Source organism: Tautonia sp. JC769 (genome assembly GCF_040717455.1).
Taxonomy (GTDB): Bacteria; Planctomycetota; Planctomycetia; order Isosphaerales; family Isosphaeraceae; genus Tautonia.
In genome coordinates, this window is sequence record NZ_JBFEFH010000016.1 from 1 (window position 1) to 57,671 (window position 57,671).

The following is a 57,671-nucleotide window of genomic DNA, read 5'->3' on the forward strand; positions in this document are numbered from 1 at the left end:
CAGGCGACGGAAGCGATGACCATACCCCCAGCATCGCCGCAGTCAGCGCCGCACAAGTCTTCGCGGCAGGTGAGACTGCTCGACCTGATGGCCCTAATCGCTACAGTCGCGTTGGTGATGGCGACTCCCGCGATCGTCAAAGGGTGCATCCCGGCTGAGGCTCACAGGTCGTGGGACCGCCGCCAATATGTCGAGTTCACCGGATCGCTGGCACTCTGGAGCTGTACGGCGGTCGCACTTGCACTCTGGCTCGCTCGTCACAGGGCAGCCCTCCGGCAACAATCCGCCGAACCCGGACCCGCGGCACTCATCGCAGCGACCGGGGCATTCGTCCTCGTTGCGGGGCAGCAGCTCGCCTTGGTTCTCGTCTTCGCCGGCACCGGTGATTGGCCCCGTCATTACGCTAATGGCTTTTGGTTCCTCACCATCCTCGGCCGCGGCTCTGTGGCATGCGGGGCAGCGATCGCCGGGGTCTGGCTACTCCTTGCCATAGGCGCGTCGGGTCGACGGCCGTCGGGCTGGTTCTCGTGGCTGCTGATGGTACTCGGGAGTTTGTGGGTCTTCTGGGCACTCGTGGTTCCGACGCTACGTTTCCTTCCGATCCCGTGGCTGACCCGCAGTGGCATCGAATGAGGGCGAGGTGGGAAGCCGCGGCGAACACACCGGATAGCGTCTACCCCGAAGGGCGTGCTGGAGTACCACTGCCGTTTCTGCACAGGCGGTCGCCCCTGAGGGCCGCGTCGGCAACACGCTCTTTGTCGGGCTGTGGGGCCCGAAACCGGGCCCTGGCGGGCGGCCCGGCCCGGGAGGAGTCTCGGGATCAGGCCCGGACGGTGGGAGCCGGGGAGTTGCTGGTCGGGCGGCGGCGGAAGGGGCGGGTGAGGCCGAGGCGGAGGATGACGTCGAGGGCGCGGAGGACTTCGAGGGTGTTGATCTTCGACTTGCCTGCGCGGCGGTCCTCGAAGATGATCGGGGTCTCGCCGACGGTGCAGCCGACGAGCCGGCACCAGTAAAGAATCTCTTCCATGAACGAATAGCCGCGCGAGCGGACCCGGTCGAGGTCCATCTCGGCGAGCTTCGAGACGCGGTAGCAGCGATAGGAGCCGCTGTTGTCGCGCGAGGTGAGGCCGAGCAAAAGGCGGGCGTAGGTGTTGATCGCCCAGCTCATCAGCTTGCGCTTGGTGTTGAAGAGGGAGCTCTCGACCCCGCCGCCGGGGACGTAGCGCGAGCCGATCATCACGTCGTGGCGGTCCATGCCGGCGAGCAGGTCGGGGATGAACCGGGGGGGGTGGCTGAAGTCGGCGTCGAGGTTCAGCAGCTGGTCGTAGTCGCCCCGGATGGCGAAGCGCATGGCCTCGAGGATGGCCGTGCCGAGGCCGAGCTTGCCGGTCCGGTGCAGGACGTGGACGTCGGGCAACTGCTCGCAGAGCTCGTCCGCGACCCGGCCGGTGCCGTCGGGGGAGTTGTCGTCGATGATCAGGATCGCGGCGTGGGGCGCGTACTTGCGGATCGCCCGGACGAGGGGGACGAGATTCTCGGCCTCGTTGTAGGTGGCCAGCGAGACGACCAGCCGGGGGGGCGTGGCCGGGGATTCGGTGGCGAGTTCGGGCGCGTCGCTCACGACAGATCCGGGACGGGGCGAAACCGATCGGCGCACCAAGCTTGCCGGTCGGGACGAAGGGCGCAATGGGGCGGTCACGGGCATCAGCACGCATCCCCTACCATCGGACCAGCCTAGCAGAACCGAACCGGAATTTCAGTCCACTCGTCCGCCCAATTGCCGGGGCGATTGCGGCGCCTCGGTCCGTTGCCGGGGGTCGTTGGATGTCGCCGAGTCTGCGACGACACGCCGTCGGCAGGGATGATTCGCCCGGGCGAGCCGGAGGGGGGGCGTCTTCGAGGACTCGACGGCACCCAACGGCGAGCTACGGCGAACGGGACGGGCGACGGACGAGGCGTTGAAATTCGGGGACGGGTTCGGGAATCCTGAAGGCCGGCCGGGGTTGCCGGGCGGGTGGGGCCGCCCGGATGGAATGAAGACACAGGGTCGGGAACGGGCAGGTGCCGCCTTTTGCAGGCCCGGGCCGCGCATCCGGAGTGAATCCGAACCGCTCGCCAGGGACCACCATGCGCGAGGTCCCCCCTCGGGAATTGGGGGGCACGGGAGCATCAATCGTTGGCAACGCGCGACGGCACCTGCCCTCCCGGCGATCCCGCCCGGTGAGGGGCGGGAATTCGCGTCTCCTTGGTAACCCTCAATCGGCGATCGGTCCAGGCACGTTTGAGCCATTTCCCGCCGATCGCCCGACAATCTCACCAGGCGAGCGGGCAATCACTCCGGCTCGTTGGCGGAATTCAACTGGGAAAAGAGTCGGCTATAGGGGGCGAATTCCTGACCCGATTCGGCCCGGACCTGCGCCGAGGGCCGGGCGGACGACCAGTCGAGGCCCTCCCGGGCGTCGTCCTGCGGGGCCGCCTCCCCTTCGCAGGCACAGGGGATGCGGGGGTCGCGGGTCGGGTCGTGGGCGGCGAGGCCGCCCGCCGGCGTCCCGTTGAGGCCCCGGGCCGCCTCCAGGGCGAGGGCCCACTGCAACTGCGCCTGGATGGCCGCGTAGGGGTCGTCGATCGCCACCGTCGAGGGCTCGATCGGGCGTCGGTCGGCTCCGGCAGGGGCCGAGGGAGCGTGCAGGCCGATTTCCAGGGCGTCGTCCAGGGACTCGGCGAGGTCGATCGGCGCGAGGATGACGTCGGACTCGGCGTCGAGATCGGCCTCGGCATCGACCTCGGTGAAGGGGCCGAGGTCGGGATCGGCCGAGGGGTCCTCGGCGTCGGCCCAGCCGACCTCGATCACGCCGTCCTCGAACCGGAGGGGGGGGCGGGCCTCGCCGAGCCGGGGAGGGTCGCAACGCGGGGCGTCCGGGATCGGGGGGGCCTCGGCGACGATCGGCCCGGGCGGTCGCACGAAGGGGGAGAGCCGGGGGGAACCGGTCCGGGGCGGGGTCGACTCGCGATCGGGGGGCGAGCCGGAGATCGGGGCCGTCGCCGCCGCCGGGGGGGACGCCAGGCGAGCGGCCCGGGGGGTCGGCTCGGGCCGGACGGCGGGGGCGAGCCGATCGGCCAGGCGGAGCAGGCGGGCCGGGTTGCCGGCGGCCCGGGCGTGGAGCGTCTCGATCGTCTCCAGGGTCCAGGAGTGGTCGGGCAGCGACCATTCGAGCAGGGTCCGGGCCTCCTCGGCGTCGACCGGCCCGAGCGGGGCGTGGAGGGCCAGGCGGGCCTGGAGCGATTCCCAGGACCGGCCCCGAAGGCGGAGGGCCAGGCCGGTGCGGCCGATCAGGACGAGGCCGGCGACGCCGTCGGCCTGGCCGAGCCGGTTCGCGAGGAGCCGGAACTCCTCGAGGACGGCGTCGGAGGCGTTCTGGCCCTCGTCGAGCACGACGACCCAGCGGCGGGAGTCCTCGGTCTGCTCGGCCAGCTCGTCGAGCAGCTCGGCGCGGGGGTCGAGGACCGTGGCGGCGTCGCGACGGCCGAGCCCGCGGAGGACGCGGCGGAGCAGGTCGAGGCCGGAATCGGACGGGGAGGCGTCGACGAAGAGCCAGCGGCCCAGCTCGGGGAGCGACCCGGCCAGGTTCCTGCAGAGCCAGGTCTTGCCCGCGCCGGCCTCCCCGGTCAGGAGGACGGGTCCCCTGCCCTGCCTGAGGCTCCTGAGGCAGGCCGATCGGGCGTCGATCCGGCTGGGAAGCACGGAGGCCTCGGGGCCCGAGCCGGCCCGATCGCAGTCCGTTGCGCCTCGGGCGGAGTCAATTCGTCGGTCCATCGCCGCCACTCTCCATATCCTGGGCTGGGCCGGCGGACCGGCGTTGAGCGTTCGGTTCTCGAGCCCGACCGGGTGGGTGTCCGATCGGACCGATTGCGACTGCGATTGCGACCCGAACGCGGGCCGATCAACGGTGCCCGGTCAACCATCCCCCCTTCATATCGGAGGGGACCGCCCCGGGGCTTGATCCGGAACCGGCCCGGGACGGCGAGGGTCGCCCGACCGATCGCGATCCGACCCGCACGACCGGACCACACCGCCGGTCGGGTCGGGTCGGGCCGCGCGATCGGCCGTGCGTGCGGCGATTCGCCTTGCGACGTTTTTACAACGCCTCGCGGGCCGCTCTCGGGGAGGAGCCGGGGCGGGGACGGGGAGATCGCGGGCGGCGGTCGGCGACCCAACCCGTCACAGCCGTTGGGATTCGGGCCGAATCGGGCGGGGGGCCTGGCCGGGTCGTGGGGCGGCCTGGAACGGGGATTGCAACGAGACGGGATCCATCCGGCCGGATGTCCGCGGATCGCGCCAGCCCCGAATCATCCGCCCGGCCGGGGCGGGAGAACGCGAGCATCCCGCACAGCCCGAACGATCGGGCCGCGACCCGGGGCCGGAGGGTTGACGCCGGCCTCCTGGCATGCCGAAGGATGGGGAGACGTGATTGCCGGTCGCCCTCGAAGGGGGGCATCGGGACGGGTTTGCACGCGACTTCGGAACCGCCACGAGCAGACCCGTCAGCGCGGTTGGAACGGGCCTGGAGGGGGGACGGGGAGGACGGGGCCGCAGGGCCCGGCCCTCCCCTTGATCGTGCCGCGATCGCTCTCGCTCTCGCTCTCGCAATCGAGATCGCGATCGCGGTGATGGAGCGGTCGACTCCCCGACCCGGCCAGGCCCGACCGGCATCGAGCCAGACGTGTTCGCGTGTTGAATCCAAGAACGTATCGTGCGGTTCGGATCACCGCTCGTGAATCGCAAAAAAAGGTGAAGGAGGAGCCGATGCGTGCCGCCCGCTTCCGGTCCGCGGCCATGGCCGCCGCCGCCGTGGTGCTTGGCCTGTCGACCGGCCGAGCCTCGATGGCGCAGCAGCTCGACGTGGCGAGCATCTTGAAGGATAACCGGCCGGTCCAGCGGGGGGTCGAGTACGACACGCCCACCGACCCGGCCGAGATCGCGGCGAGCACCGCCGAGGTGCTGCCGGCCTCCCGCGTGGGGGGGGGTGTGAAGGGGGTGACGGTCGTCATCCGGGACGCCCAGGGCCGCACCCTGCGCCGGTTCATCGACGTGAGCGGCGACCGCAACATCGACCAGTGGTGCTACTACCGGGACGGGTTCGAGGTCTACCGCGACGTCGACTACAACGACGACCGCAAGATCGACGAGTCGCGCTGGCTGAACACGGCCGGGACGCGGATCGCCGTGGTCGAGGGGGGCAAGATCGCCTCGTGGCGTCGCCTGTCGGCCCAGGAGGCGAGCAAGGTCCTGGTCGACGCCCTCGTGGCCGGCGACCAGGCGATGCTGAACACGGTGATGGCCTCGGCCGACGAGCTGGCGGGCCTCGGCCTGCCGAAGGGGCTGGTCGAGCAGATCCGCAAGGAAGCCGGCGAGCGCCCGGCGGCGGTCGAGGCGCTGTCGAAGGCGCTCGGGGGCTGGGGCTGGACCAAGACGACCGCCTGGCTGCGGTTCGACGCCGACATGCCGCACCTGATCCCGGCGGATGCGTCGGCGGCATTGAAGGATGACGTGCTCCTGTTCGAGAACTCGGTGATCTTCGCCGGCGAGGCCGACGGCATGACCGACCTGGGCAAGGTGGCGTACTTGCAGGTCCCCGAGCTGGTGAAGGTCGGCGAGGTCTGGAAGTTCGTCGGCCTGCCCCGGGCGTTCAACCCGGATCCGTCGCAGGCCGAGATGATCGTCGCGTACGAGGGGATCCGGGCCTGGCTGTATCGCGAGGGGGGGTCGGGGGGCGCCGTCGCCTCGCAGGTCAGCCCCGAGCTGGAGCAGGCCCTCCGCACCCTGGCCGAGTACGACGCCGGCGCGGTCGAGATCTTCGCCAAGGGGAACGCGAAGGAGATCGCCACCTATCACTACGAGCGGGTCCGGAAGCTCCGCGACGTGATCGCCGCGGCCTCCGACGCCGACCGGATCGAGTACGAGAAGGAGGCGATCAACAGCCTCGCCGCCGCCTATCAGACGGGCGACCCGCAGATCGGCCCGGCGACGAAGCGCGTGCTGGATGACTTCGTCAAGGGGGGCGGGGCGCTCGGCTCGTATGCCGCCTTCCGCCTGATCCCGGCCGAGTACAGCCTGCAAGCCTCGAAGGACCCGGAGAAGCTCGTCGAGGCCCAGAAGGCCTGGATCGAGGGGCTCGAGGGGTTCCTGGAGGACTATCCGAAGTCGGCCGAGGTGCCCGAGGCCCTGTTCCAGCTGGCGAGCATCAAGGAGTTCAACGGCGCCGAGGACGAGGCCCGGGCGGTCTACCAACGCCTGGCGAAGGAGCACCCGGACACCCCCTCGGGCCGCAAGGGGGCCGGTGCCCTGACCCGGCTCGACCTGGAGGGCAAGCCGATCGCGCTGTCGGGCCCGGGGCCGGACGGGCAGACGATCGACGTGGCGAGCATGAAGGGCAAGCATGTCCTGATTGTCTTCGGCGCGGGGTCGTCGCCGCCGACGCAGCGGGAGCTGCCCGAGCTGGCCCGCCTGGCCGAGCGCCGCAAGGACGCCCTTGAGGTCGTCGCCGTGAGCCTCGACGGCGACCCGGACTCGGCCCGGTCGTTCGCCGAGCAGGGCCCTTGGCGGACGATCGTCGAGGAAGGCGGGATGGAGAGCCGACTGGCCGACGAGTTCGGCATCATCTCCCTGCCGACGATGATCCTCGTCGACCCCTCGGGCACGGTCGTCGACCGCGAGGTCCGATCGGCCACCGAGGCCGAGGGGCAGCTCGACGAGGCCCTGGCCAAGAAAGACTGATTCCCGCGCAAGACCGGTGCCATCCTCGCTTTCTGAATGTTGAGAGGATGGCACCGGTCTTCGTTCCGAGAAACTTCTGCTTTATTTTGTTGACAAGCACGCTCTACTTCGAGAGACTAAGCCTAATCGAACCATTCGCCATGGCGGCGAGTGCCTGATCCTGTCGGGTCATGATGGCCCCGTTGGCGGAGGGACGCGTCCCTCGGTCATCGGGGTTTTTGCGTTCAGGCAGCGTGGTGAGTCAGGCGACCACGACGGTCGCTCTCGATTTCGGTTGCGGTTGCGGTTGCAGGACGTCTGTAGAGAGAGACCGGGGCCTTGCCGGCCGCGATCCGCGGGGCCGGCCGGGAATCTTGACCGAAGGGACGATGGGAATGCGGCCCGAGCGCCGCCACGTTCGAAGGTGAACTCCCATGTCGCATCTGAGCAGTACTTCCGAGAGTCGACGACGGGCCGCGACGAGTCGGGCGACGTTGCCCGGGCTCGGGACTTCATTCGCACCGGAGCGGCCCCGGACGCCCCCGGCCGGGGGGGGCAGGAGGGTCCGGGACCGTCGGGACCCGGGCGGTCGCGATCGCCCGCTGGCGGCGTATTCGGAGCAGATTCACCCTTATGCGCTCCTGAGCGCGGCGGAGGAGCAGGCCCTGGGCGAGGCGAGCCGCCGGGGGGACCAGGAGGCCCGCGAGCGCCTGGCGCTGGCCAACCTGCGGCTGGTGATGGTCATCGCCAGGGACTTCCTCGGCCGGGGCCTGCCGATGGAGGATCTGGTGGGGGAGGGGAACCTCGGCCTCTTGCGGGCGGCCCGGGATTTCGACCCCGGCTTCGGCGTGCGGTTCAGCACCTATGCGAGCTACTGGATCCGGGAATCGATCCATCACGCGTTGAAGACCACGACGGCGCCGATCCGATTGCCGGTCTACCTGATCAACCTCTTGACGAAGTGGAACCGGATCGAGCGCGAGCTGTCGCAGCGGCTCGGGACGCCGCCGAGCCATGACGAGATCGCCGACCGCCTGGGCCTCAGCCCGGCCCAGCGGCAGATCGTCGAGCACGCCTTGCAGGCCCACCGGTGCCAGGTCGGGTCGCATTCGGAGGAGAACACGCTGTTCGCCGAGGCCGTCGCCGAGGCGGAAGGCCCCGAGGCGCGGCTCGACCACGACGAGTCGCGGCAAGCGCTGCAACACGGCTTGAGCCTGCTCGACCCGATCGAGCGCGACGTGCTGACGATGCACCTCGGCCTCGACCAGGACCCGCCGAAGACCCTGAACGAGATCGGCCAGGCCCTGGGGGTGAGCCGGGACCGGGTCCGGAAGCTGGAGGCCGCGGCGCTCCGCAAACTGAAACGCGCCTGGCAGGAGGCCACGGAGTGCCGGGCCGTCCCGGTCGGTGCGATGGCGGGCTGACCCCGCCGACGGGCGATCGAACGGGGGCCGCTCGCGTCCGCCCGGCGGTCTGCTTGTCTCGGCCCCCCGCGTCGGGGTATCGTGGTCGCAATCGGACCTGTCGTTCCTGGGCCTTGTGACCTTGAGAGTGCCAATGTCGTCCATCGAGCCCCTGGCCTGCCTCAATGGCGAGCAGATGCCCGCGTCGGAGGCGAGGATTCCGGTCTGGGACCGCGGCTTCCTGTTCGGCGACGCGATCTACGAAGTGATGCGGCTCTACGGCGGCCGGATGTGGCTGGAGGCCGAACACCTGGCCCGCCTGACGCGCAGCCTGGACGAGATGCGGATCGAAGGGGTCGATTTCGGCGGGCTGACCGACCGGATCCACCGGACGATCGCCGCCAGCGGGGTCGAGGAAGGGACGGTCTACATCCAGATCAGCCGGGGGGTCGCCCCGCGACGGCACCGATTCCCGGAGCCGGGGACCCCGCCGACGGAGCTGATCGTCGTCGGCCCTTATGACGACGCAAGCACCGCCGAGCGTCGGCAGACGGGCGTGCCGGTGGTGAGCCATCCCGACCTGCGGTGGAAGCGTTGCGACGTGAAGTCGGTGAACCTGCTCGGCAATGTGCTGGCCAACGAGGCGGCGCATCAAGGCGGGTGCATCGAGGCGGTCCTGGTCGATCGGGACGGGATCGTGACCGAGGCGACGCACTCGTCGTTGCTCTGGGTGCGCGGGGGACGCCTGGAAGGGACGCCGGAGGGGCCGGGGATCTTGCCGGGGACCAGCCGGGGGTTCATCCTGAAGCTGGCCGAGGCGCTCGGCATCCCGTTCGCCGAGGCGACGATCAGCCTCGACGACCTGAACCGGGCCGACGAGGTGATGCTCAGCGGGACGACGCTGGAGATCGTCCCCGTCACCCGGATCGACGACACGACGATCGGCGACGGCACGCCGGGGCCGATCGCCCGTCGGCTCGTCTCGGGGTTTTCGGAGGCGGTGCAGCGCTTCCGAGGCGGTCGGGAACCGATCGCGGCCGGGTCGCCGGTCGGTGCCTCCAGCGCGGGAGCCTGACCCCTTGGCCGAGCCCGAACCGCAGCCGAAATCGGACGCAACGGAAGCCGACGCCCTCGCCGCCTCGGGCACGAGCCCGGAGGAGCCGCTGCACCCGCTCGACGCCCACGCCGTCCGGGAGGCGGTGCCGAAGACGGCCGGGATCTGGGCCATCGTGCTGACCGAGGACGAGGAACGCGCCGAGGCGGTCGCCGATCGCCTGCGGCAATTGCTCGGCGGTCGGGGTCGGCCGGTGCGGGTGGTCGTCGAGCCGTTCAAGTACGAGTCGCGGGCCGATCGCCTGAAGCGAGGGCTGCAAGGGGCGGATCTGCCCCTCGTGCTCGTGACGACGGCATTGGAACCGTGGACCGAGGCCCATCTCAATCCGTTGCTCAAGGCGATCGACCACGCCGACCATGTGCTCGGCCGGCGGCGGCGGTCGTTCCTGGGACGGGTGGCGCGATGGCTGGCCTGCCGGCCGTGGGCGTTTTTGTTCGCGATTCCGCTGCGCGACGTGCATTCCCCCTGCCGGTTGCATCGGCGCGAGGCCTTGGAGAAGCTGCCGCCGCAGTCGTCGTCGCGGTTCCTCGATGTGGAATTGCTGGCGAAGGCGTCGTTCTTCGTGCAGCTCGTGAGCGAGGAAGAGGTCCCCCCGTTGCGCGACGCGGCGGGGCCGCGCGGGTTCTGGGGGGATTTTTTGGAGGTCTTCCTGCATCCGGTCATTCGGTTCGAGCCGGAACAGGAGCCGGAGCCGGAGCCGGTCGAAACTCCTGCGGTCGATTCCTCAGCTCCAGCGGAAGATCCGCAGGGCGATGACGAAGGTGGCGACGGCCCAGGCGGCGAGGATGAGCAGGTTCGGGCCGACGTCCATCAGGGTCGCCCCTTCGAGGATCACGCGCCGTAGGCCGTCGACCAGTTGCGTGAGCGGCAGGGCCTTGATGAACGGGAGCATGCCCTCGGGGAAGCGCTCGTAGGAGAAGAAGACCCCCGAGAAGAGCCACATCGGGATCATCACCAGGTTCATCAGGCCGCTGACGGTCTCGGTCGTCTGCGCCCGGCTGGCGACCAGGAGGCCGATGCCGGCGAAGGCGAGCGCCCCGACCACGTCGATGAGGATGACCAGGCCGAGGTTCCCCCGGATCGGCATGCCGAAGCCGACGACTCCGAGCGTCAGGAGGATGGCGAGATCCGGGATGAGGAAGGTGATCCGGGCGCCGAGGACCGCCAGGAGGAAATTGCGGCGGGGCATCGGCGTGGCCTGGAACCGCTTGAGCAGCTTGCCGATGCGGAAGTTGACCAGCAGGAAGCCGATCCCCCAGAGGCCGCCGCCCATGGCGTTGACGCCGATCAGGCCGGGGATGAGGAAGTCGATATAGCGCGATCCGGGTTCGTCGATGATGGCGTTGGTCGTCTCGGCCACGTCCTCGCGGCCGAGCGCCCGCTGGTAGGCGTCGTCGAAGGCCGCGCGGGCGGCCAGGGCCTCGGGCCGGGTCGGGTCGTAGCGGTAGCGGACCGCGTCGGGGCCGGTCGGCTCGACGACGAGGGGGGTCTGCCCGCGCTGGAGCCGGATCGCCGCCTCCTCCGGCCCGACCAGGTTGAGGGCCACGCCGACCCGGCCGTCCTCGGGATCGACCGCCGAGGCAACGAGGCCGAAGATCGTTCGGGACTCGTCGGTCTCGACCAGGTCGACGACCACCACCTCGGGCGCCCCCGAGTTGAACGCCAGTCCCAGGACCACGGCCAGGACGATCGGGAAGCCGTAGACCCAGAAGATCCGCGCCGGCTGGCGGTAAAACTCGCGGAGCCGGGCCAGGTACAGTTGCCAGAGGGAGGAGGAGCGGGGCATGGGAGGGGGCTTCGTCCAGGGAGGTGGCGCTGTCTGAGCGGCAGGACTGGGAATGGGTCGGGGGGACGATTCCTTGAACCGTCGCGCCGGGATCAAATCGTCACATGCCCGCCTTGTCAAGCATCGATAAAGTCAGGCGTGAAAGTCGCTCGGGAACACTGGTGCCAGCGGACCGGCTCAACCGAGGTCAGCCGGGCGATCGGCTTCCGGTTTCCCCGCCGGGTCAGGGTCAGGGAGTCTTCTCGTCTGTTCGTTTCTTCGCGGACGAGGATTTCGGGGCTTCGGGCATTCGCTTCAGCACGCGGCCGTGTTCGTCGATCACGCCTCGGGCGATCAGGTCGGCTCGACGCTCCAGGGGGGGCTGGGCCAGTCGGCGTTCAAGGGCCCGCTTGAGCTGTTCGACCATCTCCGGGTCGGCCATCGTAGGACTCCTCTCGGTTCAGGTGGGCCGGAAGACCCCGACGATGCACGCGGGATCGCGAACGGCGATCTGGATATGGGATTCCTGGAGAATCGCCGATCCTGGGAACGCCGGCTCTCCTTCAAGGAACGGACAGCGGACCGACTGGAAGGTCATGCCGTCCCGATCTGCATACGCGAATAGCTCGTTGATGATCAGGCAATCCAGGTCCCGACGCTTACCCTTATTCTTGGGCATTGGCTCGCCGGTGGCTAGCCGGATCTGTTGGAGCGAGTGATACGCGCCCTTCAGGAGCATCGTGTAGCCTGTATCCGTCAGATCCAGACACTTGCCGAGCTGGATCAACGCCCCGACGACCCCTCCTTTTCCCCAGGCCTTCGCCCGTTCGGGGGCGTACTCCCAGAAATAGATCCCCCTGCCGAGCCAATCGAAGGGGTTCTCGCTCGGCTTCCACTCCGAGACCGGAAGCTCGCCGGCGATCAGCGCATCGGCGAACTCGGGCTCGCAGCCATGATAGCCGAGCACGACCCGAGCGAACCTATCCATCAAAGATCCCTTGCTTTCCCAATCACTCATTGATCAATCAGCCCGCCCTCGAGCGTCGTCGGCGTCCGCGACCGGGGGGGGAGGACTCGCCGTTGGTGGCGTCGATGCCGTCTTCGCGGAGGTGGCGGCCGGTGAGGGCGACGAAGACGTCTTCGAGGCTGACGCGGCGGGTGGTGAGGCGGAGCAAGGGGCGTCCCTGGGATTCGAGGCGATCGAGCAGGGCGGGGATGGCGGCGTGGGGCTCGTGGACGGCGAGGGCGAAGGCGTCCCCTTCGGTGCGGGAGGAGGCGACGCTCGGCAGGTCGGCGAAGGCCTCGGGGAGCAAGGCGGGGCCGTCGCCGCCGAGGCTGAACTCGATGATGTGCTCGCCGCCGAGCCGGGCGATCAGCTCGTTGGGCGTGCCGAGGGCGATGACCTTGCCGTGGTCGACGATGGCGATCCGGTCGCAGAGGCGTTCGGCCTCGTCCATGTAGTGCGTGGTGAGGACGATCGTCCGCCCCCGCTGGCGGAGGTTGCGGATCACGTCCCAGAGCTGGCGGCGGGCCTGGGGGTCGAGGCCGGTCGTCGGCTCGTCGAAGAAGAGGAGCTCGGGGTCGCCGACCAGGGCCAGGGCCACGGCAAGCCGGCGCTGCTGGCCTCCGGAGAGGGTCTCGACGTAGGCGTCGGCCTTGGCCTCCAGCGAGACGAGCGGCATGAGGGAATCGGGATCGGGGCCGGAGCGGTAGAAGCTCTGGAAGAGACGGAGCAGCTCGCGGACGGTGATCTTCTCCGGGAAGCGGGTTTCCTGGAGCGTGACGCCGATGCGCTCGCGGATGGCGTCGGCCTCGGCGTCCCAGCGGCGGCCGAGGACCTCGACCGAGCCGCTGGTGGCGTCGTTCAGGCCTTCGAGGATCTCGACGGTGGTGGTCTTGCCCGCGCCGTTGGGGCCGAGCAGGCCGAAGCACTCGCCGGTGACGACCTCCAGATCCAGGCCGTCGACCGCGACCACGGGGCCGGTGCGGGCGGGGTAGACCTTGCGGAGGTCCTGGACGCGGATGGCCAGGTCGCCGGGGGGAGGGGTGGGCATGGGGATGAAGACTCGGGGGCGACAGCGGGCGAGGAGGCGAAGGGGATCGGATCGAAAGGGGTATTTTAGCGAGTGGGAGGGTGAGTGGACAGGGATCGGATCTCGCGCAGAGGCGCAGAGACGGGGAGAAGAGGAGAGGGAGAGGAAGGGATTGAGGACGGGTGAGTTCGGAGATCTGACGGAGGGGGTGGAAAGGCTCGGTGACTCTGCGGCTCCGCGTCCCTGCGCGAGATCCGATCCTTCACGCTGATGGAATGGGTGGATTACTCCGCGGTGCTGTGACGCTGGGCGAGGTCCGTGCCGGAGGTGCGGCGATCCGCGAGCGTTGCGGGCGGGGCGGGATTGGGGGCGTGTCGGAGGCGGTAGATGGCGTAACGGCCATCGACCCGGAGCAGCTCCAGGGACGCAGCTTCCGAATCGTCGGCACCGGGGGCGGCGGCGAGGATGTAAGCGGCCCCCTGGCGGCGGGCGAGGGAGGCGCGGTCGGACGCGAGCATCTCCTGGTAGCGGCGTTCGAGGGCGTGGCGATCGGCGAGATAGGCGCGGGCGAAGGCGGCGACATCCCCTTCGAAGGCGACGTGATCGGCGAAGCGGCGGGCCCAGTCGGCCAGGCCGCGGCCGTCGTAGGGGCTGGCGGCGCGGTTGAAGGCGACCTCGCGACGCGACCAGAGGCGGAAGGTTTTGGGACCGGGCGGGCCGATGAACCGGGCGTCGGGGGGCGTGTGCGATCGGGCCCAGAGGGCCAGGCGTTCGACGTCGTTGGTGGGGGATTCGCCGAAGCGGCAGCGGCTGATGAGGGCGTCGCGGCCGGTGCGGAGCCAATCGGGGCCGTCGGCCGGGAGGATTGCGGCGATCGCGGCCAGCACGGGCACGGCAAAGGCGAGCGTCGTGAGCCGGAGGGCACGGCCGGGGGTCCAGGCGGGCAAGGGTCGGCCCCGGAGGCGCCAGGCCCCCATCAGCACGGCCGCGCCGATGCCGAGCAAGAGGGGGAGGTATCCGGCGTCCGGGTCGTGGCGGATCAGGTGGACGATCCCGCCGAGCAGCACGGCCAGGGCGGACGGGGCGGCGGCCCGGGGGAGGCGGAGGCGATCGCCGAGTGTCCAGGTCAACTCGGTCGCGACGGCGACGACCATCGCCCCGTCGCTGCCGAGGCCGGACACCAGCAACGCCGCCCGGAGCAATCCGCCGAGACCGCCGAGCAGGGCGAGCGATCGGATGCGCTCGGCGATCAGGACGAGGCAAAGCCCCCGGACGACCGTCGCCATGCGGAACGGCTGGAAGATGGTGACGCGAGGGTCGCCGAGCAGTTCGATCGCCGCCCAGGCCGCCGCCAGCGCGACGAGCAGGATGCCGAGCAAGGCCAGGCACCGGGTCCGGGCGAGGGAGAGGGGCCGGCCGAGGTCCCAGAGTGTCATGATCGCCAGCGCCGGGTAGCAGAGCCAGGCGAGCCACTGCATCGGCCGCCAGAGGTGCGGCAGCATGTGTTGCGGCCCCTGGACGGTGAAGCTCAGGAGGCGGAAGGTCTCCGGGTCGAGCCCCTCGAACAGGGCGGCTTTCTGGGGGGCCTGGATGAGGACCGTCGGCAGCAGGGCCACGACCAAGGCCGTCATTCCGAGCAATGCCGAGGGTCGGGCGATCGCCAATCGTCCCGGCGCGATCAGGGCCAGCAGCCAGCCGGCGGCGAGGAGCATGGCCAGTTGCATCCCGAGGGCCGGATGCACCAGGCCCGCCAGGCCGATGAGCACGGCGATGGCCAGCGTTCGAAGCCGTTTTGTTTGCTTCGGGAGGGACGGGGACACCTCACCCCGCGAGCGGGGAGATGCGGACAAACTCCGACCCTCGCCCCCGCCTTGCGGGGGAGAAGAGGGTGGCCGGAGGCCGGGTGAGGGGGCCAATTGCAAGGACGTCAGGCGTTGCGATCCATCCGGGGACCCCTCACCCCGGCCCTCTCCCCGCTTGCGGGGAGAGGGAGGAAGAAGGGGAGCGGCGTAAGAGGCGGAATGTGCGTTGCGAACCTCGCCCGGTGAGCAGAGAGAGGGGGAGGGAACTCGCGACGAGCCGCAGCAGAGGAACAGGGCGATCGCGACCCAGCCGAGGCCGAAGGCGATGAGGCGGTCGAGGAGCATCGGCTCGAACAGGTGATTGGTGCCGATGTTGCCGGCGTCGGCCAGCAGGAGGAGGGCGACGGAAAGCAAAGCGACCCATTCGCCGGACCCGGGCCAGAGCGATCGGGCGAGGAATCGGACGCCGACGCAGGTGATGGCGTAGGTCAGGGCGTAGAGCAGGAACAGGGCGGCGGGCAGGCCGATCAGGCGGCTTGGGTAGTCGAGAAGGGTGAGATAGCCCTGGTGGGGATTGAAGGCGTCGAAGGCGCGGACGAAGGGGTCGGCGGCGAAGACGGCGGGATCTTGCTGGTGCAGGAGCAAGGGGAGCCGGTACGCCTGGTCGCCGTCGAGCGAGCGATAGCCGCCGAGGCTGAGGGAGAGGCCGAACAGCAAGGTGTAGGCGACCCAGGTCGGGGCGGGCCGGACCGAGGGCCGAACGGTTGGCTCGGGCGGGTCGAGATTGGGCGATCCGTCTCGCATGGAAACACTCCCCCCGGGCGATCGTCTGTGCAGGATGCCCGGCCTGGGAGTGTGCCGACGATTGGCGAGGGGGTCAAGCTCAGCGGGGGACGAGGTTGCGCAGGGCGTCGAGCTTGTCCAGGTCGCGGCGGACGTCTTCGAGGGCCTCTTGCAGGGACTGCGGCTCGGCCGAGGGCTTCGATTCGACCGCCAGCGGGGCGGCCCGACGCGAGGGGGCGCGGGCCTGGGTTTGCGGTTCGGAGGCGTCGACGGCGAAGGCGCGGCGGGTCTGTTCTTCGGTTTCGTCGGCGGGTTCGGGATCACCTTCGGCGTCGGCAGCGGCGGCGGAGCCGAGGCCCATCTCGCGGACGTGGGCGACGAGGGCCTGCACCGGCTCGGCCTCCCAGAGACGTCGGGCAGGCTCGTAGCGTGCGGAGAAGGCCAGCACGTACGAGGTTTCGACCTGCTCGCCGACCCACCCGCCCGAGGCGACGTAGTCGGGCGTGTACGGCTGGATGGCCGAGACGAGGAAGGCGACGACGATCGCCCCCTTGGCCGCGCCGAGCAGGGCGCCGGCCGACTGGTCGCCCCGGTGCGACGGCCCGGCCATGCCGGAGGCCGAGGCGATCCGGCGCCGGGAGGCCGACAGGACGGTGGTGGCCAGGCCGGAGAGGACGACGAAGACGAGGGCGAACGCGACCCACCAGAGCAGGCGGTCGAGCAGCTCCGGCCCCATCGACGTGAGGCGGGCGGCGACGATCGGCCGGGCCAGGTCGCGCACGGGGGCGGCGAGGTAGACGGCCCCGACCAGGCCCCCGATGCGGATCGCCTGGGCGAAGAACCCCCGGAACCAGCCCCGAAGGGCGGCGATCACCACCATCGCGCCGAGGATGACGTCCATTCCCATCGCAATCTCATCCTTCCGCCCACCCAGGCAAGACGCACTCGATCCTGAATACTGACATATTCGGTGTCGGGGGGCGGATCTTGGGGAAAAACCGCTCGCGGCCCGTTTTCGAGAGGACGATCGGCGGCCGGCAAGGCGTCCGATGAGTCTTGCAACCGCGATGCCCCGTCGGCTTGATCATTCCGCACTTCGAGCGATCGCACAAGGGCGACCGGGCCCCGACGGGGCGTCGCGGGGAGGTTCCACCGAGGGCCGGATCGGACCGGGAGGTGAGGTGCCAGGGGGGCCATGCACGGGGAGGGAACTCGCGCAGAGTCGCAGCGACGCGAGAGGAGAGGGAGAGGAGGAGTGAGGAATCTCCCGCCGGGACCGGTGATCTTCGGCTTGCCAACGGCGCAGGATCGCAGAGAATGGGGTGGGATGATCCGAGCCGTTCTCGTGCGACCGAGGACGCGGGTCATCCTCGCACGGAGGCATGCCCCTCGCCCGGACACCCGCAACGGCCGACCCCGACCAATCGACCGACCACACTCCGCCGAGCGATTCGGGCCGAGGGCCAGGAACCCGCGTCATGGAAGTCAGGACCGCCGAAGACGAGGCACGCGCAGAAACCGACGCCCCCTCCCCTGCTTCTTCATCTTCGCCTTCGCAGTCGACCGCGGCTCCGGGGGCGGAGCCACGCCAGGCGTCGCCGAGGCCACCGGAGGATTCGCCGGTCCAGAAGCTCGGCGAGCAGTTCTTCGACGCGGTGGCCGAGATCGGCAACGTGGCCGTCTTCTCGGGGTTGACCCTGATGTGGCTGGTCCGCCGGCGTCCGAGGTGGGCGACGCTGGTGCCGAACTTCTACCTGATCGGCGTCAAGAGCATGCCGGTGGTGGCGATCACGGGGATGTTCATCGGCATGGTGCTGGCCGTGCAGGCGCACCGGCAGTTCGCGGCGATGGGGATGGAGACGCGGCTGGGGTCGGTCATCAACATCTCGCTGGTCAAGGAGCTGGGGCCGGTCCTGGCCGCGACGATGCTCGCCGGCCGGGTCGGGTCGGCCATGGCCGCCGAGTTGGGGACGATGCGCGTGACCGAGCAGATCGACGCGCTCGACGTGCTGGGGGCGAACCCGATCGCCTATCTGGCCGTGCCGCGGTTGCTGGCGTGCGTGCTCCTGATCCCGCTCCTGACGCTGATGGCGGACTTCATGGGGATCATCGGCGGGGCGGTCGTGGCGACGCAGATGCTCGGGGTCGACTCGTACCACTACTGGGCGCATTCGAGGGCCTATGTGGGCGGGCTCGACATCTTCGCGGGGGTGTTCAAGAGCTACTTCTTCGGCGCGGCGATCGCCCTGATCAGTTGCCATCGCGGGTTTAAGTGCTCGGCCGGGGCCGAGGGGGTGGGCAAGGCGGCCACCGAGGCGTTCGTCACCTCGTTCGTGGCGATTTTGTTCCTCGACTTCTGCCTCGGCCTGGCCTGGAACAAGTTCTACGTGGCCCTCTGGCCCGAAACCAACACCCTGGTCTGACCCGACCTGACCTGGCCTGGTCGTGTCGCGGGGACCGATCGGAGGGGCTCGACATCGTGATGAACAGCACTGCCGGGACGACGGCGACCCCGGGCGGCGCCGGGTCGGTTTCGACCGAGGCGGCCGAGCCGGTGATCGCGCTGGAAGGCATCGGCATGACCTTCCGCCATCAGCAGGTCCTGCGCGACGTGACGATCCGGGTGCCCAAGGGGCAGACGCTCTGCATCATCGGCGAGAGCGGGTGCGGCAAGACGGTCTTGCTGAAGCTGATGATCGGCCTGATCCGCCCGACCGCCGGGACGGTGCGCTTCGAGGGAATGGACCTGAACCGGCTCAGCTCGTACGAGTTGAACCAGGTCCGCCTGCGGTTCGGCTTCCTGTTCCAGATGGCCGCGCTGTTCGACAGCCTGACGATCTACGACAACGTCGCCTTCGGCCCCCGCGAGCACGCCCTGTACGACGAGCGGATGCTCCGCCGGATCGTCCACGAGCGGCTCCGCGAGGTCGGCCTGCCGATCGGGATCGAGCCGAAGAAGCCCGCCGAGCTGTCGGGCGGCCAGCGCAAGCGCGTCGGCCTGGCCCGGGCGCTCGCCCTCGACCCCCAGGTGATGCTCTATGACGAGCCGACGACGGGGCTGGATCCGATCATGAGCGACGTGATCAACGAGCTGATCCTGCAGACCCAGCGCACGAAGCACACGACGGGGGTGGTGGTCACGCACGACATGAAGACCGTGACCAAGGTGGCCGACCGGGTCATCATGCTCTACCCGCTGGCCCGGCTCAAACCGGACGAGCCGCAAATTCTCTACGACGGTCCCCCCGAGGCGCTCGAAGACCACCCCGACCCGCGTGTCCGTCAGTTCGTGCGGGGCGAGGCGGGCGAGCGGCTGAGCGAGTTGAGCAACGAGCGCGGCTGACGGGTCCGCCGCGAGGGATCGGCCGAAATCCGGATCGAGGGCAGGAACGCTCCCCACGAGGCACGCCCAACGGGCATACTTGGGTCGACGCAACACGATTTCCACCGCGAGCGCGAGGGCCGACCATGAACGAACGTGTGATGCAATTCCGGATCGGCATGTTCGTCATCGTCGCCGGGATGGTCCTGACGATGCTGATCGTCTGGTTCGAGGCCCCGGCCCTGATCCAGGAGCGGCACTTCGTGACCGTCTATTTCCCCGAGGCGCCGGGGGTCGACCGGGGGATCCCGGTCCGCAAGAGCGGGGTGCGGGTGGGGGAGGTCTTCGCGTTCACCTTCACCGAGGCCGACCAGCCCGAGGGGGTGCTCGTGACCCTCTCGCTCGACCCGACCTACACGATCCGCGAGGGGGCCACGCCCCGGCTCGGCCGGGCCCTGATCGGCGACGTGTCGATCGACCTGCTGCCCGCGACCGGGTCGGAGCCGATGAAGACGTTCGACTCGCCCGACGAGGCCCTGCGCGAGGACCGTTGGATCACCGGCCTGGTCGCCACCGACCCGTTCTTGCTGCTGACCGACGCCTCGAAGATCTTCGAGCAGGCGGACAGCACGATGGTGGCCATCGAGGCGGCGGCCACGAACCTCTCGGCGATCGTCGGCAAGGCCGAGTCGCTCGACGAGTTCCTGACCACCTGGGGCAACACCGGCCGGAGCATCGAGACGGTGGCCAACGACCTCGGCCGCGTGCTGGACGAGAACGAGGCCGACATCAAGCCGGCGGTGGCCACCCTCCGGAGCGTCGCCGAGAAGCTCGACGCGGCCTTCGACGACAGCACCCGGGACCAGGTGAAGTTGACGCTCAACCGCGTGGCCTCGGCCTCCGAACGGCTCGACGTGCTGCTGGCCGACCTGCAACCGATCGCCGCCGAGCTGAAGGCCGGCCCCGCCGACAGCCCCCGCACGAACCTCGGCCAGGCGATCTTCCGGATCAACAAGATCGCCTACGACGTCGGCGTGCTGACGGCCTACCTCCACGACGGCCAGGGGCGGTTGAACACCAAGGGGACCCTCCAGCGTCTCGTGTCCGACCCCCAGCTTTATGAGGATGTCCGCCTCGTCCTCCGCTCGGCCGACGCCGCCGCCAACGACGCCCGATCGGTCCTGCGCACGTTCGGCTCGTTTGCCGAGAAGATCTCCCGGGACCCGGGACTGATTTCCACCGGCGTGCTCAACGGACGATAATCGAGAGCCGAGCGATGATCGGAGCCGTAATCGCGACCGACGACCTCCGGAACCGCCTGCTTCGGGCCGGTCAACCCGTTTCCGGAGATGACCAGGAGGACGGGGCATCGACCGAGGTCTGGCCGACCGCCGAGACGATCGTGACCATTGCGGTCAACCTCGACCCGACGCTCAAGCCGGCCTACCGGGAGCGCTATTTCGCCTGTTACGTGGACTCGGAGGACAATTCATCCCCTTTGCTCCGGGATGATCCGGCCTTCGCCCTGCCGCGAACGCTCCGCGAGGCGGCGGCGGGGAGCCCGGCCGCTCTTCCCTTCCTGGAGGGACCGTTCCGATGGCTCGCGCGGCGGATGATTCGATTCTCGTCCGTCCTGCTGTGGCCGGCGAGTGCTGAACCGGCCCCCGGCTGGCCTTTCTCGCAGGCCAGGCTGCTCGAAGGGCTCCCCCTGCTCCGAAAGCGGCTCGAATCCGCCTCAGCGGGTCTGGCCGAGGTCGGCGCAGTCCTGCTCCTTCCTGAGCGAGAGGCGGACGGAGCGATCCTCTGGGAGGCCGCCCGGCACGTCGCAGGGTCGTTCTCCAATTTTCATGTGAGCGATCCGGAATGCCGGGAAGTCTACCTGTTGCATCATCACGACAAGGTCGTCGCGTCGGTGCCGGACCTGGCCACGCGCCAGCAGTTGACCGAGGAACTCGCCTCCCAGCCCGACCTGTTCGCCGACTGCTCCGGCTACGTCTCCGACTGGGATGACGAGGACGAAGAGGACGCCCCCTGATCGATCGCCTCGCCGGGTGGCCGGGGCAAAGCGCAGCGTGCCCCGGGTGAGCAGGCTTGAGACACCGGGGCACGCCGCGCTTTGCCCCGGCCACACAAAACCACTCTTGAGCTTTGCCTGGCTACACAGGGGTATTCATTTGCCCGTCTGATCAGGGGATAAGCCTCACCGGCGGGTGGCCGGGGCAAGGCGCAGCGTGCCCCGGGTGAGCAGGCTTGAGACACCGGGGCACGCTGCGCCTTGCCCAGGCCACACAAAGGTATTCATTCGATCGTTTGAGCAGCGAACAAGCCTCTCCGCGGGTGGCCCCGGCCGGGATGTTCGTCGGTCGCCTCTTGCACTTGCGCCCCGACGGCATGAGCATCGGGAGACCGCCAATTGCCCCACGCTCGGGGCGATCATGGGCCACGGCGGGGGTGAAATACCACGTCCTTCCGGACGTCGACTCCAGGTGAGGCGTTGGGGGGCATGTCGAATTCATGAGCTACATTCTCACACCGATTGCCGTCGATCTTGGGCGGATCGCGAGTCTGATCGGCTCGGGGGACGATCGCCTGGTCGGCGTCCTGGTCGAGGAGTTTGGCCACCGGATCAAGCGAATCGACAAGATGGCCGCCGATCATGCCGAGGACATCGAGGCGGAGGCCGCGACGACGGTGCGGGATGCCCTCGCACAGATGGTCAACGGCGAGCGATACGATGAGGAGGTCGGATTCGTCTACGGGTATGCCCTGGAGTTCGTTTGCGAGCACCTCGGGGAGTGCTTGCCGAACGAGGGATGGTCGGGGATTCGGGCGGAGTGGGCCGAGATGGCGGATGAGGCCCTCGGGTCGGTCGGGGTGGACGAGGCGGCGCTCCGGCTCGGTAGCCTCATGTACCGCGGCTCCCCGGTCCCGCTGCCGGCGATCGATGACTTTCCCTTTATCGGCTACCTGCGCGGGCCCGAGATCAAGGCGGCGCTGGAGGCATTCGATGAGGAGAGGCTGACCCGGGTTGGCGACGACGAGATGCGCTCGTCGCTGGCCGAGCTACGGGGTTGGCTCCGACGATGTGAGGCCAGCGGGCGAGACCTTATCTGCTTCTACGCCTAACCGCTCTCATGGCCTCTGCCGTCAAGAGCGCACCTTCGGCCGGGTGGCCGGGGCAAAGCGCAGCGTGTCCCGGGTGAGCAGGTTGGAGACGCCGGGGCACGCAGCGCTTTGCCTCGGCCACACAAAACCACTCATGTGTTTTGCCCGGCCACACAGATGTATTCCTTTGACCGTTTGAGCAGGGGATAAGCCTCACCGCGGGTGGCCCCGGCGGGCCGGTCCGCTGGGCCTGGTTGTTCGGGGGCGAGCCTGTGCGGAGGGACGCGATGCGAGGGAAATCCAGAGTCGTCGTATGCAGCTTGGTCGTCCTTGCGACGTGCATCCTGCTCGTTTTCGTCGTTGCGGCGACGGTGCCACGATCGCTCCGCGGTCACGCGCCTGCGTTCATGGTCCCGATGGTTCGTGCCAGGATCGAGAACCTCACGCCGGGGATGACCCATCAAGACGTCCGGGAAGAACTCGGTGTCTTCGATCGGTTCCTCGATGGCGGGATCGGCGGCGGCCCGCGCAACCGCAGTTGGGTGGGTCGTAGTCTGAGGCCCGGCTGCGGCATCAGTCTGGTCTTCGACTACACCACCCAGCCCCCTCGATTGGTTGAGGCGCAGCTTGTCGGCGACGGCTGGTCGGAATGAGGGCGGGAACCCGGGGCCTCGTTCGAAGCCTGGACATTTGTGGGAGATGCAACCCGAGGGAGGCGGGTGCGTCGGGCCCCTTGAGGCTCGACGCACCCCGATCAAAACGAAGACACTTCCAGGACGTTGCAATCGTCCTGGAAGTGTGCGGATGGCGGTTGCGTTTCTATAGCGTCGCGAGGATCACTGCTGCTGGAGGGCGACGACCTGGGGCTTCGAGCGTTCGGCCGGGGCGAGGTCGAAGCGGTCGAGGTTCATGACCTTGGTCCAGGCGGCGACGAAGTCGTTGACGAACCGGGTTTGGCCGTCGTCGCTCGCGTAGACCTCGGCGATGGCCCGCAGCTGGGAGTTGGAGCCGAAGACGAGGTCGAACCGGGTGGCCGTCCACTTCACGTCGCCGGTGGCGCGGTCGCGGCCCTCGAAGAAGTGCTCGCACATGGGGGAGACCTGCCACTCCGTGTTCATGTCGAGCAGGTTGACGAAGAAGTCGTTCGTCAGGGTCCCGCGACGATCGGTGAGGATGCCGAGATCCGCGAGCGGGCCGCCGCCGGAGTTGGTGCCGAGGGCCCGCATGCCGCCGATCAAAGCGGTCATCTCGGGGGCGGTCAGGGTGAGCAACTGGGCGCGATCGACCAGCAATTCCTCGACCGGTCGGTCGATTTCCCGGGCCATGTAGTTGCGGAAGCCGTCCGACTTCGGCTCGAGGAAGGCGACCGACTCGACCTCGGTCATCTCCTGGGTGGCGTCGGTCCGGCCCGGGGTGAACGGGACCTCGACGTCATAGCCGCCTTGCTTCGCGGCCTCCTCGACGGCGGCGGAGCCGCCGAGCACGATCAGGTCGGCGAGCGAGACCTTCGTGCCGTCGGCCTGGGCGGCGTTGAACTCCTGCTGGATGGTTTCGAGCGTCGCCAGGACCTTCGCGAGCCTGGCCGGCTCGTTGACCGCCCAGTCCTTCTGGGGGGCGAGGCGGATGCGGGCGCCGTTGGCGCCGCCGCGCTTGTCGCTGCCGCGGAAGGTGGAGGCCGAGGCCCAGGCGGTGGAGACCAGGTCGGAGGTGGACAGGCCCGAGGCGAGCAGCTTGCTCTTGAGCTCGGCGATGTCCTCGTCGTCGATCAGCGGGTGGTCGACCGGCGGGACCGGGTCTTGCCAGATCTGCGGCTCGGCCACTTCGGGGCCGAGCAGGCGGGAGACGGGGCCCATGTCGCGGTGGGTCAGCTTGTACCAGGCCTTGGCGAAGGCGAGCTTGAACTCGTCGGGGTTCTCGTGGAATCGCTTCGAGATTTCGCCGTAGGCCGGGTCCATCTTCAGGGCCAGGTCGGTGGTGAACATCATCGGGGCGTGGGACCTGGTCGGGTCGTGCGCGTCGGGCACGGTGTCCTTCGCCGACTCCTCCTTGGGGGTCCACTGCCAGGCGCCGGCGGGGCTCTTGGTCAGTTCCCAGTCGTAGCCGAAGAGGTTGTCGAAGTAGCCGTTCGACCACTGCGTCGGGGTGGAGGTCCAGGCCCCTTCCAGGCCGCTGGTGATGGTGTCGCCGCCACGGCCGGTGCCGAACTTGTTCTTCCAGCCGAGCCCCTGCTCGCTGATGTCGGCGCCCTCGGGGGCGGCCCCGACGTTGTCGGCACTGGCGGCGCCGTGGGCCTTGCCGAAGGTGTGGCCGCCGGCGATCAGGGCGACGGTCTCCTCGTCGTTCATGGCCATGCGGGCGAAGGTCTCGCGGATGTCGCGGGCTGCGGCGATCGGGTCGGGCTTGCCGTTCGGGCCCTCGGGGTTGACGTAGATCAGGCCCATCTGGACGGCGGCCAGGGGGTTCTCCAGCTCGCGGTCGCCGGAGTAGCGCTTGTCGCCGAGCCACTCGCTCTCGGGCCCCCAGTAGATGTCTTCCTGGGGCTCCCAGACGTCTTCGCGGCCGCCGGCGAAGCCGAAGGTCTCGAATCCCATCGATTCGAGCGCGACGTTGCCGGTCAGGACCATCAGGTCGGCCCAGGAGATCTTGTTGCCGTACTTCTGCTTGATCGGCCAGAGGAGCCGGCGGGCCTTGTCGAGGTTCGCGTTGTCGGGCCAGCTATTCAAAGGGGCGAACCGCTGGGTGCCGTAGCCGGCCCCGCCCCGGCCGTCGGTCACCCGATAGGTGCCGGCGCTGTGCCAGGCCATGCGGATGAACAAGGGGCCGTAATGACCGTAGTCGGCCGGCCACCAGTCCTGCGAGGTGGTCATCAGCTCGCGGAGGTCGTCCTTGACGGCCTCCAGGTCGAGCTTCTGGAACTCCTCGGCGTAGTTGAAGTCGGGCCCCAGTGGGTTGCTCTTCTGCGAGTTCTGGTGGAGGATCGCCAGGTTCAACTGGTTCGGCCACCAGTCGCCGTTCGACATGGATCCGGCCGCGGTGTTCCGGGCCTGCGGCGGGTTGACCGGGCCCATCACCGGGCAGGCGGCCGCGGGCTGGCCGTCGTCGACCCGGGCCGCGGTCGTGAAGATCTGAGCATTCGGAGCGTCGGCGGCCAGCGGTTCGCCGCCTTTCGGCGGGACCGGAGGAAGCTGGGCCACGCCGGCGGACGTGACCAGACACGCCCCGGCACACCAGAGTGCAAGAGTCCGCAACGCCATTGGAGAGCTCCTTGTTTTCGTTCGTCGGGGATCCGCCCGGAGGCGAGCAAATCGCGTGATGCGGAGGGATTCGAAGGCGGCCTGCATCGGCCCGCGAACCCCTACCATTGAAGTATGGTCCGGGGACGCCCATAATCCCAATGCATTTTCCTTCTCTCTCCGATGCATCGCGTGCATGGTTCGACGGGGTGGGTGATGGACCTCGACCAGTTGCGGTATTTCCTCCGGGTCGCCGATCGCCAGAACTTCACGAGGGCGGCCGAGGACCTGTCGATCTCGCAATCGGCGCTCAGCCGATCGATCCAGAAACTGGAGGAGGAGCTCGGTCAGCCGGTCTTCGAGCGCAAGACCCGGTCGGTCTCGTTGACCGACGCGGGCACCCTGCTGCAAGCCCGGGCGCAACAGGTGCTCACCATTCTTGAGGATACGAAAGCGGAGATCACCGACGACGGCCAGAGCGGCCGCGTGCGGGTGGGGGCGATCCCGACGATCGCCCCGTACTTCCTGCCGGGGGTCCTGCGTCAGTTCTCGAAGGCCTTCCCGAAGGCCACCTTGATCGTGCAGGAGCACACGACCGACGCCCTGCTGAAGAGCTGCACGCAGGGGGAAATCGACCTGGCCATCCTCGCCTTGCCGGTCCCGGCGCGGTATCTCGAATTCGAGGAACTGTTCGAGGAAGAATTGCTGCTCGTGCTCCCCCCGGATCACCCCCTGGTGGCGAAGGAGAAGCTCCGGATCAAGGACGTGGACGCCTATCCGTTCGTGCTGCTCGACGAGGCGCACTGCCTGTCGGACACGATCGTGACGTTCTGCCGGCAGCGGTCGTTCCAGCCGGTCGCCGTCGAGCGGACGAGCCAGCTGGCGATGGTGCAGGAGCTGGTCTCGCTCTCGCACGGCGTGTCGATGATCCCCGCCATGGCCCGCGAATGCGACCAGAGCGACCGCCGCGTCTATCGCTCCTTCTCGGGGCAGAAGCCGACGCGGACCGTCGCCGTCGTCTGGAACCCGTACCGCTTCCAGAGCCGCCTGATCCACGCCTTCCGCGAGCACCTGCGCCACTCGAAGCCCGGGGCGGCGGCGGCGCTCGGATGATTGGCGTTGCGGAGCAGAAGCCCGATTGAAGGGGAGTGCGCCTCGGTCGCCATCGACCGTGGAGGCGAGGGCGGGGAGGAGGGGTTGGAGTTCGGATCGCAAAGGCGCGGCAATCGGGCCGGCGTGCCCCCCCACCCGGCCTGCGGCCACCCTCTCCCCCGCGAGCGGGGGAGAGGGTTAAGAAGGTCAGATCGCTCGCCTACCGCGACCGGCCGATCGTGAAGATGCGGAGCGGACCCCGGGGACGCCCCGAAGGCCGGGGCGATTCCCCGACGCCTCGCGATGCGCCGAACGGGGAGACGGCCGGGGGCTCGGGCAGCGGCAAGGCCTCGGGAGGGGCGACCTCGACCGGCGGCCCGTCCGGGTACGGCTCGACCGATCGAGGCAGGAGTTCGGGCTGGGCGTTCGGGTCGGGCAGGATGGGGAGGTCGGAGCCGTACGGGGTCGACGAGCCGGGCGGCGGCACGGTGGGCACCCGACGTTCGTAGAGCGGCGCGACCCGATCGTACGGCACCTCGCCGTAGACCCGAGGTGCCCGCAAGGGAGGCAGCGGCGCGACGTCGACCTCGACCTCGTACTCAGCGGGATAGGGCATGCCGGCGACCTCACCCACGCCGATCACGGGAGTCGGCGAGCAGACGAGGCAACCGGACTCGCAGCCCCGTTCGATGCGGTCGAGGGCCTTGCGCGATCGCTTCCGGGTCCAGAAGTCGGGGTCGCCGACGGCGGCCTGCTCCAGCGCGACCAGGGCGGTCGGGTCGCAGGGGTGGAGCTTCGCCAGGGTCTCGGCGACCGCCTTGCGGACCTTCTTCGAGCAGTCGTCGCGCAGGGCATCGGCCAGGACCGGGACCATCTCCGGGTGGCACTGCCACTCGTAATCGCGCAGGGACCGGGCCGCCCGGGCGCGCTGATGGTCGCTGATGTGAAGCTGCAAGACTTCCAGCAGGTTGTGGACCTTGATCGCCTCCGACCCGCATGTCTGGCAGCAGTCCGGCCCGCCGAACGCGTGCCGGTCCTTCTTGAGGCAATCGAACAGTCCCAGGCCCCCGACGGTCAACTGCACCGTCAGCAGGGCCGCGCACGTCAAGGAAGGCGTCATCATGATGCTACTCCTCGGTCGAGGTCGTTCCGTTCGTCCCGATCGGGAGCCGATCGTCCGCTCCGACCGACACCTCTACCTTACCCCGCGAGCCCCGAGAATACAAAAAATCACCCCAAATCCCCCAATCGCCCCATTCGTCCAACGAGCGGATTGACCCGGAGAGCGGGTCTGCCGGGGCGTCTGGCCAGCAGGCCGGGCTCTCGGTTCGATCGAGGGGGGAACGTCGTCAGAAAAAAAGGGGAAAGAAAATGTCCCGCGAATGCTCTAGGATCGTAAGGGGAGAGGGAGTCGAGGCCGCGAATCTCGGGCCGGGGCGGACGGCTCGGTCGGAATCGGTCGGACGCCGGGCACTCGCCGGGGGTTCGAACGGGCGGTGCGGACCGGCTTCGGCGTCCCGGCCCCGGGGCGTCCTGGCCGCCTCGTGGCGGATGGCATGCGAGCCCGATCGCCCGCCGACGCCCCTCTCGAACCGAACGCATCTTGACGGCGACACGAGCTGAAGGAGATCGAGGTGGGACGATCGCGGACAGTCCAGCGGGTCAATTTCAAGGCGTTGATCGGCACGGTCGTGGTGCTGCTGGTGCTCGTCATCGGCGGGGTGTTCGCCGCCGGCATTTTCCGGGAGCGGGTCCGATCGGAGCTGGTCCGGCAGGCGGAGACGCTCCTCGAGAAGGACCGGCCCCAGATGGCCATGCGCCACCTCGAGCGCTACCTGAAGAAACACCCCGACGACGTCGAGATGCTCGATCGCTACACCCGACTGCTGTCCGAGGCCGTCCTGGAACGCGGTGACAGATCCCGGGCCGCCGGGGCCATCAGCCAGAACGAGCGGCTGCTCCGGCTCGACCCCGAGGGCCTGGCGGAGGGCTCCGATCGCCAGCAAAACCGCAAGTGGCTGGCCGAGCTGTACATCCGCCGATCCGGCGGCCAGGGCGCCACCGCCGAGCGGACCGTCGCCGGCAATTTCTTCACCAACGCGGAAACCGTGATCGATGACCTCATCGTACGAGGGGCCGACGACGCGGAGACCTACCGACTCCTCGGGCTCGCCCGCGACGGCATCGCGGGGACGAACCGGCCGGTCACGCCCGCGATCGAGGCGTACAAACAGGCCCTGGCTCGCGACCCGACGGACGTGGTCAGCGTCGAGCGGCTGGCCCTGCTCTATCGGGATCGGCTCGATGAGCCGGAGGAGGCCGAGTCGCTGATCGACGAGCTGGTCCGGAACGCCCCGGACTCGGTCGAGGCGTGGATCGTCCGCTATAACTTCTACCTGGGTTCGTCCCGGCCGGAGAAAACCTCGGAGTCCCTGACCCGGGCCGCCGCGTTGATCCCCGACGAGGACGACGGCTCGGCTGACTTCCGAGAGGTCATGCTGGTGACCGCCGCCGATGCCCTGGCCCGAGGCGAGCTGGATCGGGCGAACTCCGTGCTCGATCGGCTCCCCGAGTCGGACCAGAACATCCCACGGGTCGCCTTGCTGCGCGCCAGCATCGCCCAGCGGCAGGGCCGCACCGACCGGGCGATCGAGCGGCTCCGCGAGGCGGTCCTGCTGACGCAGGACGTGGACCTCATCTGGCAGCTGGCCAACGTCCTGATCGATTCCGGCGACCTGAACGGGGCGTCGATCTTCGTCAGGCGGTTCGGCGAGGTGGTCGGCGAGAATCGGGTGTCGAGTTATGACATGCTCCGAGGGAAGTTGCAGCACGCCGCCTCGCAGCACGACCGGGCGATCGCCTCGTTCGACCAGGCCGAGCCGGACCTGATGGCCTCGCTCAGGCCGACGCTCCTGCTGCTCCGGGCCGACAGCAAGCAGAAGCTCGGCCGGCGGGCCGAGGCGCTCGACGACCTGCGGGCCGCCGTCGAGCTGGCCCCCGACAACCCCCAGGTCCGCCTGACGATGGTGCAGGCGTTGGCCCCCGAAGGGGTCGAGCGCGCCCTGTCCGAGCTGCGCAATGCCATCGGCGAGAATCCCGACTCCCTGGAACTCCGCACGGCGATGCTCCGCTACCTGCTCGCCCAGCAGGCCGCCCTGCCGGCGGGCCGCCGCTCCTGGGCCCGGTTCGACGCGGCCCTGGGCGAAGCCCGGGCGATCGAGGGGAGCGGCGACGATCCGGCCCTGGCCCTGCTCGACATCCAGCGGCTCCAGGTGGACGGCCGGGTCGACGAGGCCCTCGACCGCCTCGACGAGGCCGTCGCGGAGCATCCGAACGAGGTGGTTTTCTGGACCACCTGGAGCGACCTGCTGGTGCGGCAGAACCGCGTCGAGGAGGCGCTGGCGGTCCTGGAACGGGCCGCCGGCCCCGAGGCGGTCGGCACCCGCCCCGCGTTGACGATCACGCAGGCCCGGCTCCTGGCGCAGCTCGGCCGCGGTCGCGAGGCGATCGAACTGCTGGGCCGGGCCGCCGCCACCCTGCCGACCAACCAGCGGCCCGAGGTCCTCCAGACGCTCGGCCGGATGCACATCGCCCGGGGCCAGTTCGACGAGGCGAGGGCCGCCTATGCCGCCTGGCAGAAGCTCCAGCCCGGCTCGGCCATCCCGCTGCTCGCGCAGCTCGAGCTGGCGATCGACACCGGCGACATCCCGGGGGCCGAGGCGGCGCTGCGGACCCTCCGGGGCCCCCAGGACAACCCGAGCCTGCCCTACCAGCTCGGCCTGGCCGAGTTCCTGCTCCGCGTCCCCGGCAACGACACGCTCGGCCGGACGAGGAAGGCCCTGGAGACCCTCGCCCCGATCCTCGGCGACGGCACCGAGGCGAACCCCGGCCTGGCCCCCGACCTGGCCACCGCCTTGCACCTGCGCGGCCTGGCCTACCGCCAGCTCGGCGAGCTGGACGGCTCGGGCGACGCCGCGTTCGAGCGGGCCCTGGCCGACCTGCGTTCCGCCTGGGAGAAGGGGGAAGCCCGGGCCCTCGCGCCGATGATCGACCTGCTCGTGCGGCTCGACCGGCTGGAGGAGATCGACCGCCTGCCGCGGCTCTCCTCCGCCGGCGGCTTCGACACGCAGATCGACCGCCTGGCCGCCGAGGCCTGCTTGCGGAACGGCCGGCTCGACCTGGCCGCCGAGTACGTCGATCGCGCGGCCCAGGACCCCTCGGCCAGCACCCCCCAGTTCGACGCCTGGCGGCTGGCCATGTTCGACCGGCTCGGGCGGACCGCCCAGGTGGAGCAGATGCTCCGCGCCCGGGCCAACGAGCGGCGCGACGCCCCCTCGTGGATCGCCCTGATCCGCTACCTCGCGGGCCGAGGGGAGCCGGAGGCCGCCCAGGAGGCCATCGCCTCGATGAAACGCCTGGTCGCCAGCGACTTCCCCGAACTGCTCGAGGCCCAGACCCAGGAGGCGATCGGCAACCTCGACGCCGCCGACGCGGCCTACGACGCCGCCCTGGAGGCCCGCCCCGACGACCCGATGGCCCTCCTGCTCGGCGCCCGCTTCGATCGCTCGGTCGGCCGATCCGATCAGGCCTTGGAGCGGGTCGAGCACCTGCTGGGCCTCGATCCCGAGTCGCGGCCCGCGGCCCGCTTCAAGGCATTGATCCTCGCCGATCAGACCTCCGACGCGGAGTCGTGGCAAGCCGCCTGGGACGCCCTCGGCCCCGAGCCCGCGCAGGCCGACCCGCAGGCCCCGCAGGATCGGATGGCCCGCGCCATCGTGCTGGCCCGGCACCCCGAGGCCTCGCGACGCGAGGAGGCCGTCGGCCGCCTCGAAGCCCTGATCGCCGACCAGCCGGCCGGCGACCCGATGGCCGCCGCCGCCCGCGAGTCGCTCGCCCGGCTCCTGCTCCAGGTCGACCGGCCCGATCGCGCCGCCGAGGTCGCCGCCGTGACCGCCATCAGCGGCACGAACCCCGCCGCCGTGGCCCTCTACACCCGCGCCCTGATCGCGGCCGGTCAGCTCGACGAGGCCGACCGCCAGCTCGATCGCCTGCGGAACCTCTCGGCCGAACCGAGCGAGCTGACCGAGCTGGACCTGCTGCTCGTCGAGGCCCGGGCCGAGGCCGGCACCGTCGCCGAGGAGCTGGCACGTGCCTACTTCGAGGCCGTCGAGGACTCCGACCCCGATCCCAACACCCTCGACACGGCCGCCGCCACCTTCCGCCGCCTGGTGCAACTGGGCGACTCGACCTTGGAACCGACCGAGCGGGTGGGTCGGGATCTGGCCGGGCGCTTCCCGACCCTCTCCTGGATGCCCGCCCAGTGGTTCGCCACCCGGGAGATCTTCCCCGAGGCCCTCGAACTGGCCGAGCCGGCCATCCAGTCCGGCGACGCCGTGGCCGCCTTGCAGGCGGTCCGGGGCGTCTTGACGGTCGTCGATCGCTCGAAGGCCGACCCGGAGCTGATGGCCCGCGCCTCGGACCTGATCGAAGAGGCCGCCGCGAAGCACGACCTGCCCGCCATCAAGGCCGTCCTGGCGATGCTCCGCCACTTCCAGGGACGGGTCGACCCGGGGCGCTTCGACGACGAGATCCGCATCTACCGCGAGCTGCTCCAGAGCGAGCCGGACAATATTGTTTATCTGAACAACCTCGCCTGGGCGTTGAGCGAATACGCCGAGCAGCCCGCCGAGGGGCTCGAGCTGATCGACCGCGCCCTGGCGACCCTCGACGTGCGGGCCCCCGAACTGCTCGACACCCGCGCCGTCATCCTGCTCCGGCTCGATCGGCTCGACGAGGCCCGGTCGACGCTGGACGAGGTGATCCGCGAACGGCCCAACAGCGCCCTCTACCGCTTCCACCTCGCCCGGGTCCTCGACCGGGCCGGCGACCCCGACGCCGCCCTCGAATCGTTCGCCCGGGCCCTGGAACTCGGCCTGACCGTCGAGGACCTCGACCCCTTCGAGCGCGACGCCTTCGCCGCGCTCTCCGAACGCTGAGACGTCCTCCCGCGACCATGCTCCGATCCGCGAGCGGATCACCCTCTCACCCGGCCTGACGGCCACCCAGGGCAGTAGGCAAGAGGCCGGCGGAAGATGGTTGGAAACCGTTCGCTCGTGCGAATGAGGCGAGGATCGAGCGAGGTGTCTGCCCCCCTCTCCCCACGGGTGGGGAGAGGGCCGGGGTGAGGGGCCCTCGTCAAAGACTCACAGCGTGTCGTCCGAACCCGCAAGCCCTCACCCGGCCTGACGGCCACCCTCTCCCCCGCGAGCGGGGGCGAGAGTCGAAGACCGGCTCCTGCTTCCTGTCCGCGAGGAACGGATGAGGTGAGGGCGAGGATTTGCCGGGCCGGCGCGTAGCCCTGACTCCCTCGTTCCGGGTATGGTGCAGGCCTGCGCAAGGCCCGTCTCCAAAATCCCGGAATCGAGGAACCCGCCCATGATCCTCCCCCCCTTGCTCGTCGCACTGACCCTGGCGATGCCCGCCATGATCCCGCAGAAGGCCCCTGAGATCCCGGTCGGCGTCGCCCGGGTCGAGATCACCCCCGAAGGCCCCGTCCGCCTGACCGGCTACGGCAACCGGACGACCGAATCGGAAGGGGTCGAGCAACCGCTCTGGGCCAAGGCGCTGGCCATCGGCGGCGACGAGGGGGACGGCCCGGCCGTCTTGATCACGGTCGATAACCTGGGCATCCCCGACCGGATGACGAACGAGGTCGCCCGACGCCTGGCCGACCGCTCGGGAGTGGCCCGCGATCGCCTGGCGATTTCCGCCTCGCACACCCACACCGCCCCGGCCCTGACCGACGTCGCCCCGTTCCTCTTCCCCGAGTTCCCGAACGAAACCGAGCAGGACCACATCGACCAGTACACCCGGACCCTCACCGACCACCTGACGGCCGTCGCGCTCGAAGCCCTGGCCGACCGCCAGCCGGGACGGCTGGAGTGGGGGGTCGGATCGGCCGATTTCGCGGCCAATCGCCGGGTGCTCCGCGACGGCAAGTGGGTCGGCTTCGGCGTGAACCCCGACGGCCCGACCGACCACTCGCTTCCCGTCCTCCGCGTGACCGGCCCCGACGGCGCGACCCGCGCCGTGCTCGCCTCGTACGCCTGCCACTGCACCACCCTGACCGGCGAGTTCAACCGGATTTGCGGCGACTGGGCCGGCGACGCCCAGGAAGCGATCGAGCGCGACGTGCCCGGCGCGATCGCCCTGATCGCCATCGGCTGCGGGGCCGACGCCAACCCCGAGCCGCGCGGCGAACGCTCGCAGGCCCGCCAGCACGGCGAGGCCATCGCCCGGGCGGTCGCCGAGGTGCTCGACGGCCCGATGACTCCGCTCGGCGGCATCTCACATGCTCAATTGAGCCGCGTGGACCTGTCCTTCGCCCCCCTGCCCTCGCGTGAGGACTGGCAAGGTCGGGCCGGGCAGACCAACCAGGAAGGCTTGCACGCCCGGACGATGCTCGAGCGGCTCGACCGCGGCGAGGCGCTGCCCGAGGCCCTCGAAGGCTATCCGGTGCAGGTCTGGGCCTTCGGCGACGATTTGGCGATGGTCTTCCTCGCCGGCGAGGTCGTGGTCGATTACGCCCTGCACCTCCGCCACGTGGCCGACCCCGATCGGCTCTGGATCAACGCGTACAGCAATGATGCCCCGTGCTACATTCCGTCCGACCGCGTCCTCGACGAGGGGGGCTACGAGGCCGACAGCTCGATGATCTTTTACGGCCAGCCGACCCGATTCGCCAACGGCGCCGAGGCGATCATCGTTGAGGCCGTGCGTAACCTGCTCCCCGCCTCGTTCCTTGCGTCAGAGGAATGACCTGAAGGCCACTCCCGGCGGGTTCTCACGAGGTGGAACCCGCCGGGGCACCGCATTGACCTTCCTTACGGGAACAACGGCTGCCGCTCCGGCCCCGGACGGAGCCAGACCCGGCAGATCGGCTCGCCCCGGCGTTCCCAGCCGTCGGGCAACGTGTCATCCCCGGCATGGAAGCGGGTGTTTCCTTGATCGTCTCGCGCTGCGAACAAAGGCGCCGTCCCGGGGGGCGGGTCGTCCGCGTCGACCGGCAAGGCGTGAAAGCTTGGTGTCCCCTCGATGTCAGCGCCGACGTGCAGGGTGACGCCCTCGTCCCCCTCCACCTCGACGACCGGGACGGTCCCTTCTCCCGGCCGATCGAGCGCGAAGAAGGCCACCGCCCCTTCGGCCGGCCGGTCGCCGAGCCCCTCGATCGGCCGGAGCCGTTCCTGACCCTGGTCGTCCGAAACGCGGTAGAACGCGACCGGCAGGTTCAGGCGAGGGTCGCCCAGATCGAGGCGGTACATGATCTGATTGTAGTCATACCGGGGTGTTGTTTGCTTGGCCCCTGAAAACAGCTCGGTATACGTCCCCTCGAAGAAGAGGGTCCGGCCCTCGTCGGCGTCGAAGGCGCGATGGTGCATCGGGTTGTAGAAGCTGTAGGTGTCGTGCGTCACGATGCGCCGGGCGAAGGCCCAGGGGCCGAGGGGTGAATCGGCCTCGGCATACCAGACTTCCCCGAGCACCGACCGGCCGAAGAGCTGGGTGGTGATCATGACCCATCGCCCCCGATGGGCGTTCGGCGCGACGGTCCCGGCATGGGCGAAGACGGGTTCGCCCGTCTCGATGTCGCGGAGGTTGAGCAGCCCCTCCCCCTCGGCCAGCGTCCCGGCCGTGATCAGATCCGCCTGCTCCTTCGGCCCCAGGACCGCCACGCCGGCCCGCCAGCGATAGACCGGCCGCCCCTCGTCGTCCCGTTCCACGCGAGGGGTCTCCCCATCGCCTTCCAGACAGGTGAACGCTTCATAACGCGACGAATCGGTTAGGGCTTCCGGGCTCGCTTCGACCCGGACCAGGGGATACGGGGTCGCGAAGTGCAGGAAGGTGGTGCCGTTGCCGTCTTCAATCGGGATGGCATGACCATTCGGGGCCAGCCCCTCGGGATCGGGGAAGACCGCGACCCGTGCGAAGTGTTCCGTGTCGTCGTCGAACCGGCAAATGCCACGCTCGTAGGTCGTCAGCGGCGGCCTGATCTTGGCATAACCGGCGTAGAGCCGCTCGCGCCCGCCCTCGTCCGGCAGGACGGCGAAGCCGGAGAGCCAGGTCGGCCCGTCGCCCGGCATTTTGGCCATCGGCCGGGAAAACCCGTTCTCATCGACGAAATAATCGAGATTGATCCCGACATTCGGATCAAGATTTCCCCGGCCCGGGAGTTCGGAGGTCGCCCCCGACATATGAAAATTGCCGAGCGGATAGCCCGGTCGGCTCGTGTCTCCCCAGAACCACCAGAGTCTCCCCCGGTAGGGGATCGTGAACACGCTGTCCTGCCCGAACACCAGGCCGTTGACCAGCGGTTCCTCGATCGGCGCTTCCCGACCGATCCGAGCACTCTCCGCGTAGATCCCGCCCCCGGTGATCCGATAGAGGCGCTCGGCGATGTTCACCCGTGGCAGCTCAACCCGGGCAACCTCCCCGGGTTTGACCCGCAACCGGACGCCCCGGTAGCCGAACCCGTCGCTCGGGTACTCGTATCCGTGACCCGACACCCAGAAGTAGGTTTCGATCCCGACCAGCTCCGGCGCATCGATGACCGCGATCCCCGCGCTATCGGTGTAGAACCGCATCTGGTGGACCGTTTTCAGCTCGACCAGCGGCACCCCCCTGCCCGTCTCGGCATCGACCACCTCGACCGCGAAGGGCACGTCCTCGGCGGAAGCCGACAGGGAGCCACAGAAGGCGGCAAGTGAGAGAATGACGGCATTGTGTATCAAATGATTGTTCATGGCATCGTCATCGTTTGGTCGCGGCGGCGATGAGATCGGCGGCCCATTGCTGATCGGGATCGGCCAGGGGAAGCGCGAGCGAGGCCGAGTAGTCGAGGCGACGGGCATAACGCCCCCGATCATACGCGGTCGCATAAACGGACGCCAGTTCGAGCCGGACATCGGGGTCGGGCGCCCGGAGGGGGATCGGGATCGGCGGCAAGGCGCGCCGGATCGACCAGGCATAGACCTCGGCGTCGGGCCTCCGCTCCGCCCGGGCGACCACCGCGAGGCAATCGCCCGGCGGCATCGGGGCCCCCATCGGCATCCGGTGCCCGGCGAGCAGGAAATCCAGCTCGATCAGGTGGACGGCCTGCCCCAGATACGACCTCCGCTTGCGCAGGTAATCGTTCCGGCCGTGGCCGTATTTGTTCGTCGGCGAGAGCAGCTCGACCACAGCCACCAGGGACCGCTCCGGGAGCGTCTTGATCTCGATCCAGGTGTGCCGATAATCCTCGCGCTCGACCGCCGCGATCGGCACATGCACCGGCTCGACTCGCTCCACCACGGCGACCCCACCTCCCTCCCCGCGAAGCTTCCCCGCCCGGAGGACGGCGACATCGGGCCGGGCGAGCAGCCCCGGCTCGTCGTCGGATTCGTAGAGGCGGAATTGCTCCTCGATGGCGGCTTCGTAATTCTGCGGGAGCCGATCGAATAACGCATCACGCAAATAGGTGATGAAGCTTGCATGAAAATCGGGCCACCGGCCCTGGGCTTCAATATACGGGTCGACGCCGGGGAAGATGCCGGGCATGGTGTCGGTCCTTGGAGTCGAGGGAGCAGGCCCGAGGATTCCAGTCTACGAAGGGACCTCGATGGCGAAAAGGCTGGGCAGGCGTCGACCCGCCGTCAGCTCGTGCCGCCCGGGCCTTCCTCAAGCGGCGGGGAGGGAGTGAATTCGCCCAGCTCGGCCGGGGCGACGGGGGGCTTGGGCCTCGTATCCACGAGCAGGCGGAACACATCAGGCCGGGCGTAGTGGCCGACCGCGTCGAAATCATACTTGGCGCGGGGGATGAGGGTCAGATCCAGGTCGGCGGCGAGGATGCACGGGCCGTCGAAGTCGGGCCCGGCGAGGACCCGGCCCAGCGGGTCGATGATGCAGGAACCGCCCCGGGAGACGACCGCCTCGGGCTCGTCGAACCCCTCGATCGGATAGTCCGGCGGGTAGTCGAAGCGCCGGGCGAACTGGTTGCAGGAGAGGACGAAGCACCGCCCTTCGAGCGCGACGTGCCGCATGGTGGGCAGCCAGGTGTCGCGGCCGTCGGCCGTGGGGGCGATGTAGAGCTGAACGCCTTGCGCATAGAGATGCATGCGCAACAGGGGCATGTAATTCTCCCAGCAGATCGCCGCCCCCAGCCGTCCGATCGGGGTGTCGATCACGGGCAGGGTCGAGCCGTCGCCGAAGCCCCAGACGAGCCGTTCGGAGCCGGTCGGCATCAGCTTGCGGTGCTTGCCGAGCAGGCGCCCATCCGGCCCGAAGAACAGGACGGTGCAGTAGAGGGTGCCCCCGTCGCGCTCGACGACCCCGACGACCAGGTGGGCCGATGCGAGCCGGGCGGCCTCGCCGATGGCGGTCGCGGCGGGGCCGGGGACCTCGACCGACGCCTCCCAGTAGCGGCGGAACCACTCGCGGCCCTCAGGCGTCCGCCAGCCGACCCGGGCGCCGAAGTCGAGCCCGCGGGGGTAGCCCGGCACGAACGCCTCGGGGAAGACGATCAGGGTCGCCCCGCTCGCCGCGGCCTCGACGGCCAGGGTTCGGAGGCGGTCGATCGAGCGGTCGCGGTCGAAGCCCACCGGCGCGGCCTGCACGACGGCGGCCCGGATCGTGGTCATTGGGTCGGCCTCCCCGGCAAGGACAGGAGAACTCAGGCGGCCTCGCGCCAGGATTCCGAGGGCGTCAGCGGCGGGGGCGGGACCGGCCCGAGCGTCGGCCATCGTCCGGAGGTTTGCGGGGCCGGTCGGGAGAGCAACTCCAGCAGCGACGGCCCCCCGGTCCCCCCGCGTCGGAAGAAGTACCCCCGGCAGACCACCACCCGATCCCGGTACGGCGGCCAGCGGCGAAGCAACCGGTCGGCCTCGGCGATGCGGAAGTGGGGCACGCTCATGAACAGATGATGCGTCAGGTGGAAGTCCTGCCCATACGGGAAGACGCAGAATCGCAACACCGGATGCACCCGGAAGACGCGAGAATTGGTCAGGTCCCCCGCGTCGGGGGCGTTGGCATGATGGGCGATCTCGCGGAGCTGCATCAGCATGGGGTAGAACGTCAGCAGCGGGAGCACCCAGAACAGGAAGAAGACCGGCCAGTCCCCCGAAACATGAACACCCGAAAATACCAGCAACCAGTAGGCCCCTCGCAGTCGCCTGGCCACGCCGACCCGGTAGGCGGCCGAGGGGACCCCTGCCCCTTCCGGGGCGGCCAGGTTCGCGGCCCGGGCGCGGCCGAACAGGTAGCGGAGGATCGCGGGGGGCCAGCAGGCCCGCAGGACGTAGCGATTCCAGAAGGCCCGGGGAGGGATCGGGAAGCGGTGCGGTTCGGGATGGTTCAGGCGGATCAGGTCGGCGTCGCGGTCGGGATCGTTGACGTAAAGGTGATGACTCCAGTGGGCGGCCCGGTAGCGTTGGGTCAGGGCGACCAGGGGAAACAGCAGGAACAGGTCGGAAACCAGCTCGTTGGCCAGGCGGTTGCGAAACAGGACGAAGTGGCTCGCCTCGTGCGCCAGCCCCGAGAGCCGGTGCTGGCCGACGGCGACGAGGAAGGCTACGGCAGCGGCGATCGGCGCGAAGACGATCGAGGGCAGGCGGCCGTCGGACCAGGCCGAGAGGGCGACGGCCCCGGAAACCAGGGCGAAGGCAATCAGGGCGTATTCGCGGGCGATGCAGGCGACGTTCGTCCGGTTGTCCGGCCTCGACATCGCCACGAGGGCCTGTCGGGCCTCGTCCCAGGTCAACTCGGGGCCGGTCTCCCGGTTCATCGACGCCTCCTGCCGGTCGAGCCTGCCGCGGCGGAACGTACGGGGCGCGGAAGGGGAACGGGTCGCGGGTCCGCATGTCGAGGCGAGCGATGGACCCGTTACCTCATTCCCTCTTCGGCAGGCAGGCCCGGCCGGGTTGAGCCGATTGGCCGGATCGCGCGGGCGGCCGATGCCCCGGCTCAGGAGGAGGGCTGGCGCCTCGGCTCGGCCGACCCGTCGGCGGGCGTTTCGGTTTTGGCCGAGGAGGTGTCGGCCGAAGGCTGCTCCTGAGAGGCTTCGGGTTTGGGATCGTCGTCAACCCCGTGGAGAATGGGCTTTTCGCCGAAGATCTTATCGAAGTTCGGGAAGCCGTATTTGCGGACGATCGGGCCACTCATGGTCGGGTGTGTCTCCTTTGGTGGGGACGGTCAAAGGGGGACGAACGGGGAGGCGCCCGGAGCGAGGCCGGGCGGGAAGCCGGGTCAGGGCATCAGCCGCGGGCGCGGAGGCGGCGGATGTTCCGGACGCGGACGTGGACGTTGCGGGGGACGCGGGCGAGGCGGAGCCGGGTGTAGCGGCCGACGATCAGGCGGTTGCCGCGCCAGATGACCCGGGGGTTGATCAGGGCGTCGAACCAGATCGGCATCAGGAACAGGTCCTTGATCGGGCTCAGGGCCAGGGTCTTGAGGCTCGGGGTGTGGCCGCGGAGCAGCTTCGATTGCGCCGCGTCGCGGAGGATGCCGAGGCTGATCAGGGCCAGCAGGCCGCCCCAGGCGATGCCGGAGACGTCGGAGAAGGCCCAGGCGAGGGCGATGGTCGAGAGATTCGCCAGGGGCTCGATCACGAACAGGGGGCCGGCCATCTGGCGGCGGATCTTGAACCAGCGGGAGTGGCGGTTCAGGAACCAGCGGAGGCTCCGGGAGCGGTTGACGTTCTCGATGACGTGGTGGCTCAGGCGGATCGTGTAGCCGGCGCGTCGGACGCGCATGCCGATGGCCTGGTCCTCGGCCAGCAGGTTGCGGACCGCGGCGAAGCCGCCGATCGCCTCCAGGACCCGGACGGGCAGGAGCATCGACTTGCCGACGACGCAGGTCAGGCCCATGGCGTTGCCCCAGGCGACGTTGCCGGCGACGAAGCCGTTGAGCTGGAGGTTCTCCAATGCGGCGCCGAAGGAGCGTTCGCCGACCCCGGTGAACAGGTTCGTGACCAGGCCGACGCCCGGCTCGGCCAGGTAGCAGGCGGTCTCGCGGAGGTAGTCGGGGCGGACGCGGACGTTCGAATCGGAGATGAGGATGACGTCGTGGCGGCGGACGCGGTCCATCATGGCCAGGCTCTCGACCTTCGGGTTGAGGCCGAAGACGGAGCAGCCGATGATCAGCTCGGCGTCGTGGCGGGGGAACTCGGCCAGGAGGCGGCGGACGACGTCGATGGCCGGGTCCTGGGGATCGGCCACGCAGAAGAGGAGCTGATAGGTCGGGTAATCGAGCCGGAAGAAGCTGCGGAGATTGTCTTCGAGCCCCTCGTCGAGCCCCTTCAGCGGCTTGTAGATGGAGACCGGCGGGGTGTGGTCGGGCAGGTGCCGACGACGGCTCCGGCGGGTCATCAGGACGAGGAAGAGCCACGAGGCCAGGGTGGTGAACACCGCCACGCTGGCCGCCGCGATCAGTAACAGGCTACCACCGCTCATCATCGGACGATCCTTGGCGGTTTGCGCCAACGGTGGGGAGGGACTCCAAGGGCAAGTCGCATCGAATCGGGTCGGGACGGAACGAAGAGCAATTCGCCTGGGGGACGTCGGGATTTCGGAATCCGGGCGCGGCGACCATCGCCGCAGGCCCGTGCGTCCTTCCTGGTTCGGCCGGAGGGCCGGCCGAACGGGCGGCCGCTCAATCCTCGGGCTTGAACCGGAGCTCCATCGGCGCCTGGCAGCAGGGGCAAGGCTGATCGAATCGGACGCTGATGGTGCAGATGTCGCAGTAATATTCGGGCGTGCGCAGGTCGCCCGAGTCGTCGGCGATCTTCGCCGAGAGGACCTGGAGGTACGGGAGCCCCTCGATCCGGCGGGCGACCAGCTCGGCCGACCGGTCGCGGAGCCGGTCGTCCTCGAAGAAGGCCCGGCTGCCGACGTTGTAGAGCAAGGGCAGGAGGGAGCCGTCCTCGCCCCGCAAGACGACCTGATCGGCGATCGGCCCCTGGGGAGTGGTCACGCCGAGCGGCTCGATGGCGTCGGTCAGGCGGAGGACCGTCCCGGTCAGGGTCACGGTGCGTGCCTCCGTCGCCTCGTCGGCGGCGACGGGAGGGGCGACGGTCATCAGGGCCAGAACCATCCGGGCAATCATGGGCGTTTGTGGCGTCGAGGTGGGTGCGGGTCCATTCTCTGGTCGGTCATGTCATCATATCGGCTGCGGCGTCGGCGACAACCAGAATCCGGGGCCACCGGGGCCGGTGCGCCCGGGGTGCGCGGTTCGGTGCGCCGGATCAGACGGGGCGACTCCTTCGGTTTCTGCTTACCCCATTCAAGGTTACGTCATCAAGGCCCCGTTCGTTTGGGGAAATCGCGGCGAGGGGTCGATCCGGCGCCATGAAGCCGGTCGGGACGAGTGCGGGAGCCGAGACGGTCGATGGTCCGCTCCGGCGCCCGGTGCGCCGGTCGGGCGCGGCTTGGTGCGCCAATTCGAGCAGGAGGAAATCGAGGGTTTGTCCTTGCGGAATCAGGGGTTGCGTCAGGAGGCGTCGATTCGTTTCGGGAAATCGCGGGGGGGGCGGACAACGGCGAAGGCTCCCCGATGACCGCCCGGGAGCCGAGGCCGAACATCGGGACGCAGGTCGAGCCGGTGCGCAGGCCGGGCGGGGCCTGGTGCGCCCCGGTGCGCCGGAGAAAATGAGGTGTTTGTGGTTGCGGAGCCAGGAGTTGCGTCATCGAGACTCGGTTCGTTTCGGGATTGTCTCTGAATCGATGCCAGGGTCGAGGAGCGTCGGTTGCCGTTCCGGGGATCGGGGCGCACGCCGGGCGGGGGGAGGCGTTCGTTGCCGGCGGCGGAGCCTGGGAGCCCGCTCCACGAGGGACGACGCCCCAGTGATAAGATCGGGAGAAATCCGAGGTCCAGTCACACAAAATCAAGGCCGGGAGCGGCCGGAGTCGCGGAGGTGGTCGAGCAAGGCGGTCAGGTCGGCGACGATGTCGGGGTGGTCGGCGAAGCGGTTGTGGTGCTCGGAGGGGTCGGAGGCGAGGTGGTAGAGCTGGCCGGTGGGGCCGTTGGGCTCGGGGTCGAGGCGGCGGGGGGTGGAGAAGCCGGCGCTGCCGAGGGTGGGGATGAGCTTCCAGGGGCCGCGGCGGACGGAGAGGACGCCGGAGGAGGACTGGGTGACGAGGGTGTCGCGGAGGGGGCCGTCGGGGGTTTGGCCGCGCCAGACGGGGAGGAGGTTGAGGCTGTCTTCGGCGGCGTCGTCGGGGAGGTCGCGGCCGACGAGGGCGGCGAGGGTGGCGAGGAGGTCGGTGAAGCTGAGCAGGGCGTCGGTGGTGCGGCCCTCGGGGGCCTGGCCGGGCCATCGGACGAGGAAGGGGACGCGGTGGCCGCCTTCCCAGGCGTCGCCCTTCATGCCGCGGAAGGGGCCGGCGGCGCGGTGGCCGGTGCGGTCGATGTCGGCCGGGTTCCAGACCGGGCCGTTGTCGCTGGCGAGGATGACCAGGGTGTCGTCGCGGCGGCCGAGGCGGTCGATCGCGTCGAGGACCCGGCCGACCTCGTGGTCGGCGTGGGCGACGAAGGCGCCGTAGAGACCGGCCTCGCCGAGTTCGAGGAAGCGGGCGTCGGGGAGCCAGGGGGTGTGGGGGGCGGTCAGGGCGAGGTAGAGGAAGCTCGGGTCGTCGGGCTGGTCGGCGGCGAGGCGGTCGAGGGCGGCGACCGCCTCGTCGGTGAAGCGGGGGAGGACCTCCTCCATGACGAAGCCGGGGGCGATGGGGCCGGCCCGCCAGAAGGCCCCCTGGATGCGGGACCAGGGGGCGGGGCTGAAGTGGTCGTCGATGGCGAGGGTCGGGGCCGCGACGGGGAAGGCGCCGTCGATGTAGAAATAGGGCGGGATGTCGAGCGAGGCGTGCATGCCGAAGAAGGTGTCGAAGCCGCGATCGACGGGGCCGCCGGCCAGGGGGCGGTCGTAGGAGAAGTCGATGCCGCCGTCGAACCCCTGGTGCCACTTGCCGACCATGGCGGTGGCGTAGCCGGCGTCGCGGAGCAGGGAGGGGAGGGTCGGGCGGCCGGGCTCGATGATCGCCCGATCCTGCCAGTCGAGGTCGGCGCGCCAGGGGTCTCGGCCGGTGAGCAGTCCGTATCGGGAGGGGACGCAGACGGAGCCGGGGGCGTGGGCGTCGGTGAAGCGGAGGCCCTCGGCGGCGAGGCGGTCGATGCGGGGGGTGACGGTCTTCGCCCCGGGGTTGTAGCAGCCGAGGTCGCCGAACCCGAGGTCGTCGAGCAGGATCAGGACGACGTGCGGCCGGGAGGGATCGGGCGAGGTCGGGGCGGCCGGGATGGGTGCGGCGAACAGCAGGCAACCGATCACGGTGACGACGACTCGTCTCATGGGGGGCGCTCCGAGTCCGCGAGAGCGGGGCGAAGGTCACTCTCGCGATCCAACGCGGTCAAGAATGCGGGTTTGAGCGAACTCGATGACCGGCCATGATACGGCGCTGACCGCCGTCGCGTCACCCGATCGGCCGAGGGACGCGCAACGAGAAACGCCCAGGCCCCGGAGATCGCATCTCCAGGACTGGGCGCATCGAGACGATGGAGCGGAGTGTTGCCGGAATGACCGGGTGGGCCACTCAGTACTGGCCGCTCGCCTTGGCCGGGGCCTGCGGGGCGGGAGCCGGGGCCGGGGCGACCTTGGCCGGGGCCTGAGGGGCCGGGGCAGGAGCCGGAGCGGCCTTCGCCGGGGCCTGAGGGGCCGGGGCAGGAGCGGCCTTGGCCGGGGCCTGCGGGGCCGGGGCAGGCGCCGGGGCGACCTTCGAAGGAGCTTGCGGGGCCGGGGCCGGGGCAGCCTTCGCAGGAGCCTGCGGGGCGGGGGCCGGGGCCGGGGCGACCTTCGACGGGGCCTGCGGGGCCGGAGCGGCCTTGGCAGGAGCCTGCGGCGCGGGGGCCGGGGCAGGAGCGGCCTTGGCCGGGGCCTGCGGTGCCGGGGCCGGGGCCGGGGCGACCTTCGAAGGAGCTTGCGGGGCCGGGGCCGGGGCAGCCTTCGCAGGAGCCTGCGGGGCGGGGGCCGGGGCCGGGGCGACCTTCGACGGGGCCTGCGGGGCCGGAGCGGCCTTGGCAGGAGCCTGCGGCGCGGGGGCGGGGGCGGGGGCGACCTTGGAGGGAGCCACCGGAGCCTGAGCGGCCGGGGCCGCCTTGCCGGGGGCCTGCGGGGTTGGCATCTGCTTCGACTGGGCGTGGGCCGACGAAGCAACAAGGGCGGCCGCGGCCGCGGCACCCAGGATGGTTCGGAAGGACATTTGCTGCGCGCTCCTCGTGTTGATCAGAAACCTGACTCGACTACCTTCGACCCGGAGCCAAACCGCCGCGACCCGGAGCCGAGGTCTGCTCCAGTATATAACTTCTAGAGTTTGGGTGATCCAGTGATTTTGCTAAAGTTCCGGAAAATCGGTCGAATTGTCCGGTCTCGCAAGATCGATTCGCCCCGGAAGTCTGGCCGAATCAGGCTCCGAATCGCGGTTGCGGGATTCTCGGGGGTTTTTCGAGCGAGGCCGGCCGGACGGTCTGGCTGGCCTGGGGGATCTGGACTCGTGCAGATCGCGTGCCCGGCGGCCTTACCCTTGGGGTGATCTGCGGTGTTTCGGGCAAGATGGGATGTCCCCGGCTCCCTCGGGAGGACCTCCCGGTTGCGCCAATGACCGACGCGCATCGAATCCATCCGAGGACGAGTCCCGCTTCGCGTATGCTCCAATGACGAGATCGCCCGCGAGACGCACCGTTGCACCGCTTCCACCCTCGATGGTCGCGTCCCGGGTGGCCCCGATTGCTCGCCAATCGGGGCGGCGCAGCCGCACGAGGCCGCGGGGGGCCGCGCTGAGGTCTCCCGTCGCTCCGCGACCCCGGTTGGCGAGCCACCGGGCCTCCCGGGAAACGACGCATCGCCTCGGTTGAGGGTGGAAGCAGCAATGGGCCGCCGCGGGCAAGGCGTCGGGTTGCCTGGAATCGCCCGGCGGGGCCATCGAGGCCGCTCGACGCGGGCCGATCGCCGCGTCACCGATGGGCCGATCGAGAGGTTCTGGCGATCCGATGGGCGGGCGCTCTCGGGTCCGACCGTTCTGGCCCGGCGCTCGCTCAGGGGTTGCCGCCCAGGGAACCGCCGCCGAGCGACCCGCCGCCGAGCGAGCCACCGCCGAGCGACCCGCCGCCGAGCGACCCGCCGCCGCCCAGCGAACTCCCGCCGCCGGTCGAGCCGCCGAAGGGGGTGCTGCCGATGGTCCCCATCGGGGTGCCGGAGAATGGGGAGGAGATCGGGCCGCCGCCGCCGCCGAGGGTGTTCATCGGCGTGCCGGAGAAGGCCGAGGCGGCCGAGCCGGAACCGAGGCCGAGGGCGTTCATGGGCGTGCCGGAGAAGGACGAGGGGGTGCCGTAGGTCGGGGTGCTGCCCAGGCCGAGGTTCGACCGGGAGTTATAGGAGGGGAACGCCTGGTTGAGCAGCGGGATCCCGCTCTGGGGGTCGGCGCGGCCGGGCTGGAGGCTGAAGCTCGGGTTGTTGACGATGCCGTCGGCGGCGCTCGATCCGATCCGGGGGGTCGCCCCCTGTCCGGCCCGGAGCATCCGATTCTGGAGGCTGTAGGAGACGGTCTGGTCGTAGACGATCGTCGCGCCGGTCGAGGGGTCGTAGGCGACCGATTCGAGGCCGCCCCGGGGATTGGTGTAGGTGTAGAGTCGGACGCCGGAGGCGACGGCCGACGGGGGGACCGTGACCAGGGCCCCGGCGGTGGGGACCCGGGCCGAGATCAGGCCGGGGACCTCGGCGGCGTCGGCCATCGCCCCGGCGGGGGCGGGGACGGGCATCCCGGTGTTCAGGAGCCCGGTGTTCAGTTCCATCGGGTTGCCGTCTCGCGTCGCGAAGGGGGCGACGCGGGCCTGCTGCGGGGGAGGCTCGGCGGCCCTCGACTGCGGCGGGGCGAAACTCTGCGCCGAGGCCGACCCGACCATCAGCAGGCAGAACGGCAGGATGAGGAGCCGTCGCATGGATCTATCCTCCCTCCGGTGGGTCCGCGAGGCTCGATCGACGCTCACACTCACACCGGGACGAACGAGAGGCGAGGGGACGTGAGCCGGGGGTCGAGCGATTTGTTGAGATCGGGGCGCCCCGATCTCAATGAACCATTGTACGTCAGACCGGGCGATCACGTCGATTGGGTTGCGCCGATTCGGGCCCGGCGATGGCCGCTGACCCTCGGGGGCGCGGGCGGCGGATCTCGCCGGCCGACCGGGCGGCGAGCGTCGAAGTCGCGACGAATGTTCATTGGACAGCAGGACGGGCGAGACCGAGGCGGGGCGTCCTCGAACCGGGGGCGGGCCCATCGCCCCGCGTTTCGCCCCCGGATCGAACGGGGGCGAAACGCGCCGGGGCGATTCGAATAAAGCCTTGTTTGCATCGGGGGTTCTTGCGAGGATCGAGGCCCGGCACTGCGGATGTTCGGGTCGTGATTGACACACGGACCTTCGTCCCCCCGGGCGATTGCCGGCCGGGGCCGGCCGGGCCCGGTGATTCCCGGCCGGGGGAGGACGAGCAAGACGGAAACGCGGGGACGCGTGGTCCTGTGAGTTTGCGCCGAGATCGAGACTGAGACCCCATGAGCCAATCGAATTCATCGCGCTCGCCTGATTCGCCCCCGCCTCCGCGATCGGCCCCGAAGCGTTGGGAGACGCTCGGGAGCGACCTGCTGGCGTCGGTGGTGGTCTTCCTGGTGGCCTTGCCGCTGTGCATGGGGATCGCGATCGCGTCGGGGGCGCCGGTGGCGTCGGGCCTGATCACGGGGATCGTGGGGGGCCTGGTCGTCGGCACGCTGGCCGGGTCGCCCTTGCAGGTGAGCGGGCCGGCGGCCGGGCTGACGGTGATCGTCTACGACGCGATCCGGCAGCACGGCCTGGAGATGCTCGGCCTCCTGGTGCTGATCGCCGGGGCGGTGCAGTTGGTGGCGGGGATGTTGCGGTTCGGCCAGTGGTTCCGGGCGGTGTCGCCGGCGGTCATCAAGGGGATGCTGGCCGGGATCGGCATCCTGATCTTCGCCAGCCAGTTCCACGTGATGGTGGATGACGCGCCCAAGGGGAGCGGGATCGAGAACCTGCTGACCATCCCCCAGGCCATCGAAAAGGGGATGGTCTGGCCCGACCTGGGCATGGAGGAGGAACGGGCGTTCCGGACGCAGGAGCTGCGGGAGATCGGCGAGCTGCACCGCAGGCAGGCCCGGCTCCAGCAGCAGACCACCGAGCGGCTGCCCAATCACCTGACGATGGAGGAGTGGAAGGCCGAGCCGCCGGAGCTGCACGAGGCCGAGATCGCCGCCCTGCGGGAGCTGGCCGACGAGCAGCAGGCGATCGTGGCGGACCTGCAATCCCTCGAGCCGGTCCTCCATCAGCTCGAAGCACTGGACGGCGACCCGGCGCGGATGGACCACGTGCAGGAGGCGGTCGCCGAGGCGATCGGCGATGCGACCGCCGCGGCCGGCGACCTGGCCGAGGGGAGGGAATACGACGCGATCGAGAGCCAGCAGGCCGCCTTGGAATCGCTCGAGGAGCTGCTCGCGGACCTGAAGAGCCATAACATCGCCGGCGCGGTCGGCCTGCTGACGATCCTGATCATCGTGCTCTGGGACGGCCTGGCGCCGAGGCGATGGAAGGTGGTCCCGGCGACGCTGCTGGCGATCGTCGTCGTGACCACGCTGACGACGGTCCTCAAGCTGCCGGTGCTGTACGTGGAGGTGCCGACGAACCTGCTGGAGGGGGTGTCGCTGCCGCGCTGGGAGGTCCTGGCCGATGCGCCGTGGGCGGCCTTGCTGTCCAGCGCCCTGGTGATCGCCGCGATCGCCAGCGCCGAGACGTTGCTCTGCGCCACGGCGGTCGACCAGATGCACCAGGGGCCTCGGACCCGATACGACCGGGAGCTGACGGCGCAGGGGGTGGGCAACATGATCTGCGGCCTGCTCGGGGCGTTGCCGATGACGGGGGTGATCGTGCGCAGCTCGGCCAACATCCAGGCCGGGGGGAAGACGAGGCTGTCGGCGATCTTGCACGGGTTGTGGCTGCTGGTGTTCGTGGTCGGCCTGGCGGGCTTGCTGCGGCTGATCCCGACGGCGAGCCTGGCGGCGATGCTCGTCTACATCGGCTACCGGCTGGTCGACCTGGCGGCGATCCGGAGCCTGCGGCAGTACGGCCTCAGCGAGGTGCTGATCTACGCGGCGACGGTCCTGACGATCGTCGTCGAGGATCTGCTGACGGGGGTGGTCGTCGGGATCGCCCTCTCGGGGATCAAGCTCCTGTACACGTTCTCGCACCTGAACACGAAGCTTGACGTCACCGAAGGGGGCAAGAAGGCCGTGATCGCGCTCGAAGGGGCGGCCACGTTCATCCGGCTGCCGAGGCTTGCCGCCGAGCTGGAGCGCGTGCCCCGCGACGCGGAGCTGCACGTCGACCTGACGCACCTGACCTACATCGACCACGCCTGCCTCGACCTGCTGGCCTCGTGGGCCAGCCAGCACCAGAGCGGCGGCGGAAAACTGGTGATCGACTGGGAATCGCTCCACGCGAAGTTCCGCCGCGATGCGCTGGCCGGCCCGACGGCCCCGAAGGCCACCCTGCCGGACGACCTCGTCAATCGATCCGGCAAGGCCGGGCATTGATCGATCCCGAGGGGCAATGCATTGTGACCGGCGGGCCGGGGTCGAGTTCGAGCGAAACGCCCCCGGCCCTCGCTCGCGGCCCGATGGCAGCGTTCGTCAGTCCGTCGCGGGGTCGAGTCAGCCGGGAGGGGGGGCGTCGATCGGGCCGGGCTGGGCGACCTGATAGACCAGGGTCGGCACCTTGCGGCGGGTGATGGCGGCGGCGACCTCGGTGCGGATGTGGGCCGAGGCGGCGCCGAGGTGCTCCATCACCTGGATCGGATTGATCTCGACGTTCGAGGCGAACGGGCCGACCGTCACGAGCAATCGCGATTCGTCGGGGGCCGGCTCGACGGCCAGGACGCAGAGGTTGCGGAGCACCTCGTCGTCGAGATCGCCGAGAATCACCTGCTCGACGGTGCGCTGGACCTGCGAGCAGAGCTGCATCGCCTTGCGGCTGGGGCGAGGCGCCGATCGGCCGGAGCCGGGGGCGAAGACGTCTCTCGGGTCGACCAGGCCATCCGACGGACGCCGGCCGCCTCGACGGCTTCCCGGTGAGGATTTCTTGCGCGGGGGCATGGGAACTTCCCTCTCGCGGAGCGGGGCGGAGCAGAGCGGAGGAGCATGGCACTTCCCGGCCAATTGCCGGGGACCACGACGCGCCGGGGTTCGACGATCAAGGGGCAGGGCAAGGGACGGTTGGTTGGTCGGCTCTCCAGGGGGGTCGCCCCCGGCGAACCGAGCAATTGCACAGTGCGGGCCTTGGAGATGGCCGGGCCGCGGTCGATGATCAGAAACGATCGGACGCGATCGGGTTCGGGGATCGCCCTTGCCCCTGCTTGGAAATCATCTTAGCTCGCGACGGTGGGCGATCAACCCGGGAGGTGATGGTCGGCGTCAGGAGATGGGGGGCAGCAGGGCGCGGATGGTTTCGAGGCGGTCGGCGTCTGCGGGGCGTTTGTCGGTCCGCCAGCGGAGGATGCGGGGGAACCGGACGGCGATGCCGGACTTGTGCCGCGTCGAGCGCTGGATCCCCTCGAAGGCCAGCTCGAAGACGAGCTCGGGGGTCACGGTGCGGACCGGGCCGAACGACTCGACCATGTGGCGTCGGATCCAGGCGTCGACGCGGCGGATCTCCTCGTCGGTCAGCCCCGAATAGGCCTGGGCGAAGGGGACGAGCCGCTCGGATTCGTCCCAGACGCTGAAGGTGTAATCGGTGTAGAGGCTGGCCCGCTTGCCGGAGCCGCGGCGGGCGGAGGTGAGCACGGCGTCGACGGTCATCGGCGCGATCTTCCACTTCCACCAGTCGCCCCGGACCCGGCCGACCTGGTAAATCGAGTCGAGGCGCTTGAGCATGAGGCCCTCGGCCAGGCGGTCGCGGCTGGCGGCGCGGGCCTCGGCCAGGGAGCCCCAGGAGTCGCCTTGCACCGTCGGCGAGAGGATCAGGCGGTTCGGGACGTTGGCCGCGGCGACGCGGTCGGCCAGCCGGGCGCGGCGTTCGCGGAGCGGGAGCGACCGGATGTCCTCGCCGCCGTCTTCGAGCAGGTCGAAGGCGAACAGGGCGACCGGCACGTCGTTCAGGAGCGTCTTGCCGACCGTCTTGCGCCCGATCCGCCGCTGGAGCTGGGCGAACGGCTGCACGGCCCCGTCGCGATAGACGAGGATCTCGCCGTCGATCACCGAGCCGTCGGGGAGCATCGGCCCGAGGCCAGCCAGCTCGGGGTAGCGGTCGGTGACGAGTTCCTCGCCCCGGGTCCAGAGGAACGTCTCGCCCGATCGCCGGATGAGCTGGCAGCGGATGCCGTCCCACTTCCACTCGCCTTGCCAGTCGGCCGGGTCGCCGAGGCCGGCCGGCCCCCCCTGCCCTGCCTCGTCGATCGGGTGGGCGAGGCAAAAGGGATAAGGGCGGCTGAGGTCGGAGTCGGAGGAGTCGGGGTCGAGGAGGGATCGGAAGAAGTCGGCCGAGGGGGTCCAGTCGCCCATCAGGCGGTGGGCGACGGTCCCCGGTTCGAGCTTGCCGAGCTTCGCCAGGGCTCGCGTGACCAGTTGGGTCGAAACGCCGACGCGGAAGGCCCCGCTGATGAGCTTGTTCCAGACGAACCGCTGGGGATGGTCCATCGCCCGCCAGGCGTCGAGGAGGATGCGCCGCTGGGTGGCCTCGTCGTGATTTCGGAGCGGGAGCAGGACGGACTCGATCCAGTCGGCCAGGGGCCGGTCGCTGGAGCATTCCGGGGGCGGGAGCAAGAGGGCGATCGTCTCGGCGGCGTCGCCGACGGCGTCGTAACACTCGCCGAGGAGCCAGTCGGGGATGCCCGCCTCGGCCGCGGCCCATTCGCGCATTTTCTTCGACGGCACGGCCTGGCGGGGCTTGCGGCCGATGAGGAACGAGACGGCCCAGGCGGCGTCGCTCGGGTCGGCCTGGGCGAAATAGGAGACCAGGGCCTCGACCTTGGCGGTGGTCTTTGTCGTCTCGTCGAGCGACGTGTAGAGGTCGGCGAAGGCTTTCATGGAGGGTTCCGACCGCGAGATTCAAGGAGGCGACCCGGGCTCGGCCGATGGATTGTAGGACCGGGGCCAGGCGCTTCTGTGAGACGCCCGACGCGAACACGATAATTTTGTACACTCAACCTAATTGCACTGGTCGGCCGATCGTATTATCGTAGAGTACGGATTGAGGGAGGGACTGAGCGGGCCGGGCGTGCCCGATCGTCTGAGCACGAGGCGGATATGGCCCGAAAACGGCAATCGAATCGAGGGGCCCAGGGCGACGGAGCCGGGCGCGACGAGGTGATCGAGGTGGTTCCCCTGGCCGAGGCGACCAGGGAACGGTACCTGAATTACGCCCTGAGCGTGATCACGTCGCGGGCCCTGCCCGACGTCCGCGACGGCCTGAAGCCGGTCCAGCGGCGCATCCTGTACGCCATGTGGGCCGACCTGCGGGTGTCGAGCGACAGCCGGTACGTGAAGAGTGCCGCGGTCGTGGGCGAGGTGATGAAGAGCTATCACCCGCACGGCGACCAGTCGATCTACGACGCCCAGGTGCGGATGGCCCAGCCGTTCAGCCTGCGGTATCCGCTGGTCGAGGGGTACGGCAACTTCGGCTCGATCGACGGCGACCCGCCGGCCGCGATGCGGTACACCGAATGCCGCCTGATGCCGATCGCCACCGAGCTGCTCAGCGAGCTGCGCGACGGGACGGTCGATTTCCGGCCGAATTACGCCTCGACGGCCGACGAGCCGATTGTGTTGCCCGCGCAGATCCCGAACCTTCTGGTCAACGGGGCGTCGGGCATCGCGGTCGGCATGGCGACGAACATCCCGCCGCACAATTTGAAGGAAGTGTGCAACGCCCTGATCGCGTTGCTCGACAAGGACCGGGACGTGCCGGTCGAGAAGCTGCTCAGGCACATCCAGGGGCCCGACTTCCCGACCGGCGGCGTGATTTTGAACAGCGGCGACGAGATCCGGCAGATTTACGCCACCGGCCAGGGGACGATCAAGCTGCGGGGGACGTACGAGGCCGACCCGGAGAACCCGAACCGGATCGTCATCACGTCGATCCCGTACGGGGTCGAGAAGGACCCGCTGGTGCTCAGGATCGGCGACCTGATCGGCCGGGGGCAGGTGCCGCAACTGACGAACGTGAAGGACCTGAGCACGGATGACATCCGGATCGTGCTGGACCTGAAGCCCGGCGCGAACGCCGACGCGGCCCTCGCGTACCTGTTCAAGAACACGCCGCTGCAGAACAACTTCAACGTCAACCTGACCTGCCTGCAACCGGCGGCCGAGGCCGAGGTGGCCGTGCCGGCCCGGCTCGATTTGAAGTCGATTTTGGTCCACTTCCTCGACTTCCGGATGCAGGTGGTGACGCGGCGGCTCCAGCACGAGCTGGACGCGGTCTTGCGGCGGATTCACATCCTGGAAGGCTTCGCGATCGTCTTCAACAACCTGGACGAGGCGATCGCCATCATCCGGGCCAGCGACGGCAAGGCCGACGCCGCGCCGAAGCTGATTTCGCGGTTCGACCTGTCGGAGCTGCAGGCCGACGCGGTTTTGGAGACGAAGCTCTATCGCCTGGGCAAGCTGGAGATCCAGGATATCCTCGACGAGCTGGCGGATCGGCGCGCCCGGGCGGCCGAGCTGCAAAGCTTGCTGGCCGACGAGTCGGCCCGATGGGGCCTGATCCGGGAGGAATTGAAGGCGATCGTCCGGAAATACGGCGATGCGAGGCGGACCGCGATCGAGGGGCCGGTCGAGACGGTCGAGTTCCGCGAGGAAGATTACATCGTCGACGAGGACGCCTGGGTCATCGTCACCCGGGACGGCTGGGTGAAGCGGCAGAAGTCGTTCACCGACGTGGCGAGCATCCGGGTGCGGGACGAGGACCGGGTGGGCTGGGTCTTCCGCTGCCGGGCGCGGCAGACGCTCACGCTGTTCACGACCCGGGGGGTGGCGTACACGCTCCGCGTCAACGACATCGCCCTGACCACCGGCCATGGCGAGCCGATCCAGCGGCAGTTTGCGTTCGAGGACCGCGAGGCGATTGTGGGGGTCGTCTGCCACGACCCGCGCTGCGTGCCGACGCCCAGGGCCCCGTCGTCGAAGAACGGCAAGGCCCGGCAGGGGTATCTCGACGCCGACTTGCAGCCCGGCAGCAGCAGCAACGGCGACGGCCACGGCCCAAGCAACGGTGACGGCAAGACTTCGCCGCCGCCGTACGGCGTGGCGGTGACGGCCGGGGGCAAGACGTTGCGGTTCTCGCTCAGCTACGTGGCCCCGGTGTCGACCAAGAAGGGGCGCGGGATTGTGAGGATCGACGCGAGCTATCCCGACGACGCGGTGATCGGGGTCGAGGCGTCGGACGGGTCGGAGAATGTCTGCCTGGTGACGCGATCGGCCCGCATCCTGGTCTTCCCGGTCGATGAGGCGAACGTGGTGTCGGGGGTGGCCAAGGGCGTGAGCGCGATCCGGCTCGATGCGAAGGACCGCGTGCTCGGCTTCACCCTGGCCGGGGCGAAGGGGGACGGCCTGGAGGTCCGCACCAGCCGAGGGGCGGTGCAATCGCTGCGGGCGTCGAAGTATCCCGTCACGAGCCGGGGCGGCAAGGGGTACGCGATCATGCAACGCGGGTCGATCGCCGAGGTCGTCTTGCCCGAGGCGACCCCCGTACCGCCGATGGATCAGGTGGATCAGGAGCGCTCGTAAGGCATTGGGAGACCTCGACCGATGAGCGAGGAATCGAAGCCGGGAGAGCCGCCGACGCCCTCGGCGAAGCAAGCGCGGGCCGCCCGACGGCATCACCGCAGCCGAATGATCGCTCGGGCGAAACGCTCCATCAAGCTTTCCTTCATGAGCACCCGGGAGCGGGAACGCTTCGCCCGGAAGGCCCACGATCACCTGGCCTCCTGTTCGTGCTGGATGTGCGGCAACCCGCGTCGCTGGTTCGGCGAACCGACCCGCCAGGAACGCCGGGCCGAGTTGTTCCAGCCGCTCGACCCCGACACCGACCGCTGACCCGACCCGACCCGACCCGACCCGACCCGAGAAGGATCGAAGCCGATGGCCGTTGGAACCTATAACGCCGAATCGATCACCGTCCTGGAGGGGCTCGAGGCCGTCCGGAGACGGCCGGGCATGTACATCGGCGGGGTGGACAAGGCGGGCCTGCACCACCTGCTCTGGGAGATCGTCGACAACGCGATCGACGAGGTGATGAACGGCCACGCCACCCGGATCGTCGTCACCCTGTCGAAGAACGGGAAGACCTGCTCGGTGTCGGACAACGGGCGAGGCATCCCGATTGATGTGCATGCGAAGACCGGAAAAAGTGCCCTGGAAGTAATCTTCACCACCCTGCACGCCGGCGGCAAGTTCGACAACGACGCCTACAAGGTGGCCGGCGGTCTGCACGGGGTGGGGGCGAGCGTCGTCAACGCGTTGAGCGAGCGGCTGGACGTGCAGGTCAAGCGTGACGGCTTCGTCTGGACTCAGCGCTACACGCGGGGCAAGTCGCAGGGGAACGTCGAGAAGGGGGATCCGGCGCGGGGGTCGGGCACGACGGTCAGCTTCACGCCCGACCCGGAAATCTTCGTCGACGCGGTCTACGACCCGAACCTGATCGCCGAGCGCCTGGAAGTCAAGACCTACTTGAACAAAGGGCTGTCGATCCAGTTCGTGGACGAGCGGGCCGGCACCTCGGTGGAGTACCGCCACGACGGCGGCGTGAGCGACTTCCTCGACGCGGTGAATCAGAGTCGAGAGGATGTCCGCGTGTCCGCCTCCCCTTTCGTGCTGGAGCGGGAGGAGGACGACCTTCGGCTGGAGGTGGCCCTGGCCTGGACCGAGGCGACGGACGAGGACATTCGCTCATTCGTGAACACGATTCCCACGCGGGACGGCGGCACGCACGAGTCGGGTTTGCGGGAAGCGGTGCGGGCGGCCGTGCAGAAGTTCATCAAGGATCACGAACTGGCGAAGAAAGGGCCGGAGATCAAGGCCGAGGACATCCGCGAGGGGCTGACGGCGGTGCTCTCGGTCTGCGTCCGCGAGCCGCAGTTCCAGGGGCAGACCAAGGGGCGATTGAACAACCCCGAGGTCCGGGCACTCGTCGATTCGATGGTCCGCCCCCGGCTCGAAGACTTCCTGATCAAGAATAAGAGCATTGCCGATACGATTGTGCATCGTGTGATCCAGTCGGCCAGGGCCCGAGAGGCCAGCCGGGCGGCCGCGAGCCAGGTCCGGCGCAAGACGGCGATCAGCAACCGCCTGAACCTGCCCGGCAAGCTGCACGACTGCGACAGCACCGACCCCGAGCGCTCCGAGCTGTTCATCGTCGAGGGGGATTCGGCCGGCGGATCGGCCAAGCAGGGGCGCGACCGGCACATCCAGGCGATTCTCCCGCTGCGCGGCAAGGTCCTGAACGCCGAGCAGGCGACGAAGGGAAAGCTCCTGGAAAATAAGGAACTGACCGATCTGGTGAGCGCCCTGGGCTGCGGGATCGACGAGCACTTCGACCCGGCCCGACTGCGCTACGGCAAGGTCATCCTCCTGACCGATGCCGACAGCGACGGCCACCACATCGCCACCCTGTTGCTCACGTTCTTCTATCGGCACTTGCCGGGCTTGATGGATGCCGGGCGGGTGTATCTCGCCTGCCCCCCGCTCTACAAGGTGACGTACGGCAAGGAAAACTACTGGGCCGCCGACGACCGCGAGCGCGACGCGATCCTGAACAAGCTCCCCAAGAACGCCAAGCCCACGATCACGCGGTTCAAGGGGCTAGGCGAGATGCCCGCCAAGCTCCTGTTCGAGACCACCCTCGACCCGGCCCGCCGTCGATTGCTCCGCGTGTCCGTTCCCGAAGACGACCGCTCGTACACCGACCACACCGTCTCCGACCTGATGGGCAAGGAACCGGAGGCCCGGTTCAAGTTCATCATGGAAGAAGCCTACTCGGCGCGGGATATTGATATCTAGCGAACCGACCTCACGCGGCTCTCGGCGACGATGACGATACGTTCTTGCATCATCTCAAGGCTCCTGATGCTCGTGCTGCTCACCGGCATCGCCGTCGCGTTGCTGCGTCCCGGTGCCGGGGGCTGGCTCGATCCGATCTTCACGCTCCTTCTCGGGCTCTACGCGGCGGCCATCCTCGGGGCGTTCGTGCTTCGCAAAAGTGCTCGCCGGTTCATGACGGCAGCCGCGATTTCCGGTTGGGGCTACCTGGCCCTGGGCCTCGGTGCAGGACTCGAAGGCCCCCACACCTCGCTCACACCGGACCTCCCGACGAGCCGATGGTTGACGAAACTTCACGATGCAACGTATGACAACGCCTTCCTGGCTTCGCAAGCGCTTCTCTTCGAATACTGCTCCTGCGCTGCGTGTGAGACAGAGTTCCGCACGAAACACCGCGAGCAATATCTCCGAGTCGGCCATGGAGTGATCGGGGTCGTCCTCGCCTCGGCAGCCGGACTCATCACCCTCACGAGCTCGATTCATCCTCGATCCGATGAGAACCGACCTCTGTCCGGATCAGTAGGACCGCCATGAGATCAATTCCCGCTTCGCCGAGAAGGTACCGAGCATGTCAACTCTTTCGATCACTCTTCCCGATGAGATGAGGTTATTCATCGAAGCCCAGGCAGCCGAGCAGGGTTGTGCCTCGGCCGGTGAGTACCTCTTGGCCCTCGTCCAGGAGGCCCAACTCCGCCAGGCGTAGGCCGGGATCGATGCGAAGCTCATCGAGGCGATTGAAAGCGGCCCGGCAACCCCAATGACTCGCGAAGATTGGGATGAACTCGAGCGAGAAGTCTGGGAACGGGATCGACAAGAACGAACTGGATCATGAAGGTCCGCAAGTTCCCTCCGTGTCGTCGGGATCTGGCCGAAATTGCGGAATTCATCCGCCGCCAGAGTGGGCCGTTCAGGCCGTCCAATTCCTCCGATGCGCGGAGGAAACCATCCAACGGCTGGCATCCATGCCTGGCCTCGGCGCACGTTATGAACCCGGACGACCGATCCCGGCCGAGATCCGGTTCCTGCCAGTCTCCCGGCACCGATGCTTACTGGTCTTTAATCGGATCGTTCCGGGCGGAGTCGAAATCCTCCGAATCATTCACGGGC

41 protein-coding genes are annotated in these 57,671 nt (G+C 69.4%); 19 read left to right on the forward strand and 22 right to left on the reverse strand.

Annotated features, from left to right (window positions below; genetic code table 11):
• Positions 1 to 633: hypothetical protein (locus AB1L88_RS16030; RefSeq protein ID WP_367097685.1), on the forward strand; the 633-nt coding region annotated here is incomplete at its 5' end.
• Between the two features lie 187 nt (positions 634 to 820).
• On the opposite strand, the gene AB1L88_RS16035 is transcribed toward AB1L88_RS16030, so the two are convergent.
• Positions 821 to 1,621, reverse strand: a complete 801-nt coding sequence (locus AB1L88_RS16035; RefSeq protein WP_367097686.1) for a polyprenol monophosphomannose synthase — start codon at positions 1,619 to 1,621, stop codon at positions 821 to 823.
• 711 nt (positions 1,622 to 2,332) lie between these two features.
• Entirely contained in the window at positions 2,333 to 3,814 is a 1,482-nt protein-coding gene (locus AB1L88_RS16040; RefSeq protein WP_367097687.1) for an ATP-binding protein, read from the reverse strand.
• Between the two features lie 990 nt (positions 3,815 to 4,804).
• Between AB1L88_RS16040 and AB1L88_RS16045 the strand changes: the two genes are divergently transcribed.
• The 4 genes from AB1L88_RS16045 to AB1L88_RS16060 all read left to right on the forward strand — a co-directional run bounded on the left by AB1L88_RS16045 (position 4,805) and on the right by AB1L88_RS16060 (position 10,115).
• Positions 4,805 to 6,775 (forward strand): thioredoxin-like domain-containing protein, encoded by a 1,971-nt coding sequence (locus AB1L88_RS16045; protein ID WP_367097688.1) that lies wholly within the window; start codon positions 4,805 to 4,807, stop codon positions 6,773 to 6,775.
• A gap of 473 nt (positions 6,776 to 7,248) precedes the next feature.
• Positions 7,249 to 8,178 carry an RNA polymerase sigma factor RpoD/SigA gene (locus AB1L88_RS16050; protein ID WP_367097689.1) on the forward strand — a complete coding sequence of 310 codons (930 nt, stop codon included), beginning with the start codon at positions 7,249 to 7,251 and terminating at the stop codon, positions 8,176 to 8,178.
• A gap of 133 nt (positions 8,179 to 8,311) precedes the next feature.
• On the forward strand, positions 8,312 to 9,232 hold the full coding sequence (locus tag AB1L88_RS16055; RefSeq protein ID WP_367097690.1) for an aminotransferase class IV: 921 nt from the start codon (positions 8,312 to 8,314) through the stop codon (positions 9,230 to 9,232).
• Between the two features lie 4 nt (positions 9,233 to 9,236).
• On the forward strand, positions 9,237 to 10,115 hold the full coding sequence (locus tag AB1L88_RS16060) for a hypothetical protein (protein ID WP_367097691.1): 879 nt from the start codon (positions 9,237 to 9,239) through the stop codon (positions 10,113 to 10,115).
• Here AB1L88_RS16060 and AB1L88_RS16065 read toward each other — a convergent pair.
• The 6 genes from AB1L88_RS16065 to AB1L88_RS16090 all read right to left on the reverse strand — a co-directional run bounded on the left by AB1L88_RS16065 (position 9,996) and on the right by AB1L88_RS16090 (position 16,561).
• Positions 9,996 to 11,057 carry an ABC transporter permease gene (locus AB1L88_RS16065; RefSeq protein WP_367097692.1) on the reverse strand — a complete coding sequence of 354 codons (1,062 nt, stop codon included), beginning with the start codon at positions 11,055 to 11,057 and terminating at the stop codon, positions 9,996 to 9,998. The two genes, AB1L88_RS16060 and AB1L88_RS16065, sit on opposite strands and share 120 nt — an antisense overlap.
• Positions 11,058 to 11,286: 229 nt before the next feature.
• Positions 11,287 to 11,478, reverse strand: coding sequence for a hypothetical protein (locus tag AB1L88_RS16070; RefSeq protein ID WP_367097693.1), 192 nt, complete (start codon positions 11,476 to 11,478; stop codon positions 11,287 to 11,289).
• A gap of 18 nt (positions 11,479 to 11,496) precedes the next feature.
• Positions 11,497 to 12,024, reverse strand: coding sequence for a hypothetical protein (locus AB1L88_RS16075; protein WP_367097694.1), 528 nt, complete (start codon positions 12,022 to 12,024; stop codon positions 11,497 to 11,499).
• Between the two features lie 37 nt (positions 12,025 to 12,061).
• The gene (locus AB1L88_RS16080) at positions 12,062 to 13,090 is read right to left on the reverse strand and encodes an ABC transporter ATP-binding protein (protein WP_367097695.1); all 1,029 of its coding nucleotides are present in this window, start codon (positions 13,088 to 13,090) and stop codon (positions 12,062 to 12,064) included.
• 263 nt (positions 13,091 to 13,353) lie between these two features.
• Positions 13,354 to 15,675 (reverse strand): DUF6798 domain-containing protein, encoded by a 2,322-nt coding sequence (locus AB1L88_RS16085; RefSeq protein ID WP_367097696.1) that lies wholly within the window; start codon positions 15,673 to 15,675, stop codon positions 13,354 to 13,356.
• Positions 15,676 to 15,754: 79 nt separating this feature from the next.
• Complete coding sequence (locus tag AB1L88_RS16090; protein ID WP_367097697.1) at positions 15,755 to 16,561, reverse strand: CvpA family protein; 807 nt, start codon at positions 16,559 to 16,561, stop codon at positions 15,755 to 15,757.
• 571 nt (positions 16,562 to 17,132) lie between these two features.
• Between AB1L88_RS16090 and AB1L88_RS16095 the strand changes: the two genes are divergently transcribed.
• The 6 genes from AB1L88_RS16095 (at position 17,133) to AB1L88_RS16120 (ending at position 22,734) form a co-directional block, all read left to right on the forward strand.
• Entirely contained in the window at positions 17,133 to 18,077 is a 945-nt protein-coding gene (locus tag AB1L88_RS16095; RefSeq protein WP_367097698.1) for an ABC transporter permease, read from the forward strand.
• Between the two features lie 59 nt (positions 18,078 to 18,136).
• Positions 18,137 to 18,997, forward strand: coding sequence for an ATP-binding cassette domain-containing protein (locus AB1L88_RS16100; RefSeq protein WP_367097699.1), 861 nt, complete (start codon positions 18,137 to 18,139; stop codon positions 18,995 to 18,997).
• 125 nt (positions 18,998 to 19,122) lie between these two features.
• Positions 19,123 to 20,238, forward strand: a complete 1,116-nt coding sequence (locus tag AB1L88_RS16105; RefSeq protein WP_367097700.1) for an MlaD family protein — start codon at positions 19,123 to 19,125, stop codon at positions 20,236 to 20,238.
• Positions 20,239 to 20,252: 14 nt separating this feature from the next.
• Positions 20,253 to 21,011, forward strand: a complete 759-nt coding sequence (locus AB1L88_RS16110) for a hypothetical protein (protein ID WP_367097701.1) — start codon at positions 20,253 to 20,255, stop codon at positions 21,009 to 21,011.
• 479 nt (positions 21,012 to 21,490) lie between these two features.
• Positions 21,491 to 22,102, forward strand: coding sequence for a hypothetical protein (locus AB1L88_RS16115; RefSeq protein ID WP_367097702.1), 612 nt, complete (start codon positions 21,491 to 21,493; stop codon positions 22,100 to 22,102).
• Positions 22,103 to 22,533: 431 nt separating this feature from the next.
• A complete protein-coding gene (locus AB1L88_RS16120; protein ID WP_367097703.1) occupies positions 22,534 to 22,734 on the forward strand; it encodes a hypothetical protein in 201 nt (66 codons plus the stop codon).
• Between the two features lie 183 nt (positions 22,735 to 22,917).
• Here AB1L88_RS16120 and katG read toward each other — a convergent pair whose 3' ends face one another.
• On the reverse strand, positions 22,918 to 25,512 hold the full coding sequence (gene katG, locus AB1L88_RS16125; protein ID WP_367097704.1) for a catalase/peroxidase HPI: 2,595 nt from the start codon (positions 25,510 to 25,512) through the stop codon (positions 22,918 to 22,920).
• A gap of 18 nt (positions 25,513 to 25,530) precedes the next feature.
• On the opposite strand from katG, the gene AB1L88_RS16130 reads away from it, so the two are divergent.
• Positions 25,531 to 26,427 (forward strand): LysR family transcriptional regulator, encoded by an 897-nt coding sequence (locus tag AB1L88_RS16130; RefSeq protein ID WP_367097794.1) that lies wholly within the window; start codon positions 25,531 to 25,533, stop codon positions 26,425 to 26,427.
• A 199-nt stretch (positions 26,428 to 26,626) separates the two neighbouring features.
• Here the strand turns inward: AB1L88_RS16130 and AB1L88_RS16135 are convergent, their stop codons facing one another.
• Positions 26,627 to 27,529, reverse strand: coding sequence for a HEAT repeat domain-containing protein (locus tag AB1L88_RS16135; RefSeq protein WP_367097705.1), 903 nt, complete (start codon positions 27,527 to 27,529; stop codon positions 26,627 to 26,629).
• Between the two features lie 511 nt (positions 27,530 to 28,040).
• Here AB1L88_RS16135 and AB1L88_RS16140 point away from each other — a divergent pair.
• Together AB1L88_RS16140 and AB1L88_RS16145 are read left to right on the forward strand one after the other, a co-directional pair.
• Positions 28,041 to 32,402 (forward strand): tetratricopeptide repeat protein, encoded by a 4,362-nt coding sequence (locus tag AB1L88_RS16140; protein WP_367097706.1) that lies wholly within the window; start codon positions 28,041 to 28,043, stop codon positions 32,400 to 32,402.
• 439 nt (positions 32,403 to 32,841) lie between these two features.
• Positions 32,842 to 34,224, forward strand: a complete 1,383-nt coding sequence (locus AB1L88_RS16145; RefSeq protein ID WP_367097707.1) for a neutral/alkaline non-lysosomal ceramidase N-terminal domain-containing protein — start codon at positions 32,842 to 32,844, stop codon at positions 34,222 to 34,224.
• Positions 34,225 to 34,289: 65 nt separating this feature from the next.
• On the opposite strand, the gene AB1L88_RS16150 is transcribed toward AB1L88_RS16145, so the two are convergent.
• The 10 genes from AB1L88_RS16150 to AB1L88_RS16195 form a co-directional block, all read right to left on the reverse strand.
• Positions 34,290 to 36,203 (reverse strand): hypothetical protein, encoded by a 1,914-nt coding sequence (locus AB1L88_RS16150; RefSeq protein ID WP_367097708.1) that lies wholly within the window; start codon positions 36,201 to 36,203, stop codon positions 34,290 to 34,292.
• A 7-nt stretch (positions 36,204 to 36,210) separates the two neighbouring features.
• Positions 36,211 to 36,996, reverse strand: coding sequence for a DUF4058 family protein (locus AB1L88_RS16155; RefSeq protein WP_367097709.1), 786 nt, complete (start codon positions 36,994 to 36,996; stop codon positions 36,211 to 36,213).
• 95 nt (positions 36,997 to 37,091) lie between these two features.
• The gene (locus AB1L88_RS16160) at positions 37,092 to 38,075 is read right to left on the reverse strand and encodes a carbon-nitrogen hydrolase family protein (protein WP_367097710.1); all 984 of its coding nucleotides are present in this window, start codon (positions 38,073 to 38,075) and stop codon (positions 37,092 to 37,094) included.
• A gap of 32 nt (positions 38,076 to 38,107) precedes the next feature.
• Positions 38,108 to 39,217, reverse strand: coding sequence for a fatty acid desaturase (locus AB1L88_RS16165; RefSeq protein WP_367097711.1), 1,110 nt, complete (start codon positions 39,215 to 39,217; stop codon positions 38,108 to 38,110).
• A 179-nt stretch (positions 39,218 to 39,396) separates the two neighbouring features.
• Positions 39,397 to 39,594, reverse strand: coding sequence for a hypothetical protein (locus AB1L88_RS16170; RefSeq protein WP_367097712.1), 198 nt, complete (start codon positions 39,592 to 39,594; stop codon positions 39,397 to 39,399).
• 92 nt (positions 39,595 to 39,686) lie between these two features.
• Entirely contained in the window at positions 39,687 to 40,886 is a 1,200-nt protein-coding gene (locus AB1L88_RS16175; RefSeq protein WP_367097713.1) for a glycosyltransferase, read from the reverse strand.
• A 196-nt stretch (positions 40,887 to 41,082) separates the two neighbouring features.
• Positions 41,083 to 41,523 carry a hypothetical protein gene (locus AB1L88_RS16180; protein ID WP_367097714.1) on the reverse strand — a complete coding sequence of 147 codons (441 nt, stop codon included), beginning with the start codon at positions 41,521 to 41,523 and terminating at the stop codon, positions 41,083 to 41,085.
• 790 nt (positions 41,524 to 42,313) lie between these two features.
• Positions 42,314 to 43,771, reverse strand: a complete 1,458-nt coding sequence (locus AB1L88_RS16185; RefSeq protein ID WP_367097715.1) for an arylsulfatase — start codon at positions 43,769 to 43,771, stop codon at positions 42,314 to 42,316.
• A 241-nt stretch (positions 43,772 to 44,012) separates the two neighbouring features.
• Positions 44,013 to 44,678 (reverse strand): hypothetical protein, encoded by a 666-nt coding sequence (locus AB1L88_RS16190; protein WP_367097716.1) that lies wholly within the window; start codon positions 44,676 to 44,678, stop codon positions 44,013 to 44,015.
• Positions 44,679 to 45,510: 832 nt separating this feature from the next.
• On the reverse strand, positions 45,511 to 46,413 hold the full coding sequence (locus tag AB1L88_RS16195) for a hypothetical protein (RefSeq protein ID WP_367097717.1): 903 nt from the start codon (positions 46,411 to 46,413) through the stop codon (positions 45,511 to 45,513).
• A 608-nt stretch (positions 46,414 to 47,021) separates the two neighbouring features.
• Between AB1L88_RS16195 and AB1L88_RS16200 the strand changes: the two genes are divergently transcribed.
• Positions 47,022 to 49,067 carry a SulP family inorganic anion transporter gene (locus tag AB1L88_RS16200; RefSeq protein ID WP_367097718.1) on the forward strand — a complete coding sequence of 682 codons (2,046 nt, stop codon included), beginning with the start codon at positions 47,022 to 47,024 and terminating at the stop codon, positions 49,065 to 49,067.
• Positions 49,068 to 49,184: 117 nt separating this feature from the next.
• On the opposite strand, the gene AB1L88_RS16205 is transcribed toward AB1L88_RS16200, so the two are convergent.
• Both AB1L88_RS16205 and AB1L88_RS16210 read right to left on the reverse strand, forming a co-directional pair.
• Positions 49,185 to 49,625, reverse strand: coding sequence for a ribosome-binding factor A (locus tag AB1L88_RS16205; protein WP_367097719.1), 441 nt, complete (start codon positions 49,623 to 49,625; stop codon positions 49,185 to 49,187).
• Between the two features lie 318 nt (positions 49,626 to 49,943).
• The gene (locus tag AB1L88_RS16210; RefSeq protein ID WP_367097720.1) at positions 49,944 to 51,554 is read right to left on the reverse strand and encodes an ATP-dependent DNA ligase; all 1,611 of its coding nucleotides are present in this window, start codon (positions 51,552 to 51,554) and stop codon (positions 49,944 to 49,946) included.
• 279 nt (positions 51,555 to 51,833) lie between these two features.
• Between AB1L88_RS16210 and AB1L88_RS16215 the strand changes: the two genes are divergently transcribed.
• The 4 genes from AB1L88_RS16215 (at position 51,834) to AB1L88_RS16230 (ending at position 57,098) form a co-directional block, all read left to right on the forward strand.
• Positions 51,834 to 54,254 (forward strand): DNA topoisomerase IV subunit A, encoded by a 2,421-nt coding sequence (locus AB1L88_RS16215; RefSeq protein ID WP_367097721.1) that lies wholly within the window; start codon positions 51,834 to 51,836, stop codon positions 54,252 to 54,254.
• 21 nt (positions 54,255 to 54,275) lie between these two features.
• Complete coding sequence (locus AB1L88_RS16220; protein WP_367097722.1) at positions 54,276 to 54,563, forward strand: hypothetical protein; 288 nt, start codon at positions 54,276 to 54,278, stop codon at positions 54,561 to 54,563.
• A 45-nt stretch (positions 54,564 to 54,608) separates the two neighbouring features.
• Positions 54,609 to 56,525 (forward strand): DNA gyrase subunit B, encoded by a 1,917-nt coding sequence (locus AB1L88_RS16225; protein ID WP_367097723.1) that lies wholly within the window; start codon positions 54,609 to 54,611, stop codon positions 56,523 to 56,525.
• Positions 56,526 to 56,591: 66 nt separating this feature from the next.
• A complete protein-coding gene (locus AB1L88_RS16230; protein ID WP_367097724.1) occupies positions 56,592 to 57,098 on the forward strand; it encodes a hypothetical protein in 507 nt (168 codons plus the stop codon).
• Positions 57,099 to 57,671: the final 573 nt, after the last annotated feature.

Bases quoted from the DNA above. Each gene is read 5' to 3' on its own strand.
- AB1L88_RS16040 (WP_367097687.1), bottom strand. From the start codon at position 3,814: ATGGACCGACGAATTGACTCCGCCCGAGGCGCAACGGACTGCGATCGG.
- AB1L88_RS16045 (WP_367097688.1), top strand. From the start codon at position 4,805: ATGCGTGCCGCCCGCTTCCGGTCCGCGGCCATGGCCGCCGCCGCCGTG.
- AB1L88_RS16055 (WP_367097690.1), top strand. From the start codon at position 8,312: ATGTCGTCCATCGAGCCCCTGGCCTGCCTCAATGGCGAGCAGATGCCC.
- AB1L88_RS16065 (WP_367097692.1), bottom strand. From the start codon at position 11,057: ATGCCCCGCTCCTCCTCCCTCTGGCAACTGTACCTGGCCCGGCTCCGC.
- AB1L88_RS16070 (WP_367097693.1), bottom strand. From the start codon at position 11,478: ATGGCCGACCCGGAGATGGTCGAACAGCTCAAGCGGGCCCTTGAACGC.
- AB1L88_RS16075 (WP_367097694.1), bottom strand. From the start codon at position 12,024: ATGGATAGGTTCGCTCGGGTCGTGCTCGGCTATCATGGCTGCGAGCCC.
- AB1L88_RS16080 (WP_367097695.1), bottom strand. From the start codon at position 13,090: ATGCCCACCCCTCCCCCCGGCGACCTGGCCATCCGCGTCCAGGACCTC.
- AB1L88_RS16085 (WP_367097696.1), bottom strand. From the start codon at position 15,675: ATGCGAGACGGATCGCCCAATCTCGACCCGCCCGAGCCAACCGTTCGG.
- AB1L88_RS16090 (WP_367097697.1), bottom strand. From the start codon at position 16,561: ATGGGAATGGACGTCATCCTCGGCGCGATGGTGGTGATCGCCGCCCTT.
- AB1L88_RS16095 (WP_367097698.1), top strand. From the start codon at position 17,133: ATGGAAGTCAGGACCGCCGAAGACGAGGCACGCGCAGAAACCGACGCC.
- AB1L88_RS16100 (WP_367097699.1), top strand. From the start codon at position 18,137: ATGAACAGCACTGCCGGGACGACGGCGACCCCGGGCGGCGCCGGGTCG.
- AB1L88_RS16105 (WP_367097700.1), top strand. From the start codon at position 19,123: ATGAACGAACGTGTGATGCAATTCCGGATCGGCATGTTCGTCATCGTC.
- AB1L88_RS16110 (WP_367097701.1), top strand. From the start codon at position 20,253: ATGATCGGAGCCGTAATCGCGACCGACGACCTCCGGAACCGCCTGCTT.
- AB1L88_RS16115 (WP_367097702.1), top strand. From the start codon at position 21,491: ATGAGCTACATTCTCACACCGATTGCCGTCGATCTTGGGCGGATCGCG.
- AB1L88_RS16120 (WP_367097703.1), top strand. From the start codon at position 22,534: ATGACCCATCAAGACGTCCGGGAAGAACTCGGTGTCTTCGATCGGTTC.
- katG (WP_367097704.1), bottom strand. From the start codon at position 25,512: ATGCACGCGATGCATCGGAGAGAGAAGGAAAATGCATTGGGATTATGG.
- AB1L88_RS16130 (WP_367097794.1), top strand. From the start codon at position 25,531: ATGGACCTCGACCAGTTGCGGTATTTCCTCCGGGTCGCCGATCGCCAG.
- AB1L88_RS16135 (WP_367097705.1), bottom strand. From the start codon at position 27,529: ATGATGACGCCTTCCTTGACGTGCGCGGCCCTGCTGACGGTGCAGTTG.
- AB1L88_RS16145 (WP_367097707.1), top strand. From the start codon at position 32,842: ATGATCCTCCCCCCCTTGCTCGTCGCACTGACCCTGGCGATGCCCGCC.
- AB1L88_RS16150 (WP_367097708.1), bottom strand. From the start codon at position 36,203: ATGAACAATCATTTGATACACAATGCCGTCATTCTCTCACTTGCCGCC.
- AB1L88_RS16155 (WP_367097709.1), bottom strand. From the start codon at position 36,996: ATGCCCGGCATCTTCCCCGGCGTCGACCCGTATATTGAAGCCCAGGGC.
- AB1L88_RS16160 (WP_367097710.1), bottom strand. From the start codon at position 38,075: ATGACCACGATCCGGGCCGCCGTCGTGCAGGCCGCGCCGGTGGGCTTC.
- AB1L88_RS16165 (WP_367097711.1), bottom strand. From the start codon at position 39,217: ATGAACCGGGAGACCGGCCCCGAGTTGACCTGGGACGAGGCCCGACAG.
- AB1L88_RS16170 (WP_367097712.1), bottom strand. From the start codon at position 39,594: ATGAGTGGCCCGATCGTCCGCAAATACGGCTTCCCGAACTTCGATAAG.
- AB1L88_RS16175 (WP_367097713.1), bottom strand. From the start codon at position 40,886: ATGATGAGCGGTGGTAGCCTGTTACTGATCGCGGCGGCCAGCGTGGCG.
- AB1L88_RS16180 (WP_367097714.1), bottom strand. From the start codon at position 41,523: ATGGTTCTGGCCCTGATGACCGTCGCCCCTCCCGTCGCCGCCGACGAG.
- AB1L88_RS16185 (WP_367097715.1), bottom strand. From the start codon at position 43,771: ATGAGACGAGTCGTCGTCACCGTGATCGGTTGCCTGCTGTTCGCCGCA.
- AB1L88_RS16190 (WP_367097716.1), bottom strand. From the start codon at position 44,678: ATGTCCTTCCGAACCATCCTGGGTGCCGCGGCCGCGGCCGCCCTTGTT.
- AB1L88_RS16195 (WP_367097717.1), bottom strand. From the start codon at position 46,413: ATGCGACGGCTCCTCATCCTGCCGTTCTGCCTGCTGATGGTCGGGTCG.
- AB1L88_RS16200 (WP_367097718.1), top strand. From the start codon at position 47,022: ATGAGCCAATCGAATTCATCGCGCTCGCCTGATTCGCCCCCGCCTCCG.
- AB1L88_RS16205 (WP_367097719.1), bottom strand. From the start codon at position 49,625: ATGCCCCCGCGCAAGAAATCCTCACCGGGAAGCCGTCGAGGCGGCCGG.
- AB1L88_RS16210 (WP_367097720.1), bottom strand. From the start codon at position 51,554: ATGAAAGCCTTCGCCGACCTCTACACGTCGCTCGACGAGACGACAAAG.
- AB1L88_RS16220 (WP_367097722.1), top strand. From the start codon at position 54,276: ATGAGCGAGGAATCGAAGCCGGGAGAGCCGCCGACGCCCTCGGCGAAG.
- AB1L88_RS16225 (WP_367097723.1), top strand. From the start codon at position 54,609: ATGGCCGTTGGAACCTATAACGCCGAATCGATCACCGTCCTGGAGGGG.
- AB1L88_RS16230 (WP_367097724.1), top strand. From the start codon at position 56,592: ATGCTCGTGCTGCTCACCGGCATCGCCGTCGCGTTGCTGCGTCCCGGT.